Source organism: Microbacterium sp. ARD31, from assembly GCF_031844425.1.
Window position 1 is genome coordinate 1 of sequence record NZ_JAUZVE010000035.1, and the last position, 56704, is coordinate 56704.

Genomic DNA, 56704 nt, shown 5'->3' on the forward strand with positions numbered 1-56704 from the left:
ACCTCGTGCACGCCGACCTGCTCGTGCTGCTCTCCGACGTCGACGGGCTCTACGACGGCCCGCCGAGCCGGGAGGGCTCCCGCCTGGTCCCGGTGGTGCGTTCCGAGGACGACCTCGCGGCGGTGACCATCGGCTCGGCCGGTGCTGCCGGCGTCGGGACGGGCGGGATGACCACCAAGGTCGACGCCGCCCGGATCGCGACCGGCGCCGGCATCGACGTGGTCCTCACCTCGGCCGACCAGGCAGCCGCTGCGCTCGCCGGGGCCGACGTCGGCACCCTCTTCGAGGCCACGGGCAAGCGGCGCCCGACCCGGCTGCTCTGGCTGGCGCACGCCACCTCGGGGCAGGGCACGCTGACCCTCGACGCCGGCGCCGTGCGCGCGGTCGTCGAGCGGCGCGCCTCGCTCCTGGCCGCCGGCATCACCGCCGTCGACGGGAGCTTCGTCGCCGGCGACGCGGTCGACGTCCTGGACCCCAGCGGCTCGCCCGTCGCACGGGGCCTGGTCAACTTCGACGCCGACGAGCTCCCGGCGCTCCTCGGCCGCTCCACCCGGGAGCTCAAGGCGGCGCTCGGGGCGGCGTACGAGCGCGAGGTCATCCACCGCGACGACCTCGTCCTGCTCGACTAGTCCCACCGGCCCCCTGCCGCTCCCGCCCCCACTAACGGTTCATCACGGTATGCAGGCGAACCCGCACTTCCCGGCGTCAGGTGATCGTGGGAAGTGCCTGTTCGTCGACATACCGTGATGAACCATCAGCGGGCCAGCGCCGGAACCTTCGCGCGAGGGTGTCGCGGCGCTAGCGTCGCTCCATGGAGGAGGAGCGGGAGCCGCTGCGCCGCACACCCGAGGAGGTGGCGGAGGACGAGCGGTTCTTCCGGTGGTACGGCGCGTGGGACTCGCTCGACCCAGACGGGGTCGTCGAGCTGATGGCCGGCTTCGACCGGCCGTGGTGGATCGTCGGCGGCTGGTCGATCGAGGCGTTCACCGGCCGGCCGCGCGAGCACGAGGACGTCGACGTCTCGATCCTGGGGTGCGACCTCGGCGCGTTCCGCGAGCACGTCGGCGACGAGTGGAACCTCTGGAGCAACCACGGCGGGACCCTGCGCCCGTTCGACGACCGGTTCCCCGAGGTGCTCGACGTCGGCAGCCAGGTCTGGATCCGGCGCAGCGCCGCCGAGCCGTGGGTGATCGACATGGTGCCCACTCCCGACCGCGACGGGCTCTGGACCAGCAAGCGGGACCCCGACCACGTCGCACCTCTGGACGAGGTCACCTGGGTCGCGGACTCCGGGGTCCGCTACCAGCGCCCGGAGGTCACGCTGCTCTACAAGGCCCTGCCGGCGCGACCCAAGGACGACCGCGACCTCGCCGTCACCTGGCCGCTGCTGGACCCGTCGGCACGGGCCTGGCTGCGCGAGGCGGTGAGCCGGCTGTACCCCGGCCACGCCTGGCTGGACGGCACGATGGCGGAGTGACTCCGGTCGCCCCGTAGGCTTGGCAGGTCATGAGCGAGCGCATCGTCTACCTCGACCACGCCGCGACCACGCCGATGCTGCCGGTCGCGGTCGAGGCGATGACCCGCCAGCTCACCGGGGTCGGCAACGCGAGCTCGCTGCATGCCTCGGGTCGCGGTGCGCGCAGGGTCGTGGAGGAGTCGCGCGAGACCATCGCGGGCGTCATCGGGGCCCGCCCAGGCGACGTCGTGTTCACCTCCGGCGGCACCGAGTCCGACAACCTCGCGATCAAGGGCATCTTCTGGTCCCGGCGCGCCGAGGACCCGCGTCGTACCCGCATCCTGTCCACCGCGATCGAGCACCACGCCGTCCTCGACCCGCTGCACTGGCTCTCGGAGAGCGACGGTGCCGAGGTCGAGCTGCTGCCCGTCTCGTCGCAGGGCGTCCTCGACGTCGATGCGCTCCGCGAGTCGGTGGCCCGCGACCCTGCCTCGGTGGCCCTCGTCTCGGTGATGTGGGCCAACAACGAGGTCGGCTCGCTCCAGCCGATCGACGAGGTGGTGGCGATCGCCGCCGAGCACGCGATCCCCGTCCACACCGACGCGGTGCAGGCGGTGGGGCAGGTGCCCGTGGACTTCGCCGCGTGCGGCGTCGACGCGTTGACCTTCACCGGCCACAAGGTCGGCGGCCCGTACGGCGTCGGCGCGCTGGTGGTGCGCCGCGACCTCGCGGTGAGCGCGCTCGTGCACGGAGGCGGGCAGGAGCGCGACATCCGCAGCGGCACGCTCGACGTGCCCGCGATCGCGGGTCTCGCGGCGGCCGTGGAGGCGTCGGTCAAGGCCCAGCACGAGCACGCGGTGCGGGTCGCGACCCTGCGCGACGACCTGGTCCGCCGGGTGGTCGAGGTCGTCCCCGACGCCCACCTGCACGGGACCCCGTGCGGCCCGCTGCGGCTGCCCGGCAACGCGCACATCGGCTTCCCGGGCTGCGAGGGGGACTCCCTGCTGATGCTCCTCGACGCCCGCGGCATCGAGTGCTCCACCGGGTCGGCGTGCTCGGCGGGCGTGCCGCAGCCCTCGCACGTGCTGCTGGCGATGGGCTGCGACGACGACCAGGCCCGCCACTCGCTGCGGTTCACCCTCGGGCACTCGACGACCCCGGCCGACGTCGACGCCCTCGTCGAGGCGATCGGGCCCGTGGTCGAGCGCGCCCGGGCCGCCAAGGTGCGTTGATGAGGGTCGTCGCCGCGATGTCGGGCGGCGTGGACTCCGCCGTCGCCGCGGCCCGCGCCGTCGAGGCCGGTCACGAGGTGACCGGCGTCCACCTCGCCCTCAGCCGCAACCCGGCGTCGTACCGCTCTGGCGCTCGGGGCTGCTGCACCATCGAGGACAGCAACGACGCGCGCCGCGCCGCCGACGTGATCGGCATCCCGTTCTACGTCTGGGACCTCTCCGACCGCTTCCACGAGGACGTCGTGGAGGACTTCATGGACGAGTACGCCGCCGGCCGCACGCCGAACCCCTGCCTGCGGTGCAACGAGAAGATCAAGTTCGCCGCCGTGCTGGACCGGGCGCTCGCGCTCGGGTTCGACGCTGTCGCGACCGGCCACTACGCGCAGCTGCGCACCGGCGCCGACGGGCTCATCGAGATGCACCGGGCCGCCGACCACGGCAAGGACCAGTCCTACGTCCTCGGCGTGCTCGACCAGGAGCAGCTGCGGCACTCCCTCTTCCCGCTCGGCGACACCGACAAGCCGGCCGTACGGCGCGAGGCGCAGGCCCGCGGCCTGCTGGTCGCCGACAAGCCGGACTCCCACGACATCTGCTTCGTCGCCGACGGCGACAACGCCGGCTGGCTCCGGGAGAAGCTCGGCGACCGCGCCCCCAACCACGGCGGCGACATCGTCGACGTGACGACGGGGGAGACGGTCGGCAGCCACGACGGCACCTACGGCTTCACCATCGGCCAGCGACGCGGGCTCCGGCTGGGCGTCCCGGCGGCCGACGGGAAGCCGCGGTTCGTGCTCGACATCGAGCCGGTCAGCGGCACGGTCACCGTCGGACCCCGCGAGCGGCTGGCCGTCGGGCACGTCTCGGGCATCCGGCCGCGCTGGTGCGGCACCGTCCCGGAGCGGGTGGACGGGACCGTCCAGCTCCGGGCGCACGGTGCCGAGCACCGGGCGACCGTGGTGGTCGAGGGCGACCGTGTCGAGATCGAGCTCCACGAGCCCGCCCAGGGCATCGCGCCCGGTCAGGCGGCCGTGATCTACGACGGCACCCGTGTCGTGGGGTCGGCCACGATCGACGCGACCCGTCCCGTCGAGGTCGTCACTGCATGAGCACCCTCGCCCACCGGGCCGGAGCGCTGCTCGGCTCCCGGCACACGACGTACGTCGTCGCGCTGGTGACCCCGGAGGGTCCGGAGGTGGACGCGGTCGGGGCCGGCGTCCACGACGACGTGGAGCTCGGGTCGGTCTCCAAGGGCGTCACCGGACTGCTGTGGCGCGACGCGGTGGCGCGCGGGGAGGTCGCCGAGGCGGCTGTCCTGGGCGACCACCTGCCCGTCACCGGTCCGATCGGCGCCATCGCGCTGGCCGACCTGGCCACGCACTCCTCCGGCCTCCCGCGACTGGCGCCGGGCGGGCAGGTGCTGCGCCGCACCTGGGAGCTGTGGCGGGATGGCCGCAACCCCTACCGCGAGGACCTTCCCGCGCTGCTGGCCGGGCTCGACCGGGTCACGGTCCGCCGGCGCGGACGGCCCAGCTACTCCAACCTCGGCTTCCAGCTGCTCGGGCACGCCGTCGCCGCCGCCGCGCGCACGACGTACGCCGACCTGGTTGCGCAGCGCCTCGCGGCGCCTCTCGGACTGGTCGACACCTACGTGCCGGTGTCGGCGGGGGACCTGCGGCCGGGTGCGGTCGCGCCGCGCAACCGCGCCGGCCGCGTCGTGGAGCCGTGGGCCAACGGGGCGATCGCCCCGGCCGGCGGCGTCCGGTCGTCGGCGGTCGACCTCGCCGTCCTGCTCCGCGCGCTGCTCGACCGGACGGTGCCGGGCGCCGACGCGCTGGACCCGCGCACCTCCTTCGTCGGGAAGCAGCGCATCGGCGCGGGCTGGCTCACCGGCGACCTGCTGCGTCGCGAGGTGACCTGGCACAACGGCGGGACCGGCGGCTTCCGCTCCTTCGTCGGCATCGACCGGGTGCACGGCGTCGGCGTGGCAGTGGTCAGCGCCTCGACCCGCTCCGTCGACGGCGCGGCCGCGCGGCTGCTGGCCGAGGCGGGGGACCGATGAGCACCGCGACCGGTGTCGGGTCCCTGCCGGGCACCGACTTCGCCGAGGCGACGCGCCTGGTGCTGGGGGAGCTCCCCGACCTGCCGCACGTGCCGGAGCTGCCCGCGCGCGGCGTCACCGCCGGCATGACCGGCCGTGGGCTGGCCGTCGTCGAGGGCCTGGCGGCCGACCTGCAGCCGGCCGGCTGGCGCCTCACCGATGCCAGCGGGGTCGACCACCGGCGCGCCCGCTCGTTGCTCGCCCAGGACCTCGACACCGTCGAGGAGCTCGCGCAGGGCTGGACCGGGGCGTTCAAGACCCAGGTCGCCGGCCCGTGGACGCTCGCCGCGACGGTCGAGAAGCCGCGCGGCGACAAGGTGCTCAGCGACCACGGTGCCCGGCGCGAGCTCGCCCAGGCGTTGGCCGAGGGCCTGGCCGCCCACGTGGCCGACCTACGGCGGCGCCTCGCCGGGGTGGACCGGCTCGTGGTGCAGGTCGACGAGCCTGCGCTCGCGGCCGTCGTGGCCGGCCGGGTGCCGACCGCCAGCGGCTATGGCCGGCACCGCCGCGTCGACCTCCCCGAGGCCTCGGCGCACCTCGAGTGGGTCCTCGGCGCGATCAGCGACGCCGGGGCCGAGCCCTGGGTGCACTCGTGCGCGCCGCAGACGCCGTGGTCGATCGTCGCGGGCGCTGGGGCGGCCGGGCTGTCGGCCGACCTGTCGATGCTCGGCCCGGAGGACCTCGACACCTTCGCCGAGGCGCTCGAGGGCGGGCGCACGACCGCGCTGGGCGTCGTACCGTCCCTCGAGCCGGAGGGCGGGGCGTCCGACGCCCGGCTCACCGAGCGGGTGCAGCGCTGGTTCGACATGCTCGGGCTCGACCTCGAGGCGCTCGGCGGTGCGGCCGTCGTGACGCCGGCGTGCGGGCTGGCCGGTGCCACGACCGGCTGGGCGGCCCGCGCGGTGCGGCTCTCGGCGACCGTCGCGCGGAACCTCTGACCGGCCGAGGCCGCCATGGGCGTCCGCGGGTGGCACGCCGGCGGCAGCCGCTGGGTCAGGTCCCCGGGCAGCGGGTCCGGTCGAGCACGTCGAGGACCGACTCGAGGGCCACCTCGTGCCAGCGCGCGGACGCGGTGAGCATGTAGTGGCCGAGCGGACCCATGTCGCGCAGGTCGGCGCCGTCGGCGACCGAGCGCGCCCGCTCGACGTATCGGGCGGTCTCACCGAAGGACGTGATGCGGTCGCGCCGCCCGTGTGCGGCGTGCAGCACCCGACCGGCCAGGGGCTCGACGGGGTCGTGGGCCGACCACCACGGGGCCAGCCCCACGACCCCGACCACCGACGGGTCGTCGGCGACGTGGACCGCGACACGCGCCCCCATGGAGTGGCCGAGGAGCACCACGGGCACGTCGCCGTGCGCGGCACGGACCCGGCCGAGGGCCCACCGGGCGTCGTCGAGGCGCTCGCCGCCGTTCCACCCGCGCTCGCGGTAGCGGACCAGCCAGACGCCGACGCCGGCCTCGTGCGCCTGTCGCGCGATGCTGCGCTGCAGCCACAGCGCGCGTCGCCACGAGGCGCTCCGGCCGTCGACCGCCTGGCTCGAGCGTGGCCTGCCGCCGTGCAGGACGAGGGCGACCGCGCGGGCCCGGCCCGGGGCGTCGTACGTCGTCAGGAGCGGGTCACTCACGCGTCTCCTTCGGAGCCGGGACGGTCACGGATGGGTGGGGGAGCGCGGAGGGAGGACCTCCGTCACCGGAGATCCTCCCTCGCAGGCGGTTGAGGTGGTGCCTCAGTGCACGGCCACGCCCTCAGGGGCGTCGTCGGTCGCGAGCTCGTCGTGGTGGACGTCGAGGAAGATCCACACGATGACCGAGGCCGCCAGCATCATGATCGAGCCGACCAGGAAGGCGCTCGTGGCACCATCGGCGAAGCCGACGATCCCGGCGATCGGACCGAGCTGGTCCGGGGTGAGCTGGCCCTGGGCCGCGGCGCCCAGCTGGGGGGCGACCTCCTCGGTCCGCGACTGCGAGAAGTGCAGCGCGACCGTGCTGAGCGTGGCCAGGCCCAGCGCGCCGCCGACCTGCTGCATCGTGTTGAGCACGCCCGACCCGATGCCGGAGTCCTGCGCGCGCAGGCGGTGCACCGCGACCAGCGTGAGCGGGACGAAGTTGAGCCCCATGCCGAAGGCCATCAGCACGATGAACGGCAGGACGTGGGTCCAGTAGTTCACGCCGTCGCCGAGGTGGCCGCCGCCGGCCACGGCGTCGAGGATCCCGGTGGGGCTGTCGGGCACGTCGAGCCGGCTGAAGCCGAACAGCGCGATGGCGGAGAGGATCGTGCCGATGCCGGACAGGAAGCGGGGGTCGACCGTGCTGACGAGCTTGGACGCCGCGGTCGCCGAGATGATCATCGCGATCGAGAACGGCAGGAACGCGAAGCCGGTGTGGAGCGGGGAGTAGCCCACCACGAGCTGGATGAACAGCGACAGGAAGAAGAACATCGCGAACATCGCCGCGGGGACGATCATCATGACCGCGAAGGCGGCCGCGCGGTTGCGGCTGGCGAAGATCCGGAACGGCAGCAGCGGGTGCTGGACCCGGGTCTCGACGACGATGAACAGCGCGAGGAGGGCCACGCCGAGGGCGAGGCTGAGGACGGTGCTGGTGGCGCCCCAGCCGTACTCCTCCTGGCCGGCGCGGCTCAGGCCGAACACGATGGCGAGCAGGCCGGCCGTGCCGGTGATCGCACCGGGGATGTCGAGCTCGCCCTCGTGGCGCTCGGACTCGTCGAAGAAGCGCGGCGCGAAGAACGCGGCGCCGAGGCCGATCGGGACGACGATGAGGAAGGTGTAGCGCCAGCCCTCGATGCCGAGCGGGGAGTCGAGGCCGGTGAGCCAGCCGCCCAGGATCAGGCCGACGGCGGCACCGACGCCGGCCATCGCGGCGTACACGGCGAAGGCGCGGTTGCGCTCCTTGCCCGCCGGGAAGGTGGTGGCGATCAGGGCGAGCGCGGCAGGCGAGGCCAGCGCGGCACCGAGGCCCTGGAAGGCGCGGGCGCCGAGCAGCATGGCCTCGTTCTGGGCGAAGCCGCCCACGAGCGAGGCGACGGCGAAGAGCAGCACGCCGACCATGAAGATGAGGCGTCGGCCCATCAGGTCGGCCAGCCGGCCGCCGAGGAGCAGGAAGCCGCCGAAGGTCAGGGCGTAGCCGGTGACGATCCACTGCAGGTTGGCCTGCTCGATAGACAGGTCGTTGCCGATGAACGGCAGGGCGATGTTGGCGATGGTGCTGTCGAGCACCACCATCAGCTGCGCCAGGGAGATGAGCACGAGGGCCCAGCGCAGGCGCTTGTGCTGCTCGGGGGTCACCTCGTCGGCAACCGGAGCCAGGTCGGTCATGTGATTCCTCAGGGTTCGTGGGTCGGGTCGAGTGAAGCGGAAGGGTCTGACAATGGGCCGCAGCGGGCGGCCGGGAGGATCACCTCGTCGAGGATCCGGCCGATCAGCTCGGGCGTGACGACGTCGCCGAGCAGGAACGCACGGTGGAGCACGATCCCGGCCAGCGACGGTGCGAGGATGGTGAGGTCGACGTCGGGGTGGACCTCGCCGCGCTCGCGGGCGCGTTCGTAGATCGTGCGTGAGGCGGCGACCTTGGGACCGATGAAGTCGCGGCGGTAGACCTCGGCGAACTCCGGGTCGCGCCCCATGGCGGTCACCACGGCGGCGAGGACCGCCTGGGCCCTCGGATCGTCGATGCCGCCGCTGCCGCAGTAGGCGGCGAGGAGGTCTCCGCGCAGCGTGCCGGTGTCGGGCACGGTCGTCGCCGTCGCGTGGTGGTAGGTGACGGCCGCGACGACGAGCTCGGGCTTGCCCCGCCACCGCCGGTAGAGGGTGGCCTTGGAGGCCTTCGCCCGGGTGGCGACCGCGTCCATGGTGAGCAGGTCGTAGCCCACCTCGGCGAGCACCTCGAGGGTGGCGCCGAGGATCTCCTGCTCGCGCTCGCCCTCCACGCGGGGGCGGGTGCCGGCTTCGATGGGCGTCATGGGTCCTCTCCGGGATCGAGGTGGGCGGGAGAATGAAACGAAACGGTTCCGTTTCGTCACGAGCGTAGCCCGGGCAGATGGATGGAACAAATGCGTTTCATCCGGTCCAGACCACTGCCCTCCCGGGCAGCACGGCGAGGGCGTACGCCAGGTGTCGGAGGTGGGCGGCAGACTGTGCTCCATGAGTCCCGCCGACGAGCCCCAGGTCGCCAGCGCCACGCCCGAGGCGCGCGAGCGCCACCAGGAGCTCAGCGAGCAGGTGGAGGACGCGCGGTGGCGCTACTACGTCCTCGACGACCCGACGCTCTCCGACGCCGACTTCGACGTCCGGCTGCGCGAGCTCGAGGGGCTCGAGGAGAGCTATCCCGAGCTGCGCACGCCCGACTCGCCGACCCAGAAGGTCGGCGGCGCGGTGTCGACCGAGTTCACCGCCGTCGACCACCTCCAGCGGATGGAGAGCCTCGACAACGCCTTCTCCTACGACGAGCTCGAGGGGTGGTACTCCCGCCTCCAGCGCGAGGGCCTGTCCGCTCCCGACCTGCTGTGCGAGCTCAAGGTCGACGGCCTCGCGATCAACCTGCTCTACGAGGACGGTCGCCTGGTCCGCGCGCTGACCCGGGGCGACGGTCGCACCGGTGAGGACGTGACCCCCAACGTCAAGACCATCCACTCGGTGCCCCATCGCCTCACCGGCACCGACGAGTTCCCGGTGCCTTCGCTGCTCGAGGTCCGGGGCGAGGTGTTCCTCCCCGTCGAGGCGTTCGAGCGGCTCAACGTGTCGATGACCGAGGCGGGTCGACCGGCCTTCGCCAACCCGCGCAACGCCGCGGCCGGCTCGTTGCGCCAGAAGGACCCGCGCGTGACCGCGAGCCGTGCGCTCGGCATGGTCTGCCACGGCATCGGCGAGCGGCGCGGCTTCGAGCCGGTCGCCCAGTCCCACGCCTACGAGGCGCTCTCGGCGTGGGGTCTGCCGACGTCCGACCAGGTGCGAGTGGTGCCCACGCTCAAGGACGTCGAGGCCTACATCGAGAACGCCGGCGAGCACCGCCACTCGATCGTCCCCTACGAGATCGACGGCGTCGTGGTGAAGGTCGACGAGGTCTCCCTCCAGCGGCGGATGGGCTCGACGTCGCGGGCCCCCCGGTGGGCCATCGCCTTCAAGTACCCGCCCGAGGAGGTCAACGCCAAGCTGCTCGACATCCGGGTCAACGTCGGCCGCACCGGCCGGGCCACCCCCTACGGCGTGATGGAGCCGACCAAGGTGGCCGGCTCGACCGTCGAGAACGCCACCCTCCACAACCGCTACGAGGTGGAGCGCAAGGACGTGCGCCCCGGCGACACCGTCGTGCTGCGCAAGGCCGGCGACGTGATCCCCGAGATCGTCGGGCCGGTGCTCGGCCTGCGCCCCGAGGGCCTCGAGAAGTGGGTCATGCCGGAGGACTGCCCGTCCTGCGGCACCCGGCTGGCGGAGCAGAAGGAGGGCGACAAGGACCTGCGCTGCCCCAACCACCAGCACTGCCCGGCCCAGGTCCGCGAGCGGGTGTTCCACGTGGCCGGCCGCGGCGCCTTCGACATCGAGGGCCTCGGCTACGAAGCGGCCTCAGCGCTCATCGACGCCGGCGTGATCACCGACGAGGGCGACCTGTTCTCGCTGACCCGTGACCAGCTGGTCAGGGCGCCGCTGTTCACCCGGGCGCCGAAGAAGGGGGAGGAGGGCCCGCAGCTGTCCGCCAACGGCGAGCGCCTCGCCGCCAACCTCGACAAGGCCAAGCAGGTCCCGCTGTGGCGGGTGCTGGTCGCGCTGTCCATCCGCCACGTCGGCCCGACGGCCGCCCGCGCGCTGGCCCAGGAGTTCGAGTCGATGGCCGCGATCCGCGCCGCCACCGAGGAGGAGCTCGCCGCGGCGGAGGGGGTGGGACCCACGATCGCCGAGGCCGTGATCGCCTGGTTCGAGGTCGACTGGCACCGCGCGATCGTCGACGCGTGGGAGGCCGACGGGGTGTCGATGGCCGATGAGCGCGACGCGTCGGTCGCGCGCACGCTCGAGGGGCTCACCATCGTCGCGACCGGCTCGTTGGAGCACTACACCCGCGACTCGGTGAAGGAGGCGATCATCAGTCGCGGCGGCAAGGCGGCCGGCTCGGTCTCCAAGAACACCGACTACGTCGTGGTCGGCGAGAACGCCGGCTCCAAGGCCGACAAGGCCGAGCAGCTCGGCCTGCGGATCCTCGACGAGGCGCAGTTCACCACGCTCCTGGAGGAGGGGCCCGACGGGTTGGCGACCTAGCCGGAAGGGTGGCGCGCGGAGGTTTGAGCGACGCAGGATGCGGTAGGAGACCCCGAACGACTAATCCCTGGGAGTCAGCATGCGTCTCGTCCGATCACTCGTCCCCGCGCTCGTTGCCGCTGCGGGCATCGCCGCCCCGGTGGCCGTCGCGCCCCTGGCCCACGCGGCCGCCCCCACGTGCGCCGGGCTGAAGGCCACGATCGTGGGCAACAACAAGGCCAACACGATCAACGGCACCCCGCAGCGCGACGTCATCGTCGCCCGCGGCGGCAACGACACGATCCGCGGCGGCGGTGGCAACGACGTGGTCTGCGGTGGTGACGGTGCCGACGTCATCGTCGGCGGCGAGGGCAACGACCGGCTCTACGGCGAGGCCGACCTGGTCAGGCTCGACCAGTTCGGCCGCACGGTGATGAAGGGCGACACCATCTCCGGCGGGCTCGGCGACGACACGATCGACCTCGGCTTCGACTTCCGGCAGGCCAGCGAGGGCACGACCCGCATCCTCGACGGGGTGTCGTACGCCGACGCCCCGGCGCCGGTCGTGGTGGACTTCCGCGCCGCGGCGACCGTGACGATCACCGCCAACGGCAGCGACACCGTCACCGGATACAGCCGTGGCATCCGCGTCGCCGGCTCCGAGCTCGGCGACACCATCAAGGGCACCAACGGCGACGACGCGATCTACGCCCGTGGTGGTGACGACACCGTCTTCGGACGCGGCGGTGACGACACCATCGTCGCCGACACCAGCAGCACCCTCGGCAACGACCGGCTCTACGGCGAGGCCGGCGACGACTCCCTCAGCGGCACCTCCGGCTCCGACACCCTCGTCGGGGGGACGGGCGAGGACGCCCTGACCTCGACCTCCGAGCTGCACCAGGTGATGCGCGGCGGCGGCGGCGTCGACACCGTGACCTTCCCGCTGCCGGTGGACTCCGGCTTCGTCGCCAAGGGCTACGGCGGCCAGGACAAGCTGCGCCTGCTACCCAGCTCCAACCCGGCGCTCAAGCCGACGGTGCGCATCGACCAGATGAAGAAGACCACGATCCGCGACCTCCAGCCCTACACGCTCGAGGGCAAGATCTCCGGCTTCAGCGACGTCGTCCTCCCCGCCCGCACCCTGTCGATCTTCAAGGGCAGCAACGACTCGGAGGTCGTCACCGCCAACCCCGACTACCGCGTGGAGATCTACGGCCGCGGCGGCGCGGACGTGATGACCGGCTCCCGCCAGCCCGACCGCCTCGACGGCGGCAAGGGCTTCGACATCGCCCGCGGCCGTGGCGGCAACGACACCTGCAAGGCGGCCGAGAAGCGCTCCAGCTGCTGACCCGAGGCGCGCACGGCTGCCGCGCGTCCACTTCCGCGCACCTGCCCGGCGCGGGACGATGCCCCCATGTCCCGCACCGGCAGGCTGCTCGTGCTCGCGGTGGCGTGGGCGCTTCCGGCCGGCTGGCTGCTGCTGGCGCTGACGGCCGGGCCCTCCGACGGCACCAGCCTGGCGTCGTCCCTGCTGCCGGACGGGACGCGGAGGGTCGAGTCGCTCACGGTGGCCCGCACGTTCGGCTCCACGCCGCTGCTGCCCGGCGACGAGGTGCAGGCGGTCGACGGTCGCGCGGTCGAGGACTGGCTGGCCGGCGGTGGCGCGCCCGGACGTGAGGTGGGCGACGTCGTCCGCTACGAGGTACGCCGCTCGGGCGGGGCGCTGGACCGGATCCAGCAGGTCGAGGTGACCCTGGTCGACTACCCGGTCGCCGCAGCACTGCGGTCGGGGTGGCGGGCCGTGCTCGCCGCCCTCGCCCTCCTCGTCGCGGGGTCCGCGGCGTTCTGGGCGCGCCCCCGGGCCGGGTCGACGCGTGCCTTCCTCGTCGCAGCGGCGCTGCTCCCCGCGATGCTGACCTCGACGCCGTTCGGCGTGGGTGCGGTCGACCTGGTGGGTTCGCGCGGCGTGTGGCCCGAGGCAGTCGGCGAGGTCATGGCCGCCCTCGGCCTGGTCGCGGTGGTCGTCGCCGTGCTCGCCCTGGTCCGCCTGCCGGGACCGCAGCGGCGGTGGGTGCCGGTGCTCGCGCTCGTCGCCCCGCTCGTCGGGTACGCCGCCTGGCTCGGGCTCGCCCTCGACGACGCCGCCTCCCGCGCGGCCCGCCTCGACGTGCTCACCACGGTCGCGGTGCCGGCGCTGTGGGCGATCGTCCCGGCGCTCGTCGGCGCGGCCGCCCTCGCCCACGCTCGTGCCGAGCAGCGCGAGGAGGTCCTGGCCACGCGCCTGGTGCTGCTCGGGGTCGGTGCCGGCCTCGGCACGTGGGTCTTCCTCGGCCAGCTGCCGGTGTGGCTGACGGGGGCGGCGCCCCTGCAGTGGGACGTCCTCGGGGCCCTGGCCCTCGGCGTGCCGCTCGCCTGCGTGGCCGTCGCGGCCGCACGGTTCCACCTCGACGAGATCGAGCCGCGCGTGCGCCGCGGCCTGGTCCAGGCGCTGGTGCTGGTCGTGGTGGGCGCGGCCTTCGTCGCGCTGGTGCGCGCCGTGGACGCCGCCGCGGACATCTCGGTGGGCTCGATGCTCACCGGCGGGCTGCTCGCGCTGCTCCTGCTCCCGGCCGCCGTGGCCGTGCAGCGCCTGGTCCGTCGGCTCGTCTACGGCGACCGCGTGTTCCCCGACCGCGTGGTGTCCGACCTGCGCCGGCTGGACCCGGTGACCGCGCCGGAGGACGTGCTGCGCGAGGCGCTCGAGCTGCTGGCGCGGCGCCTGCACCTCTCCTTCGCCGCAGTGGACGTCTTCGCGACGGGCACCTCCGAGTCCTTCGCCACCTCCATCGGGACGTCGTACGGCACGCCGTCGACCATCGACCTGGCGGTGGGCGGCACCACCCTCGGTCGGCTCCGGGTCGAGGTCGACGTCGGCCGCGACCCGTTCGGGCCGGCGGATCGGCGGCTGCTCGAGGACGTCGGCAGCCAGGTGGGCGCGCTCGTCCAGGCGATGACGGCCAACCGCGAGCTGCAGATGTCGCGCCAGCGGCTGGTCGCGGCCCGCGAGGAGGAGCGCCGGAGGCTGCGCCGGGACCTCCACGACGGGCTGGGCCCCTCGCTGGCGACCCTGGCGATGCGGCTCGAAGCCGCCTCCGACCTCATCCACGAGGACCCGGCGGAGGCCGCGGACCTCGTCGCGCGCCTGTCGGACCAGGCGCGCGAGGACATCGCCGAGGTACGACGCCTCGTGGAGGGGCTGCGGCCACCGGCGCTCGACCAGCTCGGCCTGGTCTCGGCGCTGCGGCACCGCGCGGCGGAGCACGCCTCGGGAGGCGGGGGAGTGCGGGTGCCGTGGACCGTCGAGGCGGACGACGACCTCGAGCCGCTGCCGGCCGCGGTGGAGGTGGCGGCGTACCGGATCGTGGTCGAGGCGGTGAACAACGTGCAGCGGCACAGCGCGGCCGACCGCTGCGCCGTGGTGCTGGCCCGCGAAGGCGGCGACCTGCGCGTCGAGGTCGCCGACACGGGCTCGGGTCTGGCACCGGACCGGCGCGCGGGTGTAGGCCTGTCCTCGATGCGTGAGCGGGCAGAGGAGCTCGGCGGCTCGTTCGAGGCGTCGGCGCGGCTGGGAGGTGGCACCGTCGTACGGGTCCGGCTCCCGCTGGGCGACGGGCCGGGCGCTGCAGGGGAACGGTAGGAGGGGCGAGCGATGGACACGCACCGGGTGCTGGTCGCCGACGACCACGAGGAGTTCCGCCGCGGCCTGGAGGCGCTGCTGGCGGCCGCGCCGGGGCTGGAGGTCGTCGGCACGGCGGGCGACGGCGCGATGGCGGTCGCCCTCGCGCTGGACCTGCAGCCCGACGTGGTCCTGATGGACCTCCACATGCCCCGCGTCAACGGGATCGACGCGACGGCCCGGATCGTGCAGTCGTCGCCGCACATCGGCGTGGTCGTGCTGACGATGATGGAGGACGAGGAGTCGGTCTTCGCGGCCGTGCGCGCGGGCGCCCGGGGCTACCTGCTGAAGGGCGCGCGCCGCGGCGAGATCACCCGCGCGGTGCACGCCGTCGGGGCGGGCGAGGTGATCTTCGGCCCCGGCATCGCCGACCGGGTGATGGCCTACTTCGCCGGTGCGCGGAGCCGTCCCACGGCCGACGCCTTCCCCGACCTGACCGACCGCGAGCGGGTGGTGCTGGGGCTGATCGCCGAGGGCAAGGAGAACGGCGAGATCGCGCGGCAGCTGGGGCTGTCGGTCAAGACCGTGCGCAACCACGCGAGCAACATCTTCGCCAAGCTGCAGGTGGCCCACCGGGCGCAGGCGATCGTGAAGGCCCGTGAGGCGGGACTGGGCTGAGCCCGCCCATCAGGAGCCGTCGCGGCAGCCGCCCTGGAGGCGCAGGTCGTCGACGGCGTCGCGGCCGACTGCGAGCGCCTGCTGGGTGTCGGGGATGACGACGTCCGCCTCGCCGACCCGCTCGAAGGTGCCCCGGACGATGCACGCCGCGGTGCGGCGCGGCTCGATCGTGGTCAGTGACTGGACCAGCCGGTAGACCTGGCCCGGGGTCATGTCGGTCTCGAGTCCCGCGAGGGCGGAGAGGGTCACGCTCTCCAGGAATCCCTCCTCGTCCTCGGCCGCCTTCAGTCGCTGGAGCGCCGCGAGCAGGAGCCGCTGGTGGTTGGCGACGCGTTCGAAGTCGCTGCCGCCGGGCAGGGAGGTGCGGGTGCGGGCGTAGAGGAGCGCCTCCTCGGCGTCGAAGGTGTTCGTTCCGCGCCGGACGACGACGCCGCCCTCCTCCGTCGTGAACCGCTCCAGCGGGGAGTCGACCTCGACGTCGCCGAGCGTGCCCATCATCGACAGGAACCCGTCGAAGCCGGTCACCAGCACGACGTCGGGCTCGATGTCGGTGAGCAGGGCGACCTGCCGCGCCACCTCCTCGGGGCCGTGGTCGCGCAGCGCCGTGTTGAGGCGGGCGGGCCCGCCCGGGAGGTCGACGTAGAGGTCGCGGGGGAGGCCGATCGCGACCGCCCGCCCGGTGGCCGGCTCGACCCCGACGAGCTGGATCGCGTCGGTCAGTCCCGTGGTCACGTCCGCTCCGCCGGACGCCTCCGAGCCGAGGGCGAGCACCCACAGCGAGTCCTCGCCGGCGTCGACGGCCTTGGCGGTGCCGATGGTCGTCAGGCTGATCGTCGTCGGGTGCACCGAGCCCGTGGGCACCGCCAGCGCGACCCCGGCCAGCAGGGCGAGGCGGAGCGCGGTGCGTCGCAGCCACCTCACGTCCCGTCCTCCGACCCGTTGCCCGGCCCGGTCTCCGCACCGACCGCGACCCCGTCGTCGAAGTCGAGGTCGTAGCCGAAGATCCGCCACCGCTCGCCGTCGGCCTCGAGCAGGATCCGGCCGGCGAGCACCAGCGGCCGGGTCGACCCGTCCTCCATGGTCGCCTCGAAGGAGAAGCGCACCGCGGCGCTGCCGGCGTACACCGTGCGTCTCTGGGTGAGGAAGCTGAGCCGCGCGTCGAGCTCGGTGGCGCGCATCGCGGTGGCGTCGCCGGAGCTGGCGGCGGTGAGCATGTCGATCTGCCCGGCGGCCTCGCGGGCGGCCCGGCTGGTGAAGGCCCCGAAGGACTGGACGAAGTCCTCGCGCGGGAAGGTGCCGAGGAACGCCTCGACGACGTAGTCCGAGAGCACGTCGCCCACCTCGCCCTCGAGCTCGGTGAGCGCCTGCTCGTCGAGGCGGTCGGCGCCCCACACCGTCTGCACCCGCAGCGCGGCGTTCTCGGCCCGGGGCGACCGGTCGTCGTCCGGCTCGGGGCCCGTCGAGCACGCCGCGGCCAGGGGCGCGACGAGGGTCAGGGTCACCGCCGCGGCCACGAGCGTCGCGCGGCCGCGGTGGCGTCGAGGCTGTCCCATGCCGTTCATCATGGCCGAAGGCGTCCCGCGATGTCTCAGCTCGCGGGGACCGTGTTGACGATGGAGAGGTCGAAGTCCGCGACGTTGTCGTGGGCCGGGTGCCGCCGGCCGACCGGTCCCCGGGCGAACTCCGCCACCAGCGTCCCGGTCACCGTGCGGGTGAACTCCGCGGTCGCGTCGCCCAGCGGGCGCTCGCAGCGGTCGACCATCGCGCACCCCCACCGCAGCGTGCCCGCGTTGAAGACGCCCGCCCCGGACGGGGAGGTGTAGTAGACGGACTGCGTGGTCGTGGTGACGCCCCGGCAGGAGTACGGCGAGTGGCTGAGGACCTGCAGCGGGCGGGGGAGCCGGCCGTCGGGGTAGACCCGGTCCGCCTCGGGTCCGACCAGCCCGTGCACGTGGTCCCCGCGGCGGACGCCCGTCCCGCGGAAGCCCCACCAGCCCGGGCTCGCCACGACGTAGTCGGTGTCGACGGGGTAGCACTCGTACTGCATGCCCAGCAGGTCGTGCTCGGGCCGCGGGACGGGCGGGTCGCGGAACAGCCCGGTGGTGTCGACCGAGCCCTGCGCGCGCAGCGGGTCGAGGTGGGCGGAGTGGCGGTAGCCCACCACCACGCGCGCCGGGTCCTCGAGGCCCGGCTCCAGCCGGATCCGCCAGTACATCGTGTTCGCGCCGAGGAAGGCGAGGTTGGTGCCGGCGTCGCGGGCGTCGAGCACGGCGTCACGCATCGCGTTCGTCCAGTACTCGTCGTGACCCATCGACACGTAGCCCCGGGCACCCCTCAGCGCGCGCGGGCGCGTGTCGAGGTCGAGGTTGGTGAAGTACGACAGCGGCACGCCCGTCCTCTCGGCGCGGACGACGATCGGGAGGGCGGCCGTGCGGTAGTCGTTGGCGCCGGTCGCCCCGTTGTAGGGCCGGTCGAAGCTGACGGCCCGGCTGGGCTGGTCGCCGTTCGCGCCGGCGTACAGGCTGTAGCCGCCCCACTCGTTGTAGGCCTGCCACGTGGTGACCGGTGCGACCAGCGCGACGGTCCCCTTCGCGGACGGTGAGGTGACGACGTAGGGCACCTGCGTCTCGAACCCGGTGTCGGTGCGCACCCGGAGGACGTGGAAGCCCGGCACCCAGGTCGAGGTGTCGATGGTCAGGTCGCGCTTCCAGGGCGCGACCACGGTGCGTCGCTCGTACGACGCGTAGCGCGGCGGCGGCTGCTGCCTGCCCAGGCGGAAGCCGGACTCCCACACGAAGGCGCCCGTGCCGCCGGGGTAGGAGCCGATCCGGTAGGCCGAGACGTCGTAGCCGCCCTCGGTGGTCGACACCTTCAGACCGACGCGGGTGCCGGGCACGCCGCCGGCCAGGGTGGTGTAGGCGGCGACCTCGCCGTGCAGGGCCGGCTTGCTGATCCGCCAGTCCTCCGAGCCGCGCTGCTCGGGGACCGGTGCCTCCTCGCGCGCCTGGGCGGAGGAGGCCCGCGGCGCGGGCTGGGCCACCGCCTGTCCCGCGTCGCGGGCCGGCAGGCGTGACGCCGACCCGCACCCCACCAGGATCGGCGCCAGCGCCAGCCCCATCATCACTGTCCGTGCCCTCATCGAGATCGCCTCGCCCTGTCACCCGGTCGGTGGCGACGGACCCTCCGACGCCGTGGGACCGACGATTCGCCGGAGGCGCTTCCCGGCGCATGGGGCGCGGATCCCGGCGTCCCGGGACGATCGGGACGGCCGTCCCGACCGGGAGTGGGGGACCTACTCCTGTGGGCGCACCTTGAGGAACCACACGACGGCGAACGCGAGGGGGACGAACACGAGGGCGAGCGCGTACTCGCCCTCGCCCACCCCCTGTCCCACGCCCAGCAGGCACCACAGCAGGGCGAGCAGCACGATGACGGCCCGGATCGGCCCGCCGAACCACCGCAGCATCCCGAGCCACCATCGTCGGGCGAGGGGCTGGGGCTCGACCGGCTCGGGCGCCGTCTCGGGCTGTTGCGGGAGGTGGAGCCCGTCGGTGACGAGCTCGTCGAGCCGGCGCTGGTGGCGGTCGCCGCCCGACCACGCCCCGGGCACCAGCGTGAAGCCCCATCCGTCCTGGAGGACCAGGCGGCGACCGCCGTTGTCCCAGCGGTAGTAGCCAGCGACGTCGCTCATCGAGAACTGGTACTGCGCCTGCCGGTCGCCGAAGGTGACCATGTCGTCGGTGATGCCGAGCACCGAGTCGTCCGCTGGCCAGTTGCTGCTGCGGGCGCCCTTGGTCCGCGCCCTGACGACGGGCTGCTGGATCACCTCGAGCCGGCTGTGCGGCGCCGTGGCGGGTGGTGCGCCGACGATGAGGCTGTCGCGGAGGTCGGCCAGCGCGGGCTTGAGCTGGTCGCCGTCGACGGCGTCGTGCTCGGCGAGCAGATCGTCGAGCTGCTGGACGGGCCGGCCCCAGAGATGCTCGCCAGCAGCGCGATGGGCGAGGAAACCGATGTTGTACGGGTCGGTGTAGATCTGCCGCCCCGACGCCTTGATGTCGGCCAGCGCGTCGGGGTCCGGTCCGTGCTCCGCCAGGTTGCCCACCAGGTCGAGGACGTTGCCGAGGAGCGATGGCGCCGTCGCCGGGCTGACGTCGGCGCCGGCCACGATCACTGCAGAGCCGTTGTCGACGGCCTCGTAGACCGAGTACGGCGCGTAGGAGGTGCCGTCCTGGTCACGCAGCTTGCGGCGCAGGGCGTCCTCGACCACCGGGGCGACCAGGGTGTTGCCCGGGGCGCGCGAGATCACGCCGGACAGGACCAGGCCCGCCGGCTCGGCGTACACCGAGCGCGGCTTCTCGACGGGTGTGGTGTCGCGGACCTCGCGGATGCGGCCGCCGGGGGCCAGCCCCAGGGACAGCCCGGCCGGGGGCGGGCCGTCGAGGGCCAGGACGCCGTTGCCGGCGGGGAAGGCCCACCCGGCGACCTCGCGCAGCAGGTCGGGCGTGGCCCGGCCGAGGGCCGCGTCGTCGTACGCCGCCAGACCGGGGCCGCGTGCGCCGTAGCGTTGACCGAGCGCCCGGTGCACGGGACCTCCACGCGTGGCCGCCTCGGCCGCCAGCACCCGGCGCTCGCGGTCGAGCTCGTCGAGCTCGGGCGTCACGAGCCGACGCGTGATCTCGGCCAGCGTCGTGACCACCTGGTCGGCCGGACCGTGCACCACGAAGGAGGTGTAGAGCATCGACACGGAGCCGTTGACGGCGAGGGACCCGCGCGCCAGCCCGTGGAGCGAGAGGTGTTCCAGCAGGTGCAGCCATCCCGTCGTGGCCATGTCCTCGTCGGCGATACCGGCGCGGAAGATCAGCGACGCCGACAGCGTCGGACGCCCTGAGCCCACCCAGAACGTCGGGACGCCGTCCACCTCGGTCGTGCTGACCAGACCCATCACTAACCCCCGTCGCCGATGTTGCTCGGAGAGTAGTGGTGTGACGCCGTCGACGGGCGCCAAAACCCCGGTCCGGTGACTGCAGCGGTCGACACTAGGATTGCCCGCATGCCTGAGATCTCCCGCGACGAGGTGGCCCACCTGGCCATGCTCGCCCGCATCGACCTCTCCGACGCCGAGCTCGACCACCTGGCGCCGCAGCTGAGCGTCATCCTCGAGTCGGTCGCGTCCATCAACGGCGTCGCCGGTGACGACGTGCCGCCCACCTCCCACGCGCTGCCGCTCACCAACGTGTTCCGCGAGGACGTCGTGGTGCCCGGGCTGACGGCCGAGGAGGCGCTGTCCGGCGCCCCGGCCGTGGAGGACCAGCGCTTCTCGGTCCCGCGGATCCTGGGCGAGGAGGCCTGATGAGCACCGTGCACGACACCGCGGCCGACCTGGCCGCCGCGCTGGCCGACGGCGCGACCACCAGCGTCGAGCTGACCCAGCTGCACCTCGACCGGATCGCCGAGGTCGACGCTCGCGTCCACGCGTTCCTCCACGTCGACGGTGACGGCGCCCTCGCCGACGCGGCCGAGTCCGACGCCCGCCGCGCCCGCGGGGAGGCACGCGGCCCGCTCGACGGCGTACCGATCGCGGTCAAGGACGTGCTGACCACCCGCGGCCTGCCGACCACCTGCGGCTCCAGGATCCTCGAGGGCTGGGTCCCGCCCTACGACGCGACCGTGGTCTCCCGGCTGCGCGAGGCCGGGCTGCCGATCCTCGGCAAGACCAACATGGACGAGTTCGCGATGGGCTCCTCCACCGAGCACTCCGCCTACGGCCCCACCCGCAACCCGTGGGACCTCGACCGGATCCCCGGCGGCTCCGGTGGTGGCTCCGCGGCCGCCGTCGCCGCGTTCGAGGCTCCGCTCGCGATCGGCACCGACACCGGCGGCTCGATCCGCCAGCCCGGTGCCGTCACCGGCACCGTCGGCGTGAAGCCGACCTACGGCGGGGTGTCGCGCTACGGCCTCGTGGCGCTGGCCAACAGCCTCGACCAGGCCGGTCCGGTCACCCGCACCGTCCTCGACGCCGCGATGCTCCACGACGTGATCGGCGGGCACGACCCGCGCGACTCCACCTCGATCGACCAGGCGTGGCCCTCCTTCACCGAGGCGGCGCGGGCGGGCGCGACCGGCGACCTCAGCGGCGTCCGGATCGGCGTCATCACCGAGATGCAGGGCAAGGGCTGGCAGCCCGGCGTCATGCAGCGCTTCACCGAGTCGGTCGACACGATGGTCGCCGCCGGCGCCGAGGTCGTCGAGGTGTCGTGCCCCTCCTTCGTGCACGCCCTCGCGGCCTACTACCTGATCCTCCCGGCCGAGGCGTCCAGCAATCTCGCCAAGTTCGACGCGATGCGCTACGGCCTCCGCGTCGTGCCTGAGGGCGACCCGAGCGCGGAGGAGGTCATGCGCGCGACCCGCGACGCCGGCTTCGGCGACGAGGTGAAGCGTCGCATCATCCTCGGCACGTACGCCCTCTCCAGCGGCTACTACGACGCCTACTACGGCCAGGCCCAGAAGGTCCGCACGCTCATCAGCCGCGACTTCGACGCCGCCTTCGCGCAGGTCGACGTGCTCGTCTCGCCGACGGCGCCGACGACGGCGTTCCGCCTGGGGGAGAAGCTCGACGACCCGATGGCGATGTACCTCAACGACCTCGCCACCATCCCGGCCAACCTCGCCGGCGTCCCGGGCATCTCGGTGCCCAACGGCCTCGCCGACGAGGACGGCCTGCCCGTCGGGCTGCAGATCCTGGCGCCGGCCCTCGCCGACGACCGCGTCTACCGCGTCGGCGCCGCCGCCGAGGCGCTGCTCACGCAGGCGTGGGGCGGCCCGCTGCTCGACAAGGCCGCCGGCCTGGAAGGAGTCTCGCGATGACCGCGACCACGACCGAGCTCATGGCGTTCGACGACGTCCTGGCGTCGTACGACCCGGCGCTGGGCCTGGAGGTCCACGTCGAGCTCAACACCGCCTCGAAGATGTTCTGCGGGTGCCCGGCCGTGTTCGGCGGCGAGCCCAACGCGGGCGTGTGCCCGACCTGCCTCGGCCTTCCCGGCGCGATGCCCGTGGTCAACGGCAAGGCCGTCGAGTCGGCCATCCGCATCGGGCTCGCGCTCAACTGCGAGATCGCCGAGTGGTGCCGCTTCGCCCGGAAGAACTACTTCTACCCGGACATGCCGAAGAACTTCCAGACCTCGCAGTACGACGAGCCCATCTGCTTCGACGGCTGGATGGACGTCGACGTGGACGGCGAGACCTACCGCGTCGAGATCGAGCGCGCCCACATGGAGGAGGACACCGGCAAGTCGCTGCACGTCGGCGGCTCCACCGGCCGGATCCACGGCGCCGACTACTCCCTGGTCGACTACAACCGGGCCGGCATCCCGCTCATCGAGATCGTCACCCGCCCGATCCTCGGCGCGGGGGAGAAGGCCCCGGAGGTCGCCCGGGCCTACGTCGCCCAGCTCCGTGAGCTGATCGTCGCGCTCGGCGTGTCCGAGGCCCGCATGGACCAGGGCAACCTGCGCGCCGACGTGAACCTCTCCCTGTCACCCAAGGGCAGCGGCGTCCTCGGCACCCGCACCGAGACCAAGAACGTCAACTCGTTCCGGTCGGTCGAGCGGGCCGTGCGCTTCGAGATGCAGCGGCACGCGGCCATCCTCAGCAGCGGCGGCTCGATCCTGCAGGAGACCCGTCACTGGCACGAGGACACCGGCATCACGACCAGCGGACGGGAGAAGTCCGACGCGGAGGACTACCGCTACTTCCCCGAGCCCGACCTGGTGCCCGTCGCCCCGAGCCGGGAGTGGGTCGAGGAGCTGCGCGGCACGCTGCCGGAGAACCCGACGGTGCGCCGCTCGCGGCTGCAGGCCGAGTGGGGCTTCAGCGACCTCGAGATGCGCGACACCGTCGGCGCGGGGGCCCTCGGGCTGGTCGAGGAGACCATCGCCGCGGGCGCGGCACCGCAGGCTGCCCGCAAGTGGTGGCTCGGCGAGCTCGCCCGCCGCAGCAACGAGGACGGGGTCGACCTCGTCGACCTGCCCATCACGCCGACCGACGTGGCCCGGATCCAGGCGCTCGTCGACGCCAGGACGGTCAACGACAAGCTCGCGCGGCAGGTCATCGAGGGCGTCCTCGCCGGCGAGGGCAGCCCGGACGAGGTCGTCGAGAAGCGCGGGCTGGCCGTGGTCTCCGACGACGGTGCCCTCGGTGCCGCTGTCGACAACGCGATCGCCGCCAACCCCGACGTCGCCGACAAGATCCGTGACGGCAAGGTCGCCGCGGCCGGCGCCCTCATCGGCGCGGTGATGAAGGAGATGCGCGGCCAGGCCGACGCCGGGCGGGTTCGCGAGCTGATCCTGGAGAAGCTCGCCTGACCCCTCCCAGCCGTCCCCCAGGGGTGGAGCGACCGAGAAATTCGCCGGTCTAGACAACTTGTTATGGTCGAGGCGAATCACATTGGTCACATCACCAACCAACGCTCGCACCACACGGGGGAACGGACGGCGGCTGCCGTCCGTGGGGCCCTCGGCGAGCGGGAAGGAAGTCATGCACCATCGCATTCGACCCATCCGATCGGCCGCGGTCGCCCTGTCGACCGTGGCGCTGGGAGCCGGCGTGCTCGCCGCGCCCCCGGCGTCCGCGGAGCCGACGCCTGCCCTCCGCGCCGCCAAGGCCGCGGCCGCCACCGACAGCACGCCCTCGACGATCGCGGCACAGTGGCTCGCGGGCGAGCTCAGCAACGGCCTGATGATGGGCACCTCCGGGCCGGACTTCGGCCTCACGATCGACACGGGCATCGCGCTCTCCACCGTCGCCGACCAGGGCGGGATGGTCACCGCGATCAACAACTCCCTCGAGCCGCGCATCGCGGAGTACGTCGGGGATGGGACCAAGGAGAGCTACGCCGGTCCGCTCGCCAAGGCGGCGGCGTTCGCCCGCGTCGCCCAGAAGGCGCCGACCAGCTACGGCGGGATCAACCTGATCGCACGCCTCGAGGAGCGCACCGCCGACGTGCCGGCCGACCCGGTGGCGAAGCCGCAGGAGGCCGCGATCGCCGGTCGCGTGTTCGACAAGTCGGAGTTCGGCAACCACGCCAACGTCATCGGCCAGTCCTACGCCGTGCGCGCGCTGGCGCAGGCGGGCTCCACCGAGGCGGGCGCGGCGCGCGACTTCCTGCTCAAGCAGCAGTGCGCCTCGGGCTACTTCCGCGGCAGCTTCGACAAGGCGGACCAGCCCAACCAGGCGTGCGCCGAGGGTGCCGCCGGAAGCCAGGCCGACCCCGACGCCACCGCGATGGCGGTGATCAACCTGATCGAGTCGGGCGACAAGAGCGCGGCCGTCACCGGCGCGCTGGCCAAGGCGGGCACCTGGCTGGCCGACCGTCAGCGTGGCAGCGGTGCGATCCGCGCCGCGGCGCCGGTCAGCAAGATCAACACCAACTCCACCGCGATCGGTGGCTACGCCCTCGGCTTGCTGCAGAACCGCGACGCGTCCCGCAAGGCAGCGCTGTGGGTGCGCAAGAACCAGCCCGTCGACAAGTACAAGTGCCGTACGGCGCTGACCAAGGACACCGGTGCCGTCGCCTACCGCAAGGACCGGGCGAAGGACGCCACCGTGACCGGCATCCCCGCCGACGCGCGTGACGAGTGGCGTCGGGCGACCTCGCAGGCGATCCTCGGCCTCCAGTTCGCCCCGGCGAGCAAGGACGAGCTGAAGATCGTGTCCGTGCGCAGGCAGGCCCGTGCCGGCGAGCGCGTGCAGTTCCGGGTCTTCGGCCTGGCGCCGAGCGAGAGCGCCTGCCTGCAGGTCAAGGGTGACTTCGTGCGCGTCAAGGGCAAGAAGTCGGGCGAGAAGATCGTGCGCAAGCTGCAGCTGCCCGCGGGCAACCAGCGTCGCGTCGCCCTGGTGAAGACCTCCGACGACGAGGCCCGCACCTCGCTCCGGGTCCGCAACTGACCCATCGGCACCACCCGCACAGCACCACGCTCCGGCCCGGCGTCCCGCGACGCCGGGCCGAAGTGCGTCCGGCGCCGGGCCGGGGTTACGCTTCGCAGGCCGCACCCGCCCGGGTCGGCACCACACACGCCCGAGCTGGGGAAAGCCGGTCCGAAACCGGCGCTGACCCGCAACCGTGGGCACGGGAGCGATCCCGTGCGAGCCGGAACACCCGCCTCGACGCGTCTTGATCACCATCGCTGTCGAGGAATGCAGCGGGTCGACGGTCCCACCGGCGCCCTCTGTCGCGGCGAGGGAAGGGACCATGAAGCTCCTCTCCGGACTGGCCGCCGTCGCGCTGGCCGCCACCACGCTCACCCTGCCGTCGTCGGCCTCGGCCGCCACCACGGACCCGACCCAGCGCGCGGACGACTGGATCGCCGCTGAGCTGACGGACGGCCTGGCCGTCGGCCAGTACGGCGCCGACGTCGGGCTCTCGGTCGATGCCGGCCTCGCCCTCGACGCCACCGGCCGCGCCGACACGGCGGCCGCGATCGGCGACGCCATCGGCTCCAGGCTCGTCACCTCGGACGACGTCCCCTACGGCTACGTCTCGTCCGACGAGGGCGGGCAGGTCGGCCACTACGCCAACGCGACGGCCAAGGCCGCGGCGTTCACCCAGCGCATCGGGCGCGACGCGGCGACGGCGTACCCCGCGGTCGACCTGGTCGACCAGCTCGAGACCCTCACCGACGACGCCACCGGCGTGATCGCCGACGACAGCTCGTTCGGGAACTACGCGAACACCATCGGCCAGGCCTTCGCCGCCGAGGCCCTCACCGTCGCCGGCTCCGCCGAGGCCGGTGCAGCCACCGCGGCGCTGCTGGACCAGCAGTGCCCTGCGGGCTACTTCCGCTTCGACCTCGCCGCCACGGCGTGCGACGCCGACGAGGCCGCGCCGAGCCCCGACACGACCAGCCTGGCGGTGCTGTCCCTGGTCGAGTCCGGCGACACCAGCGCAGCGGTCACGACCGCGATCGCGGACGCGACCGCCTGGCTCGAGTCGGTCCAGCGACCCGACGGCTCCCTCGAGGGCGACGCGTCGGCGCCGGGCAGCAACGCCAACAGCACCGGGCTCGCCGCCTGGGCGCTCGGCAGCACCGGCCACGACGCCGCGGCCACCAAGGCCGCCGCCTGGGTCCGCAGCCTCCAGGTGGCCGACGCCGGCGCGTGCGCCAGCCAGGCGCCCACGGGTGCGATCGCCTACAACCCGGCCGACCTGACCGAGGCACGCTCCGCCGGCATCGCCGCCAACCCCACCGTCCGGGACAAGTGGCGCCGTAGCTCCTTCCAGGCCGCTCCGGCCCTGCTGTGGACGCCGGCCGCCGCGACGACCCTCGCGATCTCCACCCCCGCGACCGCCGTCGAGAAGACCAGCGTCACCGCCACGGTCCGCGGCCTCGCTGCCGGCGAGCAGGCCTGCGTGAGCCTCGGTACGGACGTTCGCCGGGTCGTGGGGACCGGGTCCGACCTCACGGTCACCTTCACGCTCCCCGCCGGCGCCGCCGCCCGCACCTTCACCGTGGCCACGCTCGACGGCACGGCCACCTCGACCACCAGCGCCACGGCAGTCCCGCCGGTCGTCACCCCGCCCGCTCCCGCGCCGAGCGTCGGCGAGCTGTCGGCCGCCAAGGTGGTCAAGGTGCGCAAGAACCGGTTCAAGGTGACCGTCGCCTGTGACGCGACCGTCGCCTGTGCGGGCACCCTCACCGTCCGCACCGCCGGCAAGGTGAAGGTCCCCGGGATGGTGCGCAAGAAGCTCGTCACGGTCTCCGAGCGCACCTACACCGTCGCCCCCGGCGGCGAGAAGCGCCTGGTCCTCAAGCTGACGAAGACCGCGCGGGTGCTCGTGGCCGACGGTCCGCTGAAGGTCCGCGCGGTGCAGAAGGCCAAGGGCGCGCAGCGCTCGGTCACGACGTTCCGGCTCAAGGCCGCCAAGGGCTGATCGGTCGATGAGCTCCTCCTGGACGCGCTCCCTCGCCCGCGCCGCGGCAATCGCCGTGGTGGGCGGGGGACCGGTCCTGCTCGCCCCGACGGCGTACGTCGCTGCGGCCGGGGCGGCCACGTGCACCTCGGCCGGGGGAGTGAGCGTCGTCGTCGACTACCGCGAGCTCGGGGGGAGCACCGTCACCGCGTGCGCTCCCGACGGCGGGGGGAAGAGCGCCGCGGCGATCTTCGCCTCGGTCGGGGTCTCGATCACCTACGCCCAGCGCTCGCCCGGCTTCGTGTGCCGGGTCAACGGCGTACCCACCACCGACCCGTGCGTGAACACGTCCCCCGCCGACGCCTACTGGGGGCTGTGGTGGTCCGACGGCACGACCGGCTCGTGGACCTTCGCGTCGACCGGCGTGGGCGGCCAGACCGTGCCGGCCGGCGGCAGCGTGGGCTGGTCGTGGCAGCAGGACCGCGCGAGCGGCTCGACCGTTCCGCCGTCCGTCTCCCCGCCCGTGGCACCGCCCAGCCCGACGCAGACGCCGACGACCTCGTCGCCGACCCCGTCTCCGACGGCCACCCCGACCCAAGGCTCGGGTGGCTCAGGTGGCTCGGGTGGCTCGGGTGGGTCCGGCGGCAAGGGAGGCAAGGGCGGCAAGGGAGGCGGCAGCTCGCCGTCGGCCACGCCGAGCCCGACCACCTCGGGCACGCCCTCGGCCTCCCCGTCCGGGACGCCGAGCACCCCCTCAGAGGCGCCCCTGGACCCTGAGTCTCCCAGCGACTCACCATCGAGCAAGCCGTCCGGGAAGCCGACCGCGGACACTGAGTCTCCCAGCGACTCACCGTCGAGCGAGCCGTCCGAGGACCCCACCGTTGGAGCTGAGTCTCCCAGCGACTCAGCGTCCAGCGCGGCGCCCGAGGCGGGGGAGCCGTCCCCCGACGAGCCGGCCCGGATCCCGGCCGCCGTGACCTGGGGCGTCGTCGGCGCGCTGGCCGTGGCCATCGCCGCGAGCGCGCTGGTCGCCCGCCGGCGACGGGGGTCCGGCACGCCGTGACCGGACCGGCGCCGTCCCTGTGGGGACTGCCGCGTGACCTGCACCCGATCGCCTGGTGGACCTGGGCGGTCGGGCTGGCCACGGCAGCCTCGCTGACCACCAACCCGCTGCTGCTGCTCATCGTGATGGGCTCGGCCACGGTCGTGGTGATGGCACGGCGCTCGGGGCACCCGTTCGGGCGGTCGTTCCGGCTCTACGCGCTGCTCGCCGCCGTGACGGTCGTCGCGCGCGTCGTCTTCCGCATCCTTTTCGGCGGGCAGGAGGTCGGGAACGTCCTGCTCGACCTGCCCGAGGTGCCCCTCCCGGACTGGGCTGCCGGGATCCGGCTGCTCGGCCCCGTCACGAGCGAGGCGCTCCTCGCCGGGTTGTACGACGGTCTCCGGCTCGCGGCGATCATCCTGTGCGTCGGCGCCGCGAACTCCCTCGCCAACCCCAAGCGGCTGCTGGCCTCCGTGCCGCCGGCGCTCTACGAGATCGGCACGGCGCTGGTCGTCGCGGTCACGATCTTCCCGCAGCTCGCCGACAGCGCCCGGCGGGTCAGGTCGGCCCAGGCCCTGCGCGGCGGCACCACCACGGGTGTCGGCCGGCTCCGCCGCTTCCTCGTCCCGGTCCTCGAGGACGCGCTGGAGCGCTCCCTCGCGCTGGCAGCGGGCATGGACACCCGTGGCTACGGCCGGTCGGGCGGCGCCACCCGGCGCGAGCGCCGGGTCACCGGCGGGCTGCTCCTCCTGGCGCTCACGGGCATCTGCGTCGGCACCTACGCATGGCTGGACCCCACGGCACCACGGGTCCTGGCCCTGCCGATGCTGGCCGCGGGCGTCGTCGTCGCGGTCCTCGGGCTGGCGAGCGCGGGCCGCCGCGTCCAGCGCACCCGCTACCGGCCCGACCCGTGGCGCTCGCCCGAGCTGCTCACCGTGGCGACAGGAGTCGCGGTCGCGGTCCTCGGCTGGTGGCTCTCCCACAGCCAGGTGCCGGTGGCCTACCCCGGCGTCGACGTGACGCCGTACCTCTCCCCGCTCGCGCTCCTCGTGGGCCTCGTGGGCCTCGTCCCGGCGGTCGCCACGCCGCTGCCGTCGACCGCGCTCGCGCTCGAGGTGGCGGCATGATCGAGCTGCGCGGCATCGGCTTCCGCTACGACGAGCACGACGTGCTCCGCGACGTGGACCTCACCCTCGAGGAGGGCGAGCTGGTCCTGGTGTCCGGTCGCACCGGCGCCGGGAAGTCGACGCTGCTGGGCGTGGTCACCGGGCTGGTGCCGCGCTTCACCGGCGGCGTCCTGACCGGCGACGTCCTGCTCGACGGCGTGAGCATCGTCGAGCAGCCGCCGCGCGAGCGTGCCCACCTCGTGGGGTACGTCGGCCAGGACCCGCTGGCCGGCTTCGTGGCCGACACGGTGGAGGAGGAGCTCGCCTACGGCATGGAGCAGCTCGGGATCGCGCCCGGGACGATGCGCCGCCGGGTGGAGGAGACCCTCGACCTGCTCGGCATCGCGGACCTCCGCGCGCGCGACCTGCGCACCCTGTCCGGGGGCCAGCAGCAGCGCGTCGCGATCGGCGCGGTCCTCACCACGCACCCCCGGGTCCTCGTCCTCGACGAGCCGACGTCGGCGCTCGACCCCACGGCGGCCGAGGACGTGCTCGCCACGATCACCCGGCTCGTCCACGACCTCGGCCTCACGGTGCTGCTCGCCGAGCACCGGCTCGAGCGCGTCGTCCCGTTCGCGGACCGGATCTGCCTCGTCACCGGAGACGGCGGGATCCGGGTCGACCGCCCCGAGGTCGTGCTGGCCGACTCGCCGGTCGCGCCGCCGCTGGTCGAGCTCGGCCGGCTGGCCGGCTGGCAGCCGCTGCCGCTGACCGTGCGTGACGCCCGCCGCCACGTCCGCTCGCTCCCGGAGCTGGCCGTCCCGCGACCGGCGCCCGACGGCGAGCACCCGGACGTCCTCACCGGGCGGGGGATCACCGTGGTCCACGGCTCGACCGTCGCCGTCCGGGAGGTCGACCTGGCCCTCGGGGCCGGCCGCGTCACCGTGCTCATGGGTCGCAACGGCTCGGGCAAGTCGAGCCTGATCTGGGCGCTCCAGGGCTCGGGTCGACGCCGCGGCGGCACGATCGACGTCGCCGGCGGCGACCCCGCCGCGCTGTCGCCGGCGCAGCGGCGTACGCACGTCGGGCTGGTGCCGCAGACCGCGGCCGACCTGCTCTACCTCGAGACCGTCGCCGAGGAGTGTGCGGCGGCGGACGCCGGGGCCGACACCGAGCCGGGCACGTGCCGCGGCCTGCTGGACCGCCTCGCGCCGGGCATCGAGGACACCCGGCACCCGCGCGACCTGTCCGAGGGCCAGCGGCTGGCGCTGGCGCTGGCCATCGTCCTCACCGCCCGCCCGTCGGTCGTCCTGCTCGACGAACCCACCAGGGGGCTCGACTACGCCGGCAAGGCCGAGCTGGCCCGCATCGTCGGCGACCTCGCCGCAGACGGGCGCGCGGTCCTGCTGGCCACCCACGACGTCGAGTTCGCCGCCCACGTGGCCGACGAGGTCGTGGTGATGGCCGAGGGCGAGGTCGTCTCCAGCGGGCCGCCGCGGCGCGTGCTCGCGGAGTCGCCGTCGTTCGCCCCGCAGGTCACCAAGGTCCTCGGACCGCCGTGGCTCGTCGTCGAGGAAGTCGCCGCGGCGCTCGGCGAGGACGCCCGATGAGCGGACCGGTGGCGCTGCCGATCGGCCGCCGCACGGCCCTCGTGCTCGCGCTCGCGTCGCTCGCCGGACTGATGATGCTGTGCTGGCCGCTGCTGCTCGACGCGCAGCCGGGCCAGCGCGTGGAGCCCCCGTTCGTGTTCCTCGCGCTGCTCCCGCTCGTCATGGTCGTCGTGCTCGCCGAGATGGGTGAGGGCGGCATGGACTCCCGGGTGCTCGCCGTCCTCGGCGTGCTGTCGGCGATCAACGCGGTCCTGCGGGGGCTGGGCGCCGGCACGGCCGGCATCGAGCTGGTGTTCTTCCTGCTCGTCCTCGGCGGTCGGGTGTTCGGCGCCGGGTTCGGCTTCGCCCTCGGGTGCACGTCGCTGTTCGCCTCCGCGCTCCTGACGGCCGGGGTCGGGCCGTGGCTGCCCTTCCAGATGATCTGCTCGGCCTGGGTCGGGATGGGCGCCGGTCTGCTGCCGCGTGGCATCGGCGGGCGCGCCGAGATCGCGATGCTGGCCGGCTACGCGGTGGTGGCGTCGTACCTCTACGGCCTGCTGATGAACCTCAGCTCGTGGCCGTTCACCCTCGGCATCGTGGTGCCCGGGCGCGAGGGCTCGCTGGCGTACGTCGCCGGGGCACCGGTGCTGGAGAACGCGCACCGCTTCCTGGTCTACTCGCTGCTCACCTCGACCGGCGGCTGGGACACCGGCCGTGCGATCACCACGGCCGTCGCCGTCGTCGTGCTCGGGCCGGCGATCCTCACCACGCTGCGCCGCGCCGCCCGCCGCGCCGTCGTACAGCCCGGGACGGTCGCGGCCGAGCGGTGAGCGGCCTCAGGGCCGGACGACGAGGATCCGGTCGTCCGCGGGCGTCGGCTCACCACGGCCGTCGCGGTTCGACGTGGTCACCCACACCGTCCCGTCGGGCGCGGCGGCCACGCTCCGCAGCCGCCCGTGCTCCTCGGTGAAGAAGGCCTTCGGGTCGCGGGCGGTGCCGTCGGGCGAGACGTCGATGCGCCACAGGCGCTGCCCGCGCAGGCCGGCCATCCAGAGGTGGCCGTCTGCCCACGCGAGACCGCTCGGCGAGGCCTGCTCGACCGGCCACACCAGCTGGGGGTCGACGAAGTCGGCGCCGCCGCCGGCACCCTCGACGACGGGCCAGCCGTAGTTGCCGCCCTTCTCGATCAGGTTGAGCTCGTCCCACGTCGAGTCGCCGAACTCGGAGGCCCACAACCGGTCCTCGTCGTCCCAGGCGAGGCCCTGCACGTTGCGGTGCCCGAGCGACCAGACGAGTGACCCGGGGTCCGGGTTGCCGGGGGCGGGGTCGCCGTCGGCGGTCATCCGCAGGATCTTGCCGGCGAGGCTGTCGCGGTCCTGGGCCAAGGTGGGATCGCCGGTCTCCCCGGTGGTGACGTACAGGAAGCCGTCGGGGCCGAACGCCAGCCGACCGCCGTCGTGGATGAACCCGCGGGGGATGCCGTCCAGGACCACGGTCGGCTCGCCGAGCTCGTCGCCGTCGAGCTCGACCCGCACCACGCGGTTGTCGCTGCTCGTGGTGAGGTAGAAGAACAGCGTCCGGTCGCGGTCGAAGTCCGGGGACACGGCGACGCCGAGCAGCCCGGCCTCACCCTCGGGCACGGCGCCGCTGATCTCGCCGACCGGCACCGGGTCGCCGTCGGCAGGCACCCGCAGGACGCGACCCGACATCCGCTCGGTGACGACCGCGTCCCCGTCGGGGAGGAAGGCCACGCCCCACGGCACCTCGAGCTGCTCGACGAGGGCGCCCTCGACCACCGGGGCGGCGTTCGCGCTGCCGCCGCTCGAGGGGGTGGCCTCCCCGCTCGGCGTGGGCTGGCTCGGCAGGTCGGTGGGCTGCGTCGTGCTCGGCACCGGGTCGTCGGTGTCGCTCGAGCACCCGGCCACCGCCGCCAGCGCCAGCGCCAGGGCTCCCGCCATCAGCCGCGACCTGCCGCGCCCGTGCCTCGCCGTCCGGTTCAGGTGGCCCCGATTCATGTCGCCAGTGTGCCGGGTGCCGCCGAATGCTCCGAGGGGTGCTCGCCGGGAGCCGAGCCCGACCGTGTCGCCCCGATGGAGGCGGCGACCACGCACGCGATGGCCAGCCACTGCACGGGGGCGAGGGTCTCGTGGAGCACGACGATCGCGGCGAGCGCCGCCGCGGCGGGTTCGAGGCTCATCAGGATCCCGAACACGGCCGGCCGCAGGCTGCGCAGCGCGACCAGCTCGCAGCTGTAGGGGATCACCGAGCTCAGCAGCCCCACCAGGGCGCCGATGAGGAGGATCCGTCCGTCCCACAGGCTGGTGCCGGCGGCGAGGAGCGCGGGCAGCGTCATCCCGGCGGCCGCGACCAGGCTGGCCACCGCCAGCCCGTCGAAGCCCGCCCAGCGGCGACCGGTGCTCGCGCTGAGCAGGATGTACGCCGCCCAGGCGGCGCCGGCGAGCAGGGCGTACGCCACGCCGAGCACGTCGAGGTCGGCCCGCTCGAAGCCGAGCAGCACCACCCCGAGGCCGGCCAGCAGCACCCAGACCACGTCGCGGGCATGGCGCGAGCCGAGGACGGCGAGCGTCAGCGGGCCGATGAACTCGATGGTGACGGCGATGCCGAGCGGGATGCGCGAGAAGGACTGGTAGATCGCCCAGTTCATCGTGGCCAGGCTGAGGCCGAACCCGACGACGACCAGCCAGTCGCGTCGCGAGCGGCCCGCGAACCGGGGCCGGGCGACCGCGGCCAGGACCAGCGCGCTGGTGACGAGCCGGAGCCACACCATGGCGGTCGGTGAGATCTCGCCGAACAGCCCCTTGGCGATGGCGGCCCCGAGCTGGACCGACAGGATCCCGACGAGCACCAGCCCGACCGGTCCGAGCAGGGAGCGGCTCGGTCGACTCGTCACCCGGCCAGCCTAGGCAGTGGCCTCCTCGACACCGTCGTCGGTCTCACCGAGGCTGGCCAGCGCCCGCCGCGCGTGGCGGGCCTCGGCCGCGAAGTAGTCCAGGCCCCAGTCCGCCACGAGGGAGGGGAACCGGAACGGCTCACCCGGTCGGTCGGCCCCGCGGAGCGCCTCGCGCACCTCGCCGAGGTCGTCGCTTGCCGCGTCGAGCTCGGCGAGGTAGTCGTGCAGCATCTGGCGGGTGCGGCCGGGCTCGGCGGCGTGACCGATCAGCAGGCGGAGCAGCACGGTGTGCTTGAGCACCGGGAACCCGGCCGGCGTGCCGTCCATCCACGCGCGCAGCGCTGCCTGGCCCTCGTCGGTGATGGCGTACGACGTCACCTCGCGCCCACCCTCGTGCCGGACATCGGCGCGGACCAGGCCGTGGTCGGTGAGCCGGCGCAGCTCGGTGTAGATCTGGCTCATCGCGGGGGAGACCCAGTAGAAGCGCAGCGTGATGTCGGCGCGCTGCTTGATCTCGTACCCCGTCAGCTCGTCGCCGAACGTGAGGAGGCCGAGGATCGCGTAACCGGTCACCGGGATGTCTTGACTCATCGCCGTACCAGAGTAGTGTTCCTAATTGGAATAGTCACGTAGGCCGTGACGATGCAGTGGACACCGAGCAGGGGAGACTCAGTGGCACACGACCATGCGATCGAGGCGATCGACCTCGTCAAGGAGTTCGGCGGGACGAGGGCCGTCGACGGCGTCAGCTTCGCGGTGCCACGGGGGTCGGTGCTCGGCCTGCTGGGCCCCAACGGCGCCGGCAAGACGACCACCGTGCGGATGATGACGACCCTGACCCGCCCGACCAGCGGGACGGCGCGGGTCGCCGGGCACGACGTCCTGGAGGACCCCGCCGCCGTGCGCCGCTCGATGGGGCTGACCGGCCAGTCGGCCACCGTCGACGAGCTGCTCACCGGCCGCGAGAACCTCTGGCTCATCGGCAGCCTCTACGGCCTCGACCGCCGCACCATCGACCGGGTGGCCGGCGAGCTGCTCGAGCGCTTCTCGCTCACCGACGCCGCCAACCGCGTGGTGAAGACGTACTCCGGCGGCATGCGCCGTCGCCTCGACCTCGCGGTGAGCCTGGTGGCCACGCCGCCGGTGCTCTTCCTCGACGAGCCCACGACCGGGCTCGACCCGCGCAGCCGCGTCGAGCTCTGGGACGTCCTGCGCGACCTGGTCGAGGACGGCACGACGCTCCTGCTGACGACGCAGTACCTCGAGGAGGCCGACCAGCTCGCCGACGACATCGTCGTCATCGACCGCGGCACCGTGATCGCCCAGGGCACGCCGCTGCAGCTCAAGGACTCCTCGGGCAAGGCCGCGCTCGTCGTCACCGTCTCGCGCCCCGACGACCTGCCGGCCGCGGTCGAGCGGGTGCGAGGAGCCGGCCTCGAGGTGCACGTCGAGGAGTCGGCGCGGCGGATCACCGCCCCGGCCGACGGCCTCTCCGACGTGACCCGGATCGCCGCGCTCTTCGACGGCAGCGGCATCGAGATCGACGACCTCGGCCTCCAGCGGCCCAGCCTCGACGACGTGTTCCTCCACCTCACCGGGCACCGGGCCGAGGACGTGGCCCTCGACCCCGACGACCCCGGTGCAGGTCCCGGTGCCGGCGCCGACCCGACCCCCTCGCCCGCGGAGGTGCGCGCATGAGCCACACGACCTACGGCGCGATCGAGCGCCCCGAGATCCGGCACACCTCGCTGTGGCACCAGTCGGTGACGATCTTCCGGCGCAACCTCATCCACATCAAGCGGATGCCCGAGATGCTGCTCGACGTCACCATCCAGCCGGTGATGTTCGTCCTGCTGTTCGCCTACGTCTTCGGTGGCGCCATCGCGGTCTCGGCCCCCACCGGCTACCGGGAGTGGCTGCTCGGCGGGATCATGGGCCAGACGATCGCGTTCGCCTCGTTCATCGTGGCGATCGGGCTCACCGCCGACATCGACAAGGGCATCGTCGACCGGTTCCGGTCGCTGCCGATCAACCCGGCCGCGATCCTGGTGGGGCGCAGCATGTCGAGCATCACCCACTCGTTCATCGGCATCATCGTGATGTCGCTGACCGGCCTGGTGGTCGGCTGGCGCATCCGCGGCTCCGTCCTCGACGCGCTGGCGGCGTACGGCCTCCTGCTGCTGTGGGGCTTCGCGATGATCTGGGTCGGCATCCTGGTCGGCTCGGCGATGCGCTCGGTCGAGGCGGTGAACGGCGTCATGTTCACCACGATGTTCCCGCTGACGTTCCTCTCCAACGCGTTCGCGCCGTCGGAGAAGATGGGCACGGTGCTCCGGGCCATCGCCGAGTGGAACCCGATCTCGGCGCTCGTGCAGGCCGTCCGCGAGCTGTGGGGCAACACCGGTCCGGCCCCAGCCGACGCGCACCTCCCGATGCAGCACCCCGTGCTGTTCACCGTGCTGTGGACCGTGGCGATCACCGCCGTCGTCGCGCCGCTCGCGCTCAAGGTCTTCCGCAACCGCACCCTCCAGTGACCACCCGCTGGTCGAACACACTCGAAGGAGCTCTCATGTCGCGCACGCTGCTCATGGTCGGGACCCGCAAGGGGATGTGGCTGGGGACCTCCGACGAGGCCCGCACGTCCTGGGAGTGGACCGGCCCGCACTTCCCGATGGAGGAGGTCTACTCCGTCATGATCGACACCCGCGGGGACTCCCCGCGGCTGCTCGCCGGTGCGTCGTCGAGCTGGCTCGGCCCGCAGGTGTGGCGCTCGGACGACCTCGGCGCCAGCTGGGACGAGACGCCCAACGGGGCGGCCCGCTTCCCCGAGGACACCGGCGCCACCCTTGCCCGGGTGTGGCAGCTCCAGCCGGGCTTCGAGGACGACGTGGTGTGGGCCGGCACGGAGCCCGGGGCGGTCTTCCGCTCCACCGACCGCGGCGAGACCTTCGAGCTGGTCCGCGGCCTCTGGGACCACCCCCACCGGCCCGAGTGGAACGAGGGCTTCGGTGGCCAGGCGTTCCACACCATCCTCCCGGACCCGCGCGACGGCGACCGCGTCCTCGCCGCCCTGTCGACCGGTGGGGTCTACGCCACCACCGACGGCGGGAAGTCGTGGGACCCGTCCAACACGGGCGTCAAGGCGGAGTTCTTCCCCGGCGAGCGCAACTACCCCGAGTTCGGCCAGTGCGTGCACAAGGTCGCCCGCGACTCGGTCGACCCCGACCGGCTCTACCTCCAGAACCACGGCGGCGTCTACCGCTCCGACGACGGGGGTGCGAGCTGGCAGGACATCGCGCCGGGCCTGCCCACCGAGTTCGGGTTCGCCATGGTCGCCCACCCGCACCGCGCCGACACGGCGTACAACTTCCCGATCACCGGCGCCGAGGCGCGGTGGCCGGTCGACGGCAAGGCACGGGTCTACCGCACCACCGACGCCGGCGCGTCGTGGGAGCCGCTCGGCGAGGGCGCGCTGCCCGACGGCTACTTCACGGCGGTGATGCGCGACGCGATGTGCGTCGACGACCACGAGCCGGCGGGCCTCTACTTCGGCGGGCGCAACGGCGGCGTGTGGGCCTCGCCGGACGAGGGCGGGACGTGGCAGGAGATCCACAAGGACCTGCCCGACGTGCTCGTCGTCCGCGCCGCTCGGCTCCCCTGACGCGTCCGCACGAGGTCTAGGCTCGCCGACATGGCCGACTTCTCGCTCTCGCGCAGCACCCGCATCGAGGCGCCGCCCGCCAGCGTCCACGCCCTCCTCGACGACTTCCGGGAGTGGCAGAAGTGGTCGCCGTGGGAGGGGCTCGACCCCGACCTGAGCCGCGAGTACACCGGACCCGACCACGGGGTCGGCTCGCGCTACCGCTGGTCGGGCAACAAGTTGGCCGGCGAGGGGCAGATGGAGATCACGGAGTCCACCCCGGCCTCCGTCGTGGTCGACCTGCAGTTCCTCAAGCCGTTCAAGGCCACCAACGTGACGTCGTTCAGCCTCGTGCCGTCCGGCGGTGCCACGGACGTGACCTGGACGATGACCGGCCGGCGCAGCGCCGTGATGTCGCTGATGGGCCGACTGTTCTTCGACAAGGCCATCGGCGGCGACTTCGACAAGGGCCTGGCCGCCCTCAAGCGGGAGGCCGAGCGCGCCTGAACCGCGGCGCTGAGACACGCGGTCGGGCGCGAGCGAGGGGCCACTAGCCTGACGGCATGAGCCACAGAGCCGACGCACCCGACCTGAAGCCCCGGAGCCGCGCCGTCACCGACGGCCTCGAGGCGACCGCTGCGCGAGGGATGCTCCGGGCAGTGGGCATGGGCGACGAGGACTGGGAGAAGCCCCAGATCGGCGTCGCGTCGAGCTGGAACGAGATCACCCCCTGCAACCTCAGCCTCGACCGGCTCGCGAAGGCCGTGAAGAACGGCGTGCACGCGGCCGGTGGGTACCCGCTGGAGTTCGGCACCATCTCGGTCTCCGACGGCATCTCGATGGGCCACGAGGGCATGCACTTCTCGCTGGTCAGCCGTGAGGTCATCGCCGACTCGGTCGAGACGGTGATGATGGCCGAGCGCCTCGACGGCTCGGTGCTGCTCGCCGGCTGCGACAAGTCGCTGCCCGGCATGCTGATGGCCGCCGCGCGGCTCGACCTGGCGAGCGTCTTCCTCTACGCCGGCACGATCATGCCCGGCCAGGTCGACGGCCGCGACGTCACGATCATCGACGCCTTCGAGGCGGTCGGGGCCTGCCTCGCCGGCAAGATCACCCGCGAGGAGGTCGACAAGGTGGAGCGGGCGATCTGTCCCGGCGAGGGCGCCTGCGGTGGGGCTTACACCGCCAACACCATGGCCAGCGTCGCAGAGGCGCTCGGCATGTCCCTGCCCGGCAGCTCGAGCCCGCCGGCCGTCGACCGGCGACGCGACGGGTTCGCCCACAAGTCCGGCGAGGCCGTGGTCGAGATGCTGCGTCAGGGCATCACCGCGCGCCAGGTCATGACCCGCCCCGCCTTCGAGAACGCCATCGCGATGGCGATGGCCCTCGGCGGCTCGACGAACGCCGTGCTGCACCTCCTGGCCATCGCCCGCGAGGCCGAGGTCGACCTGACCCTCGACGACTTCACCCGGATCGGCCGCAAGGTCCCGCACCTCGCCGACATGAAGCCGTTCGGCCGCTTCGTGTGGACCGACTTCGACCGCGTCGGCGGCATCCCCGTCCTGCTGCGAGCGCTGCTCGACGCCGGCCACCTGCACGGCGACGTGCTCACCTGCACCGGCAAGACCATGGCCGAGAACCTCGAGGCCCTCGACCCCAAGCCCCTCGACGGCGAGATCCTGCGCCAGCTCGACAGGCCCATCCACGCGACCGGCGGACTGACGATCCTCAAGGGCTCGCTCGCCCCGGACGGTGCAGTGGTCAAGAGCGCAGGCTTCGACGACACCACCTTCACCGGCACCGCGCGCGTGTTCGACGGCGAGCGCAAGGCGCTCGACGCGCTGGCCGAGGGCACGATCACGGCCGGCGACGTCGTCGTCATCCGCTACGAGGGCCCCAAGGGTGGCCCGGGCATGCGCGAGATGCTCGCCATCACCGGCGCGATCAAGGGAGCGGGCCTGGGCAAGGACGTCCTGCTGATCACCGACGGTCGCTTCTCCGGCGGCACGACCGGCCTCTGCGTCGGCCACATCGCGCCGGAGGCCAGCGACGGCGGGCCGATCGCCTTCCTCCGCGACGGCGACCGGATCACCCTCGACGTCGCCAACATGACGCTCGACGTGCACGTCGACGAGGACGAGCTCGCCCGGCGCTTCGAGGGCTGGGAGCCGCTCCCGCCGAAGTACACCCGCGGCGTGCTCGGCAAGTACCGCAAGGTCGTGCAGTCCGCCGCCCACGGAGCGGTCTGCTACTGACGATCCTCCACGGGCCGACGCCCGATAGGTTGCGCACGTGACGACGACCTCAGCCCAGCTCGACGCCGCCGACCCGCTCGCCCACTTCCGCGAGCGCTTCGTCGGTGCCGCGAGCGACCTTGTCTACTTCGACGGGAACTCGCTCGGTCGCCCGGTCGCGGCCGTGGCCGAGCGCCTCGCGTCGTTCGTGCAGGAGGACTGGGGCGGACGGCTGATCCGCGGCTGGGACGAGCAGTGGATGGACCTCCCGACGACCCTCGGCGACGACCTCGGCCGGATCTGCCTGGGTGCCGCGCCCGGCCAGACCACGATCGGCGACTCGACGACGGTCTGGCTCTACAAGCTGATGCGCGCGGCGGTCGACGCCGCCGTACGACGCGACCCCCACCGCACCGAGATCGTCATCGACACCGACAACTTCCCGACGGACCGCTACGTCGCCGAGGGCATCGCCGCGGAGCGCGGGCTGACGCTCCGGTGGATCGAGGTCGACACGTCCGAGGGCGTCACCGCCGACCAGCTCGCGGCCGCAGTCGGCGACCGCACGGCCCTCGTCGTGCTCAACCACGTGGCCTACCGCTCCGCCTGGCTCGCCGATGCGCCCGGCCTCACCCGGATCGCCCACGAGGCGGGTGCCCTCGTCCTGTGGGACCTGTGCCACTCCGCCGGCTCGGTGCCCGTCCACCTCGACGCGTGGGACGTCGACCTCGCCGTCGGGTGCACCTACAAGTACCTCAACGGAGGCCCCGGGTCGCCGGCCTTCGGCTATGTCAACGCCCGCCTCCAGGGCGAGCTCACCCAGCCGATCCAGGGGTGGATGGGTCACGCCGACCCGTTCCTGATGGGCCCGGGCTACACCCCGGCGACGGGCATCCGCCGCTTCATCTCCGGCACCCCACCGATCCTCGGGATGATCGCGATGCAGAGCATGCTCGAGCTGGTGGAGGAGGCCGGCATCGAGGCGATCCGGGCGAAGTCCGTCGCCCTCACGTCGTACGCCGTCGAGCTCGCCGACGCGACCCTGCCCGAGGTGTCCGTCGCGTCGCCGCGCGACCCCGCCCAGCGTGGTGGCCACGTCACGCTCCACCACGACCGGATGCGCGAGGTCACCGCGCGCCTGTGGGAGCGCGACGTCATCCCCGACTACCGCGACCCCGGTGGCCTGCGCATCGGCCTCTCGCCGCTGTCGACGTCGTTCGACGAGGTCGAGCGCGGAATGGCTGCGGTGGCGACGGCCCTGGCCGGCTGACTGCGTCCGGTCAGGAGCCCAGCTCCTCGTCGAGCCCGGCGAGGTAGGCCTCCCCGAGCCGCACCTGCTCCGTTCGCTCCTCCGGCGTGAGTGCAGCCCATGCCTCCTCCTGCGCCCGCATCCCGCGAGCGGAGATCTCGGCGAAGTCCGGGTCGGTGGCGAGGTCGCGCACGTCTCGACGCCCCGCCAGGACCTCACGGACCATCGCGCCCAGGGGCAGGTCGGCGTGGTCGTCGGCCACGGCACGCAGGCTCCGCCGCATCAACTCCGCAGCAGCCCGGTCGCCGGTGAAGGCGACCAGCGGGTCCTCGCTCACGGGGTGCTCTGCAGGTCGGTGAGCAGCCGGCGCGCGACCACGACGAGGTCCTCGTCCAGGAGCTCGGGGCTGGACATCGCGAGGAGGGCGTCGTTGATCTGGGTCTCGCGACCGGGCTGCCGCCCGAGGTCGTCGCGCAGGTCGACCGCGTCGGCCCACTCGGTGGCCTCGGCTGCGTCGATCCCGCCGTCGACCAGCTGAGTCAGCACAGCGACGACGTGCCGGACCTCGAGGTCGACGAGCTCCTCCTCGTCCCAGGCGAACCCGGCCAGCCGCGCCTGGGACTCGCGAGCCGGGACGCGGTGCTCGACGAGGTCCTCGAGGACCTGGAGGCGCGAGGTGTCGTTGGGCAGCTTGGACACGGCCGTCTCCTCCGCGCCTCCCGGAGCTTCTTCTCGAACCGCTTGAGGTTGCATGCCTGCCTGGCGTCGAGCGCCTCGCGGCCGATGCGCTGAGCCCGACCCAAACCCGCGCCCGTAGGCTGGCGCGGGTGAGCTCATCGCCCGGTCCCCGCACCAACGCGCACGGCCAGCGCCTCGGGCGCCCTGTCGACTGGTCCCCGGCCACGTCGCCGGCGAAGGACTCGGTGCTCCACGGCAAGGGGGTCCGGCTCGAGCCGATCGGTCCCGAGCACGTCGACGACCTGTACGCCGCGGTCTGCGGCTCGGACGACGACCCGCTGTGGACCTACCTCTTCTGGGAGCGGCCCCGCGACCGGGACGAGATGGCCGCGATCGTCGAGCACGGCGCGGCCGACCCGGGCCAGGTGATGTACGCGATCGTCCCCGTCGAGACCGGCCGCGCCGCCGGCTTCTGCTCGCTCATGCGCATCGACCCGGCCATGGGCTCGATCGAGGTGGGCGGCATCGCCTTCGGGCGCCAGCTCCAGCGCAGCCGGGCCGCCACGGAGGCGATGGCGCTGCTCCTGCGCCACGTCTTCGACGACCTCGGCTTCAGGCGCTACGAGTGGAAGTGCGACAGCCTCAACGCGCCCTCTCGCCGGGCCGCCATCCGGCTCGGCTTCATCTGGGAGGGCCGCTTCCGCAACGCGGTCGTCTACAAGGGCCGCAACCGCGACACCGACTGGTTCTCGATCACGGACCTCGAGTGGCCGCGGGTGCGCGCGGCGCTCGACGACTGGCTCGACGACCGCAACTTCGACGCCATGGGTCGCCAGCGCGTACGCCTGGCAGCCCGACCGCCCGAGCAGCAGGCCGAGCAGGTGCGCTGACATGGACCAGCGGGTCAGCTTCATCACGCTCGTGGTGACCGACATGGACGCCACGCGGCGCTTCTACGTCGACGGCCTGGGGTGGGAGCCGGAGCTCCACGAGCCCGGCGAGGTGCTGATGTTCCGGGTCGCCGAGAAGGTCGTGCTCAGCCTGTGGGCCGAGGCGTTCTTCGTCGAGGAGGTCGGGCAGCGCCCCGCTCGCGGGGGCGTGCCGCCGATCACGCTCGCCCACAACGTCGCCACCCCTCAGGGTGTCGACACCGTCCTCGAGCAGGCGGCCGCGGCCGGGGCGAAGGAGGTCTCGGAGGCGGTCCGGCGCGACTGGGGCGGCTACACCGGCTACTTCGCCGACCCCGACGGGTTCCGCTGGGAAGTCGCCCACAACCCGGGGGAGATCGGGCAGTCTGTGCTCCCGTGAGCGACCACCTCGAGCCGACCCCAGTCCCGGGCTGGGACGAGTACTTCCTCGGCATCGCCGCCGCCGTCTCAGCGCGCGCCAAGTGCACCCGTCGTCGGGTCGGGGCCGTGCTGACGATCGACCACCGCATCATCGCCACCGGCTACAACGGTGCCGCGCCGGGGGAGGAGGACTGCCTCCAGGGCGCGTGCCCGCGCGGCCTCCTCGGGTACGACGCCGTGCCCGGTCTCGGCGACTACGACCGGCCCGGGACCCCCGGGTTCTGCATCGCCATCCACGCCGAGGTCAACGCGCTGCTCTTCGCGACGCGCGACACCAAGGGGGCGACCGCCTACATCACCGACCCGCCGTGCCCGGGATGCCGCAAGGCCCTGGCCGCCGCCGGTGTCGTCCGTGCGGTCTGGCCCCACGGCGAGCACGACCGCGAGGGCCTCACCGCCTGGGCCACCCAGGTGGCCGAGTAGCGAGGCACGAGCGTGACGGGACGCTGGTCAGCCGTCCGTCGGCCGTGAGTCTCCAGGAGACTCAGCGCCCAGCCGGCGTCGCTCCTCCGCCTTCCGCCGCCGCCTGACCTCGCCCCGGGCGACGAAGAACGCGATGAGCACGGGGACGAGGAGCTTGCGCACCGGCTCCGTCCACGCGGGCAGGCTCGGCAGGTCGGGCCACGGGATCGCCGGCAGGGAGATGTCCGGCCACGGGATCGAGGGCAGGTCGGGCCAGGGGATCGACGGCAGGGAGATGTCCGGCCACGGGACGTCGAGGGTCGGCCACGGCACCATCGAGAGCAGCCAGACCAGCAGGACCGGTAGGCCGACGCCTGCGGCCGCCAGCGCCGTCTGTCGCGCGGTGTGGAGGTGCGGGTGCCGGCCGATCCACTCCGCCCGCAGCGCGGCCCTCGACCCCGGCTCGGGCTCGAGGTCGGTGCCGCCGAGGCCGGCGTGCGCCTCGGCCTCGGAGCCGTGGAGGGTGATCCGGCGGGCCGGGCCCACCATGGCGAGCTTCAGGCGCAGGGCGACGTCCTCGCCCTCCGGCGACAGGACGATCGTCTCGTCGGAGGTCTTCTTCCTCCCGACCTCCGCGCCGTCGCGGGTCCACACCACCTCGCGGGTCAGCGCACCGTGCTCGACGGCGGCGACGTGCTCGTGCCCGTCGTGCACGAGGTGCCATCGTTCGGTGTCCCCCATGCGTGCAATACTAGAGCACGCGCTCCATTAATAGGAAGTGGTGCATGGCCCGCACGGTCGACCCCGAGAGGCACCTGGCCCGGCGCCTCGCGATCATCGACGCCGCGCTCACCCGGTTCGCCGCCGACGGCTACGAGCGCACCACCACGGCCGCCATCTGCCGGGAGGCCGGGATCGGCTCGGGCACGTTCTTCCACTACTTCCCGACCAAGCAGTCGCTGCTGCTGGCGATCCTCGAGCTCGGCACGTCGGAGACCGCGGACTGGTTCGCCGCGCAGGACCTGGCCGCGTCGCCGCGCTCCGTCGTCGACGCCTATGTCAGGCACGCCGTGGCGGAGCTCGCCGACCCGCGGGTCGCCGGCTTCGTGCGGGCCGTGGGCGCCGTGATGGCGGAGCCCGAGGTCGCGGCCGCGCTCGCGCACGACGCTCGCACCCTCCAGGAGGGGCTCGAGCCGTGGGTGGCCCGCGCGCAGCAGGACGGAGCGGTCCGTACGGACCTGACGGCGCGCGATCTCACGGCGTGGCTGCTGCTGGTGGTCGACGGCTTCCTCGGCCGGCTCGCGACCGACGACGACTTCACCGCGGCCGACCAGGCGCCCGTCCTCGAGGACGCGGTGGCGCGCCTGCTGGCGCCGTGATCAGCGCGGCTTGACCCAGATCAGCTCGTCGGACTCCCACTTCGCCAGCGCGACCGGCACCAGCAGCGCGATCGCGTCAGCGGTGGAGAGGGCCCTCAGGTCGCCGGCATGGGCCTCGCCGTGGTCCTGGCCGACTCGGTTGTTGTGCTCGTCGATCCGCGAGTCGCGGGCGCTGGGCGTGCCCCGCTCCTGCGCGTGGGCGATCGTCGCGGCGGCCGGCCGGCCGAAGCGCGCGGTGAGCAGCGCCTGCCACATGAAGTGACGCATCGCGTTCGTGCGACCGGGAACACCGCGTCCCTGCGCGGCCGCGGCCCGCAGCGCGGCCTCGGAGATCCGCAGCACGTCGAAGGCGCCGGACGGACCGAGCCCGGCCTTGAGTCCCGCGGTGTAGAGGCGTGGCACCCCGGTCGCGGCGTGGATGGCCTGGTCGAGGAATCCCATGGACACACAGTGACAGACTCGGTGCATGAGCCCGTCGCTGCGCTTCCCGCGCCCGCTCCGTCCCGGCGACCGCATCGCGGTGACGTCGCCGTCGGCCGGGGTAGCGGGCGAGGCAGCGACGCGGATCGAGTTCTGCGTCGACTGGCTGCGCAACCGCGGGTATGACGTCGTGGTGGGGGAGTGCATGGACGGCACCGGGCTGACCTCCGCCCCCGCTCGGCAGCGCGCCGACGAGTTGACCCGGATGCTGGCCGACCCCGACGTGCACTGCGTCCTGCCGCCCTGGGGAGGGGAGACGGCCATCGACATGGTCGACCTCCTCGACTGGGACGCCCTGGCCGGGGCGGAGCCGACGTGGCTCGTCGGCTTCTCCGACCTCTCGACCCTCCTCGTTCCCGTCACCACCCGGCTGGGCTGGGGGACGCTGCACGGGGACAACCTCGCGGACACGCCGTACGCCGTGCCCGACGGGCTGCTCCACTGGCTCGACCTCGCCAGCGGGCCGGGACCGTTCACGCAGCGCGACTCCGGCGTCGTCACCGACTGGTGGCGGTTCGAGGAGGACCCTCGCGCCACCGAGTGGAAGGTCGTGGGACCCGGCAGCTGGGAGCTGCATGGCGGAGGCAGCCTCGACGTGACCGGGCGCCTGGTCGGCGGCTGCGTGGAGACGATCGCCAACCTCGCCGGTACGCCGTACGGCGACGTGCGCGCGTGGTCGGCGGCTCTCGACGAGCCGACCATCGTCTACGTCGAGGCGTGCGAGGAGCACGCGGTCAACATCTGCCGCTACCTCCACGCGCTGCGGCTCGCGGGCTGGTTCGACCGGGCGGCGGCCGTCCTGGTCGGGCGCACCAACGCTCCCGACCACCCCGACCTCACGCAGCGCGAGGCGGTGCTCGACGCGCTGGGCCGGCTCGACCTGCCGATCGTGTGGGACCTCGAGATCGGGCACGTGCCTCCGCACCTCCCGCTGGTCAACGGAGCGCTGGCCCGGGTCGTCGTCGACGGCGAGACCCGGGAGATCACGCAGACGCTGGGGTGACGTCGCGAGCGACGACGAGGGGTGGTCGCTGTCGGCGGACCGTGGCAGGGTCGAGCGCATGACCGACCCCCAGCAGAAGCTCACCTCCCAGCAGGTCCGCGAGGCCGACGGGCTCGACGACTGGCGCCTCCTGCTCACCGGCATCCGCGCACGGTTCCGCACCGGTGACTTCGCCACCGGGCTGGCGCTTGTCGACCGGATCGGCGCGGCCGCGGAGGAGGCCGACCACCACCCCGACATCTCGCTGACCTATCCCGAGGTGATCGTGACCCTGTCCAGCCACGACGTCGGCGGCATCACCGTGCGCGACCTCGACCTGGCCCGGACGATCAGCGCCTTCGCGGCCGAGGCGGGGATCGCCGCCGACGTCGCAGGGCTCACCCAGCTCGAGCCGGGCCTCGACACGACGGCGGGGGAGCGCCTGTCGGAGTTCTACGCCGCCCTGCTCGGCGGGAAGGTCGCCGACCACGGCGATCCGGTCGACCCGAGCGGCCAGGTGCCGGGCCTGTGGTTCCAGGAGCCGACCGAGCCGAGCGAGGACGACCCAGCGCTCCCGGACCAGGACCACGAGCAGCGGTGGCACTTCGACGTGTGGGTCCCCGAGGACGAGGGCGAGCGCCGGGTGCAGGCGGCCATCGACGCGGGCGGCCGCCTGGTCAGCGACCGGTTCGCGCCGTCGTACTGGGTGCTCGAGGACGCCGACGGCAACCGGCACTGCGTCTGCACTCGAGCCGGGCGGCCCTGAGGCCGCGCACGCTCGCGATGCCACATCGCGAGACCGACGTTCCAGATGCTGGGACGCCTGTCACACTTGCTTGACGCCGGTGGGTCCCGGCGACGACGGTTGTCACATGCGCACCGAGATTCTTGTACGCACGCGACGCGTGAGCTGAGGTCCCTCAGACCTTCGCACGCGCGTCACCCCTCGTCGCCCACCGGGCCGAGGGGCTTTTTTATGGGCTCACAGCTGTTGGGCAGGCACCGAACAACCAGGAAGAAGATCCATGAGCGAGCACGACGGACAGGTCACCGGAGCGCAGAGCCTCGTGACGTCCCTCGAGGCAGCCGGCGTCACCGACATCTTCGGCATCCCCGGCGGCGCGATCCTCCCGGCGTACGACCCCCTGATGGACTCCACCCGCATCCGTCACGTCCTCGTGCGCCACGAGCAGGGCGCCGGCCACGCGGCCCAGGGGTACGCCTCGGCGACCGGCCGCGTCGGCGTGTGCATGGCGACCTCCGGGCCCGGCGCGACCAACCTCGTCACGCCGCTCGCCGACGCCCACATGGACTCGGTGCCGCTGGTCGCGGTGACCGGTCAGGTCGGCGCCTCGATGATCGGCACCGACGCCTTCCAGGAGGCCGACATCCGCGGCATCACGATGCCGATCACCAAGCACAACTTCCTGGTCACCGACCCCGCCGACATCCCGAGCACGATCGCCGAGGCCTTCCACATCGCCTCCACCGGCCGTCCCGGCCCGGTGCTCGTCGACGTGGCCAAGTCGGCGCTCCAGGCGCAGACCACGTTCGCGTGGCCCGACGAGCTGCACCTGCCCGGCTATCGGCCGGTGACCACGCCGCACGCCAAGCAGATCCGGGAGGCCGTCCGCCTCATCCGCGACGCCAGGCGTCCCGTGCTCTACGTCGGTGGCGGGGTCATCCGGGCCAACGCCTCCCGCGAGCTCGCCCAGCTGGCGGCGCTGACCGGCATCCCCGTCGTCACCACCTTGATGGCCCGCGGCGCCTTCCCCGACAGCCACCCGCAGCACCTCGGCATGCCCGGCATGCACGGCACCGTGGCGGCCGTCGCGGGCCTGCAGAAGAGCGACCTGATCATCAGCCTCGGCGCCCGCTTCGACGACCGCGTCACCGGCAACCTCGACTCCTTCGCGCCCAACGCCCTCGTCATCCACGCCGACATCGACCCGGCGGAGATCGGCAAGAACCGCCACGCCGACGTGCCGATCGTCGGCGACTGCAAGGAGGTCATCGCGCAGCTGGTGGCGCTCCTCCAGGCCGAGGGCGCCGACGGCGACTACGAGTCGTGGGTGGCGTTCCTCGCCGGCGTGAAGCAGAAGTACCCCCTCGGGTACGACGCCCCTGCCGACGGCTCGCTCGCCCCCCAGTACGTCCTCGAGCGGCTCGGCCAGATCGCCGGTCCCGACTCCATCTACGTCGCGGGCGTCGGGCAGCACCAGATGTGGGCCGCACACTTCGTCGGCTACGAGAACCCCAAGACGTGGATCAACTCCGGCGGTCTCGGCACGATGGGCTTCTCGGTCCCCGCGGCCATGGGCGCCAAGGTCGGCATGCCCGACACCACGGTCTGGGCCATCGACGGCGACGGCTGCTTCCAGATGACCAACCAGGAGCTCGCGACCTGCGCGATCAACGACATCCCGATCAAGGTCGCGATCATCAACAACGAGTCGCTCGGCATGGTGCGCCAGTGGCAGACGTTGTTCTACAACGAGCGCTACTCCAACACCGACCTGCACTCCAAGCGGATCCCCGACTTCGTCAAGCTCGCCGACGCCTACGGCTGCATCGGCCTGGCGTGCGAGACGCCCGACGACGTCGACGCCACGATCGAGAAGGCGATGTCGATCGACGACCAGCCGGTCGTCGTCGACTTCCGGGTCCACCGCGACGCCATGGTGTGGCCGATGGTCGCCGCCGGCACCAGCAACGACGAGATCAAGTACGCGCGCGACCTCGCGCCCCAGTTCGACGAGGACGACATCTGACCATGAGCAAGCACACTCTTTCGGTCCTGGTGGAGAACAAGCCCGGCGTCCTGGCCCGGATCGCCGGCCTGTTCTCCCGTCGCGGCTTCAACATCGACAGCCTCGCAGTGGGCCCCACCGAGCACCCCGAGGTCTCGCGGATGACCATCGTGGTCAACGTCGAGGAGTCCCCGCTCGAGCAGGTCACCAAGCAGCTCAACAAGCTCGTCGAGGTGATCAAGATCGTCGAGCTCGACGGTCCGGGGTCGGTCAACCGCGAGCTGCTGCTGGTCAAGGTCCGCGCCGACGCCGCCACGCGGGGCGCGGTGCTCGACGCCGTCCAGCTGTTCCGGGCCAAGGTCGTCGACGTCTCGCCCGAGGCGGTGACCGTCCAGGCGGTCGGCAACGCCGACAAGCTCGCCGACCTGCTCCGGGTGCTCGAGCCTTTCGGCATCCGCGAGCTCGTCCAGTCCGGCATGGTCGCGATCGGTCGCGGCTCGCGCTCCATCAGCGAGCGGACCCACCGCCCCGTCGCCGTACCCGCCCCTGTGTCCGCAATCGCCAACTGACCCGATCTCGACACGCCGCTCGTTCCTCGCGGCTACTCGATCAACGAGTGACACCCAACCCATGAAGGAGAGCCCCCTGTGGCTGAGATGTTCTACGACGACGACGCCGACCTGAGCCTGATCCAGGGCAAGAACGTCGCGGTGATCGGCTACGGCAGCCAGGGCCACGCCCACGCGCTGTCCCTGCGCGACTCCGGCGTCGACGTCCGGATCGGGCTGCAGCCCGGCTCGAAGAGCCGCGACAAGGCCGAGGCCGAGGGCCTGCGCGTCCTCACCCCGCGCGAGGCCGCGGAGGAGTCCGACCTCATCGTGATCCTGGCGCCCGACCAGCACCAGCGGAAGCTCTACGCCGAGGAGATCGCGCCGGCGCTGACGCCCGGCGACACCCTGGTCTTCGGCCACGGCTTCAACATCCGCTTCGGCTACATCACCCCGCCCGAGGGCGTCGACGTGTTCATGGTCGCGCCGAAGGGCCCCGGCCACCTCGTGCGCCGCGAGTACGTCGATGGCCGCGGCGTGCCGGTCCTCGTGGCCGTGGAGAAGGACGAGTCGGGCAAGGCGTGGGACCTCGCGCTGTCCTACGCCAAGGCCATCGGCGGTCTGCGTGCCGGCGGCATCAAGACCACCTTCACCGAGGAGACCGAGACCGACCTGTTCGGCGAGCAGGCCGTGCTCTGCGGCGGCGCCTCGCAGCTGGTGATGTACGGCTTCGAGGTCCTCACCGAGGCCGGCTACCAGCCCGAGGTGGCCTACTTCGAGTGCCTGCACGAGCTCAAGCTCATCGTCGACCTGATGTACGAGGGCGGCATCGCCAAGCAGCGCTGGTCGGTCTCCGACACGGCCGAGTTCGGTGACTACGTCTCCGGTCCGCGGGTGATCACGCCCGAGGTGAAGAAGAACATGCAGGACGTGCTCGCCGACATCAAGAACGGCGCGTTCGCCGAGCGCTTCATCACCGACATGGACAACGGCTCCCCGGAGTTCACCGAGTTCCGCAAGAAGGCCGAGTCGCACCCGATCGAGCAGACCGGCCGCGAGCTGCGCAAGCTCATGGCGTGGGTCAAGTCGCACGACACCGACTACGTCGAGGGCACCTCCGCCCGCTGAGCCGGCCGCACCACACGCCGTACGGCGCGTCGGACAGGACAAAGCTCCTGACCGGCGCGCCGTACGCGCTTGCATCGGTCCGTGATCGTGACCTTGTCCTGTCCGACAGGCCGTGCAGCGCCCACCCGGGCGAGCGGGGCGGTGCTGGCCCCGGGTGCCCAGGTGCGCGACGATGCGGTCATGAGTCACACAGCGCCCCCGGCCTCGGGCCTCGAGCAGACCCGCAGGCTCGGCGTCGAGACCACCGGCATCGAGATCATCGAGGAGTCCGAGCGCACCGCCCGGCCCCGGGACCTGTTCTGGCCGTGGTTCGCGGCCAACGTCTCGGTCTTCGGCATCAGCTACGGCTCGTTCGTCCTCGGCTTCGGAATCTCCTTCCGGCAGGCCCTCGTCGTGTCGGTCGTCGGGATCGTCATCTCCTTCGCGCTGTGCGGGATCATCGCGATCGCGGGCAAGCGCGGCTCGGCGCCCACGATGGTGCTCAGCCGGGCGGCGTTCGGCGTCAACGGCCAGAAGGTGCCCGGCGTGATCTCGTGGCTGGTCTCCATCGGCTGGGAGACGTTCCTGGCGATCCTCGCGGTGCTCGCCACGGCCACCATCTTCGACCAGCTCGGCTGGGCGGCGGGCACGACGACGAAGGTGGTCGCCACGCTCGTCGTCGCGGCGCTCATCGTGTCCGCGAGCGTCGCCGGCTATCACGTCATCATGCGGATGCAGTCGGTCCTGACCTGGATCACCGGCATCGCGACGATCGTCTACGTCGGCCTCACCCTCGACGAGATCGACTGGTCGTCGGTCAGCGCCGTCCCCGACGGGAGCGCCCAGCAGATGATCGGTGCGCTGGTGATGGTCATGACGGGCTTCGGCCTCGGCTGGATCAACATCGCCGCCGACTGGTCCCGCTACCAGCACCGTGACGCGAAGGGATCGGCCATCGTCGGCTGGAACACCTTCGGCGGAGCGGTCGCGCCGGTCCTGCTCGTCGTCTTCGGGCTCCTGCTCGCCGGCTCGTCGCAGCCGCTGTCGGCGGGCATCGTCGCCGACCCGATCGGCACGCTCGGCACGTTGCTGCCGACCTGGTTCCTGGTGCCGTTCCTGCTCGCCGCGATCCTCGCCCTGGTGAGCGGCGCCGTGCTCGGGATCTACTCCTCGGGCCTCACGCTGCTCTCGCTCGGCGTCCGCATCCCGCGTCCGGCCGCGGCAGGCGTCGACGGGTTGATCCTCACGCTCGGCACGATCTGGGTCGTCTTCTTCGCCGAGGACTTCCTCGGCCCGTTCCAGAGCTTCCTGATCACCCTCGGTGTGCCCCTCGCCGCGTGGGCGGGGATCATGATCGCCGACATCGCGCTCCGCAAGCGGGACTACGACGACGAGGCCCTCTTCGACCCGACCGGCCGCTACGGCTCGCTCGACCTGGTCTCCCTCGGCACGATGGTCGTGGCGTCCGTCCTCGGCTGGGGCCTGGTGGTCAACAACTTCGCCGCCGACGCCGCGTGGAACAACTGGCAGGGCTTCCTCATCGAGCCCCTCGGCCTCGGGTCCTACGTCGACGACCCGCTCGGCGCCTACTGGGACGGCCCGTGGGCCTACGCCAACCTCGGCGTCCTCCTCGCCCTGGTGCTGGGCTTCGCGGTGACCTACCTCGCGCGACGCTCGACGGTCCGCCGCCAGGAGGAGGTCGGCACGTCCGACACGCGCGCCTCTGCGCGGTGAGTCTCCCGGAGACTCACCACACAGGGACGGGGGAACACCCGGGTCGGGGCCGGTGTTGGGCCGGACGTGTTGATCGAGATCTGGTCCGACGTCGTGTGTCCCTGGTGCTACATCGGCAAGCGCCGCATCGAGAGCGCGCTGGCCGGGCTCGGCCACGCCGACGAGGTGGAGGTGCACTGGCGCTCCTTCCAGCTCGACCCCGGCGCGCCGACCGAGCCGACCGAGAGCACCGCGTCCATGCTCGCCCGCAAGTACGGCCAGTCGCCCGACGGTGCGCAGCAGATGCAGGAGCGCGTCGAGGCCGTCGCGGCGGAGGAGGGGCTGGTCTACCGGCTGTCCGAGACGCTGCACCTCAACACCGTCGACGCGCACCGAGTGATCCACCTCGCCCACGAGCAGGGTGGCAACGGGCTGCAGGGCCGCGTCAAGGAGGCGCTGCTGGCGGCGTACTTCACCCATGCCCGCAACCTCGCCGACCACGCAGTGCTGCGCGAGGTGGCCGTGGACGCGGGGCTCGACGCGGCGCGGGTGGACGAGGTCCTCGGCTCGCGCGAGTTCGAGAAGGAGGTCTGGGCCGACATGGAGCAGGCCCAGGCCTACGGCGCCACGGGCGTGCCGTTCTTCGTCATCGACCAGAAGTACGGCGTCTCAGGAGCGCAGCCGACCGAGGTCTTCACGCAGGTGCTCGAGCGAGCCTGGTCGGAGGCACACCCGAAGATCGAGGTCCTGGCGAGCGGCGACGGCGCGGAGGCTTGCGGCCCGGACGGCTGCTCCATCTGAGGCACCCGTGGGGCGGAGAGGTCACCGCGCCTTCTCCCCGCGAGCTGCCTTCTCGGCCGTGGTCTGCACGCGCGTGGCGCGGGTCTCGGGGCGCTTGGCCAGCACGATCCACGTCAGGATCAGCTTCTGCGCCGACGGCGACCACGACTCCCAGTGCTCGCGCGACCCCGGATGGCGGTCGAACGCCTCGGCGAGGTCGTCGGGGACCACGCAGTCCTCGACGTCGTCCATCAGGGTCCACATGCCCGTCTCCCGGGCGACGGCCACCGCCGCCGCGCCGGCCGGCTCCATCAGCCCGGCCGCCTCGAGGCGGGCGACCCGGCCCTTGTTGATGCGCGTCCACATGCTGCTGCGGCGGCGCGGGGCGAACCACTGCATCGCGCGGTGGTCGTCGACGGGCCGCACGGTCGCATCGACCCAGCCGTAGCGCAGCGCCTCCAGCACCGCCTCCTCGTAGGAGAACGGCCGCTCGGCGGCCTTGCGGGGGCTCACCAGCCAGACGCCCTGGGGCTGGGCGTGATGGTCGCGCAGCCAGGCGCTCCACTCCTCGACGGTGACCGGTTCGAGCCGCTCCGCGTCGTCCATCGCGCCCATGGCCGCATCCTAGGAGCGGCCACCGACACCCGGGGCGTGCTGAACTCTGGGACGGTTCCCACCGGGCAGGGGCCCGCGGGTAGGGTGGGCGGAGCACAGCGTCGTGCAGTCCCGCACCCACCCTTGAACCACCACGAGGACCCCGCTGTGAGCACACCTGCCAAGCCTGTCGTACTCATCGCCGAAGAGCTGAGCCCCGCCACGATCGAGGCGCTCGGCCCGGACTTCGAGATCCGCACCTGCAACGGCGCCGACCGCGCCGAGCTGCTGCCCGCGATCGCCGACGTCGACGCGATCCTGGTCCGCTCCGCGACCAAGGTCGACGCCGAGGCCCTCGCGGCCGCCGACCGCCTCAAGGTCGTCGCCCGCGCCGGTGTCGGCCTGGACAACGTCGACGTCAAGGCCGCTACCCAGGCCGGCGTCATGGTCGTGAACGCCCCGACCTCCAACATCGTCAGCGCGGCCGAGCTCGCGGTCGCCCTCATGCTGGCCGCCGCCCGCCACATCAGCCCGGCCCACGCGGCGCTGCGCAACGGCGAGTGGAAGCGCTCGAAGTACACCGGCATCGAGCTCTACGAGAAGACCGTCGGCATCGTCGGCCTCGGCCGCATCGGCGTCCTCGTCGCGCAGCGGCTGAGCGCGTTCGGCATGAAGGTCATCGCCTACGACCCGTACGTCCAGGCGGGCCGCGCCGCCCAGATGGGCGTGCGGCTGGTGGACCTCGACACGCTGCTGGGCGAGTCCGACTTCATGAGCGTGCACCTCCCCAAGACGCCGGAGACCGTCGGGCTGATCGGCGCCGACCAGCTCGCCCGCGCCAAGCAGAGCCTGGTGCTGGTCAACGCCGCGCGCGGCGGCATCGTCGACGAGGCCGCCCTCTTCGACGCGCTCAAGACCGGCCAGATCGCCGCCGCCGGCCTCGACGTGTTCGCCAGCGAGCCGTGCACCGACAGCCCGCTCTTCGAGCTGGAGAACGTCGTCGCCACCCCGCACCTCGGCGCCTCCACCGACGAGGCGCAGGAGAAGGCCGGCATCGCGGTGGCCCGCTCGGTGCGCCTCGCCCTGAGCGGCGAGCTCGTCCCCGACGCGGTCAACGTCCAGGGCGGCGTGATCGCCGAGGACGTCCGCCCCGGCATCCCGCTGACCGAGAAGCTCGGCCGGGTGTTCACCGCCCTCGCCGGCGAGGTCGCCCAGCAGATCGACGTCGAGGTGCGCGGCGAGATCACCGAGTTCGACGTCAAGGTCCTCGAGCTGGCCGCGCTCAAGGGCGTCTTCGCCGACATCGTCGAGGAGCAGGTCTCCTACGTGAACGCGCCGCTCCTCGCCGCCGAGCGGGGCACCGAGGTGCGCCTGGTGACCGAGGCCGAGAGCCCGGACCACCGCAACCTCATCACCATCCGCGGGACCCTCGCCGACGGCACGCAGGTGTCGGTCAGCGGCACCCTCGTCGGCATCGCGCAGAAGGAGCGACTGGTCGAGGTCAACGGCTTCGACGTCGACCTCGAGCCCACCACCCACCTGGCGTTCCTCACCTACGAGGACCGACCGGGCATGGTCGGCACGGTGGGCGGGATCCTCGGCGACGCCGCGGTCAACATCGCCGGCATGCAGGTCTCCCGCCAGGACAAGGGCGGCGCGGCCCTGGTCGCGCTCAGCGTCGACTCGGCGATCCCGGGCAGCACCCTCGCCGAGATCGAGGAGGCCATCAAGGCCGACTCGGTGCGCGCGGTCGACCTGTCCTGACGCGCGGCTGAACGCCGCACCTCGCGTCGAGCCCGTCCCCGCCCCGGCGGGGGCGGGCTCGTCCCGTACGGGGGCGCGTCAGGCGACGAGGACGCGGCTCGGTCGGCCCGGACGAGGTCCACCGTGCGCCGCGACGACTTCCCATGCAGCGGCGAGGCGACGGGTGGCCGCCACCAGCTGGTCGGGGTCGGCCGTCCACGGGATGCGGACGAAGCGGTCCAGCCCGCCCTCGACCGCGAACACCGGCCCGGGCGCCACCACGACGCCGTGCCGGGCGGCCTCCTCGGTGAGTGCCGTCCCCAGCGGCGCGGGCAGCTCGCACCACAGCGCGAGCCCACCGTCCGGCACCCGGAAATCCCAGTCGGGGAGGTGCTCGCCGACGGCACCGACCAGCGCGTCGCGGCCGGCGAGCAGGCGTGCGCGGTGGACCGGCAGCACCTCGTCGGCGCGCTCCATCAGGTCGGCGAGGACGAGCTGCTCGAAGACCGGGGCACCGAGGTCCAGGCCGATCCGGGCCTGAAGCAGCCGATCCATGTCGGCCATCGGGGCGCGCACCCAGCCGAGCCGCAGGCCACCCCAGTAGGACTTGCTCGCGCTGCCGATGGTGATCGTGTCGGGGGAGTGGAAGGCGAGCGGCCGCGGCATCTCCTCCGCGAGGCCCGGTCGCAGCGCCAGCGCCTGGTGGGCCTCGTCGGCGACGGCGACGGTCCGCGTGCGGGCCAGGGCCGCGGCCAGCTCCTCGCGCTCCGCGTCGGACATCAGGTGTCCGGTCGGGTTCTGGAAGTCGGGGATGAGGTACGCCAGCCGCGGGGAGGTCTGCCGCAGCGTCGCGGCGAGTGCTTCGAGGTCCCAGCCGTCGGGGTCGACGGTCGCCGGCACCAGCCGCGCCCCGGCGTGCCGCACGGCCTGGGTGGCGTTGGGGTAGGTCGGCGACTCGACCACCACCCGCTCGCCGGGGGCGGTGAACGCCTGCGCCACGATCGACGCTGCGGCCAGCGCGCCGGCCGTCACCATGACCTGCTCCGGTGCGGTGGGCACCCCGCGGGCGTCGTACGCCGCCGCGATGCGCGCCTGCAGCGCCGGGACCCCGAGCGGGAAGTAGCCCGGGCCGCCGAGGTAGGCGGGCAGCTC

General features: G+C 73.1%; 53 protein-coding genes and 1 riboswitch (1 of these 54 cut by a window edge). Of the genes, 37 read left to right on the forward strand and 16 right to left on the reverse strand.

Going from position 1 to position 56704, the window contains the following annotated elements; genetic code table 11:
* From proB to Q9S36_RS38770, 6 genes are all read left to right on the forward strand, one after another.
* The coding region (proB, locus tag Q9S36_RS38745; RefSeq protein WP_311290097.1) for a glutamate 5-kinase at positions 1-629 on the forward strand (629 nt) is incomplete at its 5' end.
* A gap of 182 nt (positions 630-811) precedes the next feature.
* Positions 812-1477, forward strand: coding sequence for a nucleotidyltransferase domain-containing protein (locus Q9S36_RS38750; RefSeq protein WP_311290098.1), 666 nt, complete (start codon positions 812-814; stop codon positions 1475-1477).
* Between the two features lie 29 nt (positions 1478-1506).
* Complete coding sequence (locus tag Q9S36_RS38755; protein ID WP_311290099.1) at positions 1507-2688, forward strand: cysteine desulfurase family protein; 1182 nt, start codon at positions 1507-1509, stop codon at positions 2686-2688.
* Positions 2688-3794 (forward strand): tRNA 2-thiouridine(34) synthase MnmA, encoded by a 1107-nt coding sequence (gene mnmA, locus Q9S36_RS38760; RefSeq protein ID WP_311290100.1) that lies wholly within the window; start codon positions 2688-2690, stop codon positions 3792-3794. The genes Q9S36_RS38755 and mnmA overlap by 1 nt, the downstream gene beginning before the upstream one ends.
* On the forward strand, positions 3791-4747 hold the full coding sequence (locus Q9S36_RS38765) for a serine hydrolase domain-containing protein (protein WP_311290101.1): 957 nt from the start codon (positions 3791-3793) through the stop codon (positions 4745-4747). The genes mnmA and Q9S36_RS38765 overlap by 4 nt, the downstream gene beginning before the upstream one ends.
* Positions 4744-5724, forward strand: a complete 981-nt coding sequence (locus Q9S36_RS38770) for a methionine synthase (RefSeq protein ID WP_311290102.1) — start codon at positions 4744-4746, stop codon at positions 5722-5724. The genes Q9S36_RS38765 and Q9S36_RS38770 overlap by 4 nt, the downstream gene beginning before the upstream one ends.
* Before the next feature lie 55 nt (positions 5725-5779).
* On the opposite strand, the gene Q9S36_RS38775 is transcribed toward Q9S36_RS38770, so the two are convergent.
* The 3 genes from Q9S36_RS38775 to Q9S36_RS38785 form a co-directional block, all read right to left on the reverse strand.
* Positions 5780-6412, reverse strand: a complete 633-nt coding sequence (locus Q9S36_RS38775; RefSeq protein ID WP_311290103.1) for an alpha/beta fold hydrolase — start codon at positions 6410-6412, stop codon at positions 5780-5782.
* Positions 6413-6514: 102 nt separating this feature from the next.
* Positions 6515-8122, reverse strand: coding sequence for an MFS transporter (locus Q9S36_RS38780; protein ID WP_311290104.1), 1608 nt, complete (start codon positions 8120-8122; stop codon positions 6515-6517).
* A gap of 8 nt (positions 8123-8130) precedes the next feature.
* Positions 8131-8766, reverse strand: coding sequence for a TetR/AcrR family transcriptional regulator (locus Q9S36_RS38785; RefSeq protein ID WP_311290105.1), 636 nt, complete (start codon positions 8764-8766; stop codon positions 8131-8133).
* Between the two features lie 181 nt (positions 8767-8947).
* On the opposite strand from Q9S36_RS38785, the gene ligA reads away from it, so the two are divergent.
* The 4 genes from ligA to Q9S36_RS38805 all read left to right on the forward strand — a co-directional run bounded on the left by ligA (position 8948) and on the right by Q9S36_RS38805 (position 15368).
* Entirely contained in the window at positions 8948-11053 is a 2106-nt protein-coding gene (gene ligA, locus Q9S36_RS38790; RefSeq protein WP_311290106.1) for an NAD-dependent DNA ligase LigA, read from the forward strand.
* A gap of 79 nt (positions 11054-11132) precedes the next feature.
* On the forward strand, positions 11133-12383 hold the full coding sequence (locus Q9S36_RS38795) for a calcium-binding protein (protein ID WP_311290107.1): 1251 nt from the start codon (positions 11133-11135) through the stop codon (positions 12381-12383).
* Positions 12384-12449: 66 nt separating this feature from the next.
* Positions 12450-14711, forward strand: coding sequence for a sensor histidine kinase (locus tag Q9S36_RS38800; protein WP_311290108.1), 2262 nt, complete (start codon positions 12450-12452; stop codon positions 14709-14711).
* A 12-nt stretch (positions 14712-14723) separates the two neighbouring features.
* Entirely contained in the window at positions 14724-15368 is a 645-nt protein-coding gene (locus Q9S36_RS38805) for a response regulator transcription factor (protein WP_311290109.1), read from the forward strand.
* Positions 15369-15377: 9 nt separating this feature from the next.
* Here Q9S36_RS38805 and Q9S36_RS38810 read toward each other — a convergent pair whose 3' ends face one another.
* The 4 genes from Q9S36_RS38810 to Q9S36_RS38825 all read right to left on the reverse strand — a co-directional run bounded on the left by Q9S36_RS38810 (position 15378) and on the right by Q9S36_RS38825 (position 20310).
* Positions 15378-16289, reverse strand: a complete 912-nt coding sequence (locus Q9S36_RS38810; protein ID WP_311290110.1) for an LCP family protein — start codon at positions 16287-16289, stop codon at positions 15378-15380.
* A complete protein-coding gene (locus Q9S36_RS38815; RefSeq protein ID WP_311290111.1) occupies positions 16286-16921 on the reverse strand; it encodes a hypothetical protein in 636 nt (211 codons plus the stop codon). Before Q9S36_RS38815 ends, Q9S36_RS38810 begins: the two co-directional genes overlap by 4 nt.
* 35 nt (positions 16922-16956) lie before the next feature.
* Positions 16957-18507 carry a N,N-dimethylformamidase beta subunit family domain-containing protein gene (locus Q9S36_RS38820; protein ID WP_311290112.1) on the reverse strand — a complete coding sequence of 517 codons (1551 nt, stop codon included), beginning with the start codon at positions 18505-18507 and terminating at the stop codon, positions 16957-16959.
* A 153-nt stretch (positions 18508-18660) separates the two neighbouring features.
* Positions 18661-20310 (reverse strand): hypothetical protein, encoded by a 1650-nt coding sequence (locus tag Q9S36_RS38825; RefSeq protein WP_311290113.1) that lies wholly within the window; start codon positions 20308-20310, stop codon positions 18661-18663.
* A gap of 108 nt (positions 20311-20418) precedes the next feature.
* Between Q9S36_RS38825 and gatC the strand changes: the two genes are divergently transcribed.
* The 9 genes from gatC to Q9S36_RS38870 all read left to right on the forward strand — a co-directional run bounded on the left by gatC (position 20419) and on the right by Q9S36_RS38870 (position 31843).
* Positions 20419-20718 carry an Asp-tRNA(Asn)/Glu-tRNA(Gln) amidotransferase subunit GatC gene (gene gatC, locus Q9S36_RS38830; protein WP_268112728.1) on the forward strand — a complete coding sequence of 100 codons (300 nt, stop codon included), beginning with the start codon at positions 20419-20421 and terminating at the stop codon, positions 20716-20718.
* Positions 20718-22232 (forward strand): Asp-tRNA(Asn)/Glu-tRNA(Gln) amidotransferase subunit GatA, encoded by a 1515-nt coding sequence (gene gatA / locus Q9S36_RS38835; RefSeq protein ID WP_311290114.1) that lies wholly within the window; start codon positions 20718-20720, stop codon positions 22230-22232. Before gatC ends, gatA begins: the two co-directional genes overlap by 1 nt.
* A complete protein-coding gene (gene gatB / locus Q9S36_RS38840; RefSeq protein ID WP_311290115.1) occupies positions 22229-23731 on the forward strand; it encodes an Asp-tRNA(Asn)/Glu-tRNA(Gln) amidotransferase subunit GatB in 1503 nt (500 codons plus the stop codon). Before gatA ends, gatB begins: the two co-directional genes overlap by 4 nt.
* A 172-nt stretch (positions 23732-23903) precedes the next feature.
* Positions 23904-25313 (forward strand): prenyltransferase/squalene oxidase repeat-containing protein, encoded by a 1410-nt coding sequence (locus Q9S36_RS38845; protein ID WP_311290116.1) that lies wholly within the window; start codon positions 23904-23906, stop codon positions 25311-25313.
* A gap of 94 nt (positions 25314-25407) precedes the next feature.
* A riboswitch (cobalamin riboswitch) is annotated at positions 25408-25547 on the forward strand.
* Between the two features lie 70 nt (positions 25548-25617).
* A complete protein-coding gene (locus Q9S36_RS38850) occupies positions 25618-27297 on the forward strand; it encodes a hypothetical protein (RefSeq protein ID WP_311290117.1) in 1680 nt (559 codons plus the stop codon).
* 7 nt (positions 27298-27304) lie between these two features.
* The gene (locus tag Q9S36_RS38855; RefSeq protein ID WP_311290118.1) at positions 27305-28339 is read left to right on the forward strand and encodes a hypothetical protein; all 1035 of its coding nucleotides are present in this window, start codon (positions 27305-27307) and stop codon (positions 28337-28339) included.
* Positions 28336-29445, forward strand: a complete 1110-nt coding sequence (locus tag Q9S36_RS38860; protein ID WP_311290119.1) for an energy-coupling factor transporter transmembrane component T — start codon at positions 28336-28338, stop codon at positions 29443-29445. The genes Q9S36_RS38855 and Q9S36_RS38860 overlap by 4 nt, the downstream gene beginning before the upstream one ends.
* A complete protein-coding gene (locus Q9S36_RS38865) occupies positions 29442-31034 on the forward strand; it encodes an ATP-binding cassette domain-containing protein (RefSeq protein WP_311290120.1) in 1593 nt (530 codons plus the stop codon). Before Q9S36_RS38860 ends, Q9S36_RS38865 begins: the two co-directional genes overlap by 4 nt.
* Entirely contained in the window at positions 31031-31843 is an 813-nt protein-coding gene (locus tag Q9S36_RS38870; RefSeq protein WP_311290121.1) for an ECF transporter S component, read from the forward strand. Before Q9S36_RS38865 ends, Q9S36_RS38870 begins: the two co-directional genes overlap by 4 nt.
* A gap of 6 nt (positions 31844-31849) precedes the next feature.
* Here the strand turns inward: Q9S36_RS38870 and Q9S36_RS38875 are convergent, their stop codons facing one another.
* From Q9S36_RS38875 to Q9S36_RS38885, 3 genes are read right to left on the reverse strand one after another with little or no spacing between them, the layout of a single operon-like run.
* Positions 31850-33028 carry a PQQ-dependent sugar dehydrogenase gene (locus tag Q9S36_RS38875; RefSeq protein ID WP_311290122.1) on the reverse strand — a complete coding sequence of 393 codons (1179 nt, stop codon included), beginning with the start codon at positions 33026-33028 and terminating at the stop codon, positions 31850-31852.
* Positions 33025-33924, reverse strand: coding sequence for an EamA family transporter (locus tag Q9S36_RS38880; protein WP_311290123.1), 900 nt, complete (start codon positions 33922-33924; stop codon positions 33025-33027). Before Q9S36_RS38880 ends, Q9S36_RS38875 begins: the two co-directional genes overlap by 4 nt.
* Before the next feature lie 9 nt (positions 33925-33933).
* Positions 33934-34515: a PadR family transcriptional regulator gene (locus tag Q9S36_RS38885; protein ID WP_311290124.1), complete on the reverse strand. Its 582-nt coding sequence runs from the start codon at positions 34513-34515 to the stop codon at positions 33934-33936.
* An 81-nt stretch (positions 34516-34596) separates the two neighbouring features.
* On the opposite strand from Q9S36_RS38885, the gene Q9S36_RS38890 reads away from it, so the two are divergent.
* Genes Q9S36_RS38890 through kynU form a run of 6 tightly spaced genes read left to right on the forward strand, consistent with a single transcriptional unit; the run spans position 34597 to position 41068 of the window.
* Entirely contained in the window at positions 34597-35622 is a 1026-nt protein-coding gene (locus Q9S36_RS38890; protein ID WP_311290125.1) for an ATP-binding cassette domain-containing protein, read from the forward strand.
* Positions 35619-36458, forward strand: a complete 840-nt coding sequence (locus Q9S36_RS38895) for an ABC transporter permease (RefSeq protein WP_311290126.1) — start codon at positions 35619-35621, stop codon at positions 36456-36458. Before Q9S36_RS38890 ends, Q9S36_RS38895 begins: the two co-directional genes overlap by 4 nt.
* 35 nt (positions 36459-36493) lie before the next feature.
* A complete protein-coding gene (locus Q9S36_RS38900) occupies positions 36494-37585 on the forward strand; it encodes an exo-alpha-sialidase (protein WP_311290127.1) in 1092 nt (363 codons plus the stop codon).
* A 30-nt stretch (positions 37586-37615) separates the two neighbouring features.
* Positions 37616-38071: an SRPBCC family protein gene (locus Q9S36_RS38905; RefSeq protein WP_311290128.1), complete on the forward strand. Its 456-nt coding sequence runs from the start codon at positions 37616-37618 to the stop codon at positions 38069-38071.
* 56 nt (positions 38072-38127) lie between these two features.
* On the forward strand, positions 38128-39819 hold the full coding sequence (gene ilvD / locus Q9S36_RS38910) for a dihydroxy-acid dehydratase (RefSeq protein WP_311290129.1): 1692 nt from the start codon (positions 38128-38130) through the stop codon (positions 39817-39819).
* A gap of 37 nt (positions 39820-39856) precedes the next feature.
* On the forward strand, positions 39857-41068 hold the full coding sequence (kynU, locus tag Q9S36_RS38915) for a kynureninase (RefSeq protein ID WP_311290130.1): 1212 nt from the start codon (positions 39857-39859) through the stop codon (positions 41066-41068).
* Between the two features lie 10 nt (positions 41069-41078).
* Here kynU and Q9S36_RS38920 read toward each other — a convergent pair whose 3' ends face one another.
* Together Q9S36_RS38920 and Q9S36_RS38925 are read right to left on the reverse strand one after the other, a co-directional pair.
* Positions 41079-41384: a hypothetical protein gene (locus Q9S36_RS38920; RefSeq protein WP_311290131.1), complete on the reverse strand. Its 306-nt coding sequence runs from the start codon at positions 41382-41384 to the stop codon at positions 41079-41081.
* Positions 41381-41746, reverse strand: a complete 366-nt coding sequence (locus Q9S36_RS38925; RefSeq protein ID WP_311290132.1) for a hypothetical protein — start codon at positions 41744-41746, stop codon at positions 41381-41383. Before Q9S36_RS38925 ends, Q9S36_RS38920 begins: the two co-directional genes overlap by 4 nt.
* 128 nt (positions 41747-41874) lie before the next feature.
* On the opposite strand from Q9S36_RS38925, the gene Q9S36_RS38930 reads away from it, so the two are divergent.
* Genes Q9S36_RS38930 through Q9S36_RS38940 form a run of 3 tightly spaced genes read left to right on the forward strand, consistent with a single transcriptional unit; the run spans position 41875 to position 43497 of the window.
* Positions 41875-42615: a GNAT family protein gene (locus Q9S36_RS38930; RefSeq protein ID WP_311290133.1), complete on the forward strand. Its 741-nt coding sequence runs from the start codon at positions 41875-41877 to the stop codon at positions 42613-42615.
* 1 nt (position 42616) lies between these two features.
* Positions 42617-43033, forward strand: a complete 417-nt coding sequence (locus Q9S36_RS38935) for a VOC family protein (protein WP_311290134.1) — start codon at positions 42617-42619, stop codon at positions 43031-43033.
* Complete coding sequence (locus Q9S36_RS38940) at positions 43030-43497, forward strand: deaminase (protein WP_311290135.1); 468 nt, start codon at positions 43030-43032, stop codon at positions 43495-43497. Before Q9S36_RS38935 ends, Q9S36_RS38940 begins: the two co-directional genes overlap by 4 nt.
* A gap of 27 nt (positions 43498-43524) precedes the next feature.
* Here Q9S36_RS38940 and Q9S36_RS38945 read toward each other — a convergent pair whose 3' ends face one another.
* Positions 43525-44217, reverse strand: a complete 693-nt coding sequence (locus tag Q9S36_RS38945; RefSeq protein ID WP_311290136.1) for a hypothetical protein — start codon at positions 44215-44217, stop codon at positions 43525-43527.
* Between the two features lie 44 nt (positions 44218-44261).
* On the opposite strand from Q9S36_RS38945, the gene Q9S36_RS38950 reads away from it, so the two are divergent.
* A complete protein-coding gene (locus tag Q9S36_RS38950; RefSeq protein WP_311290137.1) occupies positions 44262-44855 on the forward strand; it encodes a TetR/AcrR family transcriptional regulator in 594 nt (197 codons plus the stop codon).
* Here the strand turns inward: Q9S36_RS38950 and Q9S36_RS38955 are convergent, their stop codons facing one another.
* Positions 44856-45296: a DUF6973 domain-containing protein gene (locus tag Q9S36_RS38955; protein WP_311290138.1), complete on the reverse strand. Its 441-nt coding sequence runs from the start codon at positions 45294-45296 to the stop codon at positions 44856-44858. It lies immediately after the preceding gene.
* A 25-nt stretch (positions 45297-45321) separates the two neighbouring features.
* Here Q9S36_RS38955 and Q9S36_RS38960 point away from each other — a divergent pair, with 25 nt between their 5' ends.
* The 7 genes from Q9S36_RS38960 (at position 45322) to Q9S36_RS38990 (ending at position 53236) form a co-directional block, all read left to right on the forward strand.
* Positions 45322-46338: an LD-carboxypeptidase gene (locus Q9S36_RS38960; RefSeq protein WP_311290139.1), complete on the forward strand. Its 1017-nt coding sequence runs from the start codon at positions 45322-45324 to the stop codon at positions 46336-46338.
* A gap of 58 nt (positions 46339-46396) precedes the next feature.
* The gene (locus tag Q9S36_RS38965) at positions 46397-47083 is read left to right on the forward strand and encodes a 4a-hydroxytetrahydrobiopterin dehydratase (protein WP_311290140.1); all 687 of its coding nucleotides are present in this window, start codon (positions 46397-46399) and stop codon (positions 47081-47083) included.
* 259 nt (positions 47084-47342) lie between these two features.
* Positions 47343-49088, forward strand: coding sequence for an acetolactate synthase large subunit (locus Q9S36_RS38970; protein WP_311290141.1), 1746 nt, complete (start codon positions 47343-47345; stop codon positions 49086-49088).
* Positions 49089-49090: 2 nt separating this feature from the next.
* The gene (gene ilvN / locus Q9S36_RS38975; RefSeq protein WP_311290142.1) at positions 49091-49636 is read left to right on the forward strand and encodes an acetolactate synthase small subunit; all 546 of its coding nucleotides are present in this window, start codon (positions 49091-49093) and stop codon (positions 49634-49636) included.
* A 78-nt stretch (positions 49637-49714) separates the two neighbouring features.
* Positions 49715-50743 (forward strand): ketol-acid reductoisomerase, encoded by a 1029-nt coding sequence (gene ilvC, locus Q9S36_RS38980; protein ID WP_311290143.1) that lies wholly within the window; start codon positions 49715-49717, stop codon positions 50741-50743.
* 180 nt (positions 50744-50923) lie between these two features.
* Entirely contained in the window at positions 50924-52456 is a 1533-nt protein-coding gene (locus tag Q9S36_RS38985) for a cytosine permease (RefSeq protein ID WP_311290144.1), read from the forward strand.
* Between the two features lie 66 nt (positions 52457-52522).
* The gene (locus Q9S36_RS38990) at positions 52523-53236 is read left to right on the forward strand and encodes a DsbA family oxidoreductase (RefSeq protein ID WP_311290145.1); all 714 of its coding nucleotides are present in this window, start codon (positions 52523-52525) and stop codon (positions 53234-53236) included.
* A 21-nt stretch (positions 53237-53257) separates the two neighbouring features.
* Here Q9S36_RS38990 and Q9S36_RS38995 read toward each other — a convergent pair whose 3' ends face one another.
* The gene (locus Q9S36_RS38995) at positions 53258-53830 is read right to left on the reverse strand and encodes a YdeI/OmpD-associated family protein (protein ID WP_311290146.1); all 573 of its coding nucleotides are present in this window, start codon (positions 53828-53830) and stop codon (positions 53258-53260) included.
* A 147-nt stretch (positions 53831-53977) separates the two neighbouring features.
* Between Q9S36_RS38995 and serA the strand changes: the two genes are divergently transcribed.
* Positions 53978-55573 (forward strand): phosphoglycerate dehydrogenase, encoded by a 1596-nt coding sequence (serA, locus tag Q9S36_RS39000; protein ID WP_311290147.1) that lies wholly within the window; start codon positions 53978-53980, stop codon positions 55571-55573.
* Positions 55574-55651: 78 nt separating this feature from the next.
* Here the strand turns inward: serA and Q9S36_RS39005 are convergent, their stop codons facing one another.
* Positions 55652-56704: the 3' portion of a PLP-dependent aminotransferase family protein gene (locus tag Q9S36_RS39005; protein ID WP_311290148.1), read on the reverse strand. The gene runs 393 nt beyond the window's last position; 1053 of the gene's 1446 nt are visible here — the last part of the coding sequence; its start codon lies off the right edge, out of view; the stop codon is at positions 55652-55654.

Coding starts and splice junctions, on each gene's coding strand:
- Q9S36_RS38750 (WP_311290098.1), top strand. CDS start 812: ATGGAGGAGGAGCGGGAGCCGCTGCGCCGCACACCCGAGGAGGTGGCG.
- Q9S36_RS38755 (WP_311290099.1), top strand. CDS start 1,507: ATGAGCGAGCGCATCGTCTACCTCGACCACGCCGCGACCACGCCGATG.
- mnmA (WP_311290100.1), top strand. CDS start 2,688: ATGAGGGTCGTCGCCGCGATGTCGGGCGGCGTGGACTCCGCCGTCGCC.
- Q9S36_RS38765 (WP_311290101.1), top strand. CDS start 3,791: ATGAGCACCCTCGCCCACCGGGCCGGAGCGCTGCTCGGCTCCCGGCAC.
- Q9S36_RS38770 (WP_311290102.1), top strand. CDS start 4,744: ATGAGCACCGCGACCGGTGTCGGGTCCCTGCCGGGCACCGACTTCGCC.
- Q9S36_RS38780 (WP_311290104.1), bottom strand. CDS start 8,122: ATGACCGACCTGGCTCCGGTTGCCGACGAGGTGACCCCCGAGCAGCAC.
- Q9S36_RS38785 (WP_311290105.1), bottom strand. CDS start 8,766: ATGACGCCCATCGAAGCCGGCACCCGCCCCCGCGTGGAGGGCGAGCGC.
- ligA (WP_311290106.1), top strand. CDS start 8,948: ATGAGTCCCGCCGACGAGCCCCAGGTCGCCAGCGCCACGCCCGAGGCG.
- Q9S36_RS38795 (WP_311290107.1), top strand. CDS start 11,133: ATGCGTCTCGTCCGATCACTCGTCCCCGCGCTCGTTGCCGCTGCGGGC.
- Q9S36_RS38800 (WP_311290108.1), top strand. CDS start 12,450: ATGTCCCGCACCGGCAGGCTGCTCGTGCTCGCGGTGGCGTGGGCGCTT.
- Q9S36_RS38805 (WP_311290109.1), top strand. CDS start 14,724: ATGGACACGCACCGGGTGCTGGTCGCCGACGACCACGAGGAGTTCCGC.
- Q9S36_RS38815 (WP_311290111.1), bottom strand. CDS start 16,921: ATGGGACAGCCTCGACGCCACCGCGGCCGCGCGACGCTCGTGGCCGCG.
- Q9S36_RS38820 (WP_311290112.1), bottom strand. CDS start 18,507: ATGAGGGCACGGACAGTGATGATGGGGCTGGCGCTGGCGCCGATCCTG.
- Q9S36_RS38825 (WP_311290113.1), bottom strand. CDS start 20,310: ATGGGTCTGGTCAGCACGACCGAGGTGGACGGCGTCCCGACGTTCTGG.
- gatC (WP_268112728.1), top strand. CDS start 20,419: ATGCCTGAGATCTCCCGCGACGAGGTGGCCCACCTGGCCATGCTCGCC.
- gatA (WP_311290114.1), top strand. CDS start 20,718: ATGAGCACCGTGCACGACACCGCGGCCGACCTGGCCGCCGCGCTGGCC.
- gatB (WP_311290115.1), top strand. CDS start 22,229: ATGACCGCGACCACGACCGAGCTCATGGCGTTCGACGACGTCCTGGCG.
- Q9S36_RS38845 (WP_311290116.1), top strand. CDS start 23,904: ATGCACCATCGCATTCGACCCATCCGATCGGCCGCGGTCGCCCTGTCG.
- Q9S36_RS38850 (WP_311290117.1), top strand. CDS start 25,618: ATGAAGCTCCTCTCCGGACTGGCCGCCGTCGCGCTGGCCGCCACCACG.
- Q9S36_RS38855 (WP_311290118.1), top strand. CDS start 27,305: ATGAGCTCCTCCTGGACGCGCTCCCTCGCCCGCGCCGCGGCAATCGCC.
- Q9S36_RS38865 (WP_311290120.1), top strand. CDS start 29,442: ATGATCGAGCTGCGCGGCATCGGCTTCCGCTACGACGAGCACGACGTG.
- Q9S36_RS38870 (WP_311290121.1), top strand. CDS start 31,031: ATGAGCGGACCGGTGGCGCTGCCGATCGGCCGCCGCACGGCCCTCGTG.
- Q9S36_RS38875 (WP_311290122.1), bottom strand. CDS start 33,028: ATGAATCGGGGCCACCTGAACCGGACGGCGAGGCACGGGCGCGGCAGG.
- Q9S36_RS38885 (WP_311290124.1), bottom strand. CDS start 34,515: ATGAGTCAAGACATCCCGGTGACCGGTTACGCGATCCTCGGCCTCCTC.
- Q9S36_RS38895 (WP_311290126.1), top strand. CDS start 35,619: ATGAGCCACACGACCTACGGCGCGATCGAGCGCCCCGAGATCCGGCAC.
- Q9S36_RS38900 (WP_311290127.1), top strand. CDS start 36,494: ATGTCGCGCACGCTGCTCATGGTCGGGACCCGCAAGGGGATGTGGCTG.
- Q9S36_RS38905 (WP_311290128.1), top strand. CDS start 37,616: ATGGCCGACTTCTCGCTCTCGCGCAGCACCCGCATCGAGGCGCCGCCC.
- ilvD (WP_311290129.1), top strand. CDS start 38,128: ATGAGCCACAGAGCCGACGCACCCGACCTGAAGCCCCGGAGCCGCGCC.
- Q9S36_RS38935 (WP_311290134.1), top strand. CDS start 42,617: ATGGACCAGCGGGTCAGCTTCATCACGCTCGTGGTGACCGACATGGAC.
- Q9S36_RS38945 (WP_311290136.1), bottom strand. CDS start 44,217: ATGGGGGACACCGAACGATGGCACCTCGTGCACGACGGGCACGAGCAC.
- Q9S36_RS38950 (WP_311290137.1), top strand. CDS start 44,262: ATGGCCCGCACGGTCGACCCCGAGAGGCACCTGGCCCGGCGCCTCGCG.
- Q9S36_RS38955 (WP_311290138.1), bottom strand. CDS start 45,296: ATGGGATTCCTCGACCAGGCCATCCACGCCGCGACCGGGGTGCCACGC.
- Q9S36_RS38960 (WP_311290139.1), top strand. CDS start 45,322: ATGAGCCCGTCGCTGCGCTTCCCGCGCCCGCTCCGTCCCGGCGACCGC.
- Q9S36_RS38965 (WP_311290140.1), top strand. CDS start 46,397: ATGACCGACCCCCAGCAGAAGCTCACCTCCCAGCAGGTCCGCGAGGCC.
- Q9S36_RS38970 (WP_311290141.1), top strand. CDS start 47,343: ATGAGCGAGCACGACGGACAGGTCACCGGAGCGCAGAGCCTCGTGACG.
- ilvN (WP_311290142.1), top strand. CDS start 49,091: ATGAGCAAGCACACTCTTTCGGTCCTGGTGGAGAACAAGCCCGGCGTC.
- Q9S36_RS38985 (WP_311290144.1), top strand. CDS start 50,924: ATGAGTCACACAGCGCCCCCGGCCTCGGGCCTCGAGCAGACCCGCAGG.
- Q9S36_RS38995 (WP_311290146.1), bottom strand. CDS start 53,830: ATGGGCGCGATGGACGACGCGGAGCGGCTCGAACCGGTCACCGTCGAG.